The following is a 43,635-nucleotide window of genomic DNA, read 5'->3' as shown; positions in this document are numbered from 1 at the left end:
TACACAACGTCAACCACACGTTGTACAAAACTTTTTTCGTGAGAAACATGTTGCTTACTCCGCTGCCTAAAACTGTTCACCATTCTATGCTCTGGTTAGTAAGACCAGTCATATCACTCTCAATAGGTTTAAGCCTATCTTCCCAACTCTTAGACATCGAATAGATTATCTCAGGCTGTTTGCTGTCCATCTCTGTCCTCTTTCCACCCTTTAGCACGTTCTCTTCCTGATTCAGTCAAGTACCACATCCCATTTACTTCTTCTGTCCAACCAAACTCATCGCGCATAATCTCAAGGTTTTGCTTAACATTACCGTTTAGTTTGTTGAGTTCACGTGCGATAGTTTTGTAGTCCACTCCAATTGTACCCAGCATATAGATTCCAATTAATTCTCTGGTTGGTGCATGATAGCCTCTATTCTTACCAGCAGTGAGTTGATATTTCCTGAATGATGCGAAGAATTGGTTTAGGTTATTAGTAGAGCGTTGTCTGCTGAAGTCTAGTGCAGTCTGAGTATCTCTCTCTAACTCTTGCTGCTTGGCGTTGAGGTCAGCTAGCAATGCATTCATTTCTTCTAGCTTGCGGCTGATTCTATTGTGATGGTCGTCGAAGTTGATAGGTGCGAGTGTCATGATTTTATCTCCTAACGTTATGTGTCTAGCGATTGTGGTTGAATAGGTATTCGTTGACTGCTTGGCGAATGATGTCTGATAGTGTTGTCTCATGCTCTGCTGCTAGCTCTTCTAGCTTCTCCACTATCTCTAATGGAAATGAGATGTTGCGCTGGAGCATACGACGCATACGTTCGGCTGCATCAGTATTTGGCTTAGCAGCACGAATCTGCTTGACATCATCACTCACAAACTTGTTAAGCCAGCGTTCAACAGAGTCAGTGCTATTGTTGAATGTATCTCTAAACCATGACTGCCAATCACCTGCATAAGCCGCGATGTATGCGTTTATAGTTCGGTTCAAAAGATGGAGGGACGAGGTGAGGTGGTAGGGGTACGAAATGAGATACGTAAGACCCTGGATATTTCCACAGCCCATTGGGATGCTGCTCCAACTTCTTGTTATTCAAGGGCGAGGCTGCGTTCTCTGTCCTCCATGCATAGCCCTGCTGCTCTATTGCTGAGGGTGTAGCGGCTGCTTTGCTGGGCTGTTTATCCTTGCAAGGTTGTCGAGCGCCTTTCCTGCCCCTACTACAGCCACAAGAGGTAGTAGTTCCGTAGGATAAGCTATCTCCTGTTACCACCTTTGTTTTGCCGCAGTCGCATAGACACATCCATTGAATTTTTTTTAGTTTATTTCTTCCAGCGAATTCCTGCACCACCCACTTACCGAATCGCTGTCCCGTCAGGTCTTTCACTCGTGGAGGTATTTCCATCACATCAGTTTGCGGCTGGGCTTCTTCTTGTCTTGCCATCTGAACTTGAATTTGGGATTGTACTCGATGTTGAGGGGTGGCGCGTAGAGCTGGATTAGCGTTGCTTCTAATATTTTGGCATTCTCCTCCATGTCCTCGAACGATGGTGCTTTCTTTAGAGTTATCCACGATACTCTTTCGGCTCCTTTCTTGAGGAGCTGAGGGAGTTTGTGTGGTTTGGAGTTGTTCCAGCGCCAGTGCATATTACTGGTTAAGCCAACGTATAAGACCGTATTATCGGCAGTCCAGAGGTAGCAGGCAGAGGAGCGCGGCAACTCCTTCAACTCGTCAATAGACACGCTGGGCAAGACATCAGGGAGCAGCGCCAGCAGGTCTTTCACCAAGGCGGGTGTATTAACTAGCATCACCTTCTACACCATCGGGGATGTGTCTGATTAGGTCGTTAGGCGTGGCATCGGGATACAGGTTAAAGATTTTGTCCAAGACATCTGCACCTGGTAACGATGTAGGATTTGCCCTCAACCGATACAACGTACTAGGAGAAACACCAGCATCGTTAGCAAGCTTGAAGATGTTCGTCTCCCGCCTATTACAAAATTCAGCAATAGTGTTTATCATCATGCTTTCATCTTCACTAGTGTACTTATACTATAGTGCAGTTTAGCAGTAGTGCAAATGTTGTAAAGTATTATTTCGACATCGCACACTAGTGAACTATTGCACTACTATAGAAATACGAGGATGAGGAAGAGATAAACACCCCACCTCATAGGAATTCAATGTTCGCAGTATTTCTATTCGTTGTAGTTTTTAGCTTCTATTGCTGGTTATTCTGCCCTGCCAGTGAAAAAGAGATGCCGCAGGGTCGCGGTCTTCAACTTAATCAAGTACGACCGCTCCAGGGCTGGGATGTGATAGAGCCGGATACGAGCTGGATTGGTTGGGGTTGTACATTGCCAGTCAATACCCCTTACTGGAGCAGAGTTGATGAGTTGCTGAAGAAGAATATACGGCAGCTCAAGAAGTTGGCGAGAGAGAGACACGTTCGCGGCTACGGCGACATGACCAAGAGTCAACTTATCGCGGCGCTGTCAGTATAAAGGCTTGAAAAAGATTTATCGAGCATGGTGGATAAAAATTTAGAAGCTTCAGAAGACAAAGAAGAAGCTGAAGACTAGGACAATTGAGACTTCAATAGGAGGCAACCATATGAGCAGTAATTTCAAGCTCAGTCCGAAAATCCAAGCTGCAATTATCAGAGGCTACGGCTTCAACCGAGAACAAAAAATCTGGCTTAAGCACTACACCGATGCAGCAATCGCCCACGATGCAAAACTCTTTATGCGCCTTGGAGATGAGTCGATACAACGCTGGGGAATGCTGAGAGGTATCGAGTTGCACGGCGCTGCTGCTTATCTACTAAGCCAGGAAGACCTTGCTTGGGGTACTGCTGTGATGGATGTAGCTACCCAGTTGAATCGCTTACGGGGTTAGAGTGGTACTTTAAGTTTTATGTCATTCTGTTGTATCTCCTCGTACTCACGACATACTCAATTTCAGGTAAAAACTCTTGTTGTGTGAAAATTCCCATTTCTAACTAACGAATCGGGTTGTGGACGGTAACTAATTTCGTTCCATCAGGGAATGTTGCCTCTATCTGGACTTCATGCAACATCTCCGGTACTCCCTCCATGACTTCATCTCGCATCAGGAGAGTTGCGCCAAAACTCATCAACTCGGCGACAGTACGCCCTTCTCGCGCCCCTTCCAGAATAGCGGCAGAAATATACGCCACTGCTTCTGGATAGTTAAGTTTTAGTCCTCTAGTTTTACGGCGTTCTGCTACCAAAGCAGCGGTGAAGATGAGTAGTTTATCCTTTTCCTGCGGCGTAAGTTGCATTGATGTTCTTTTCTACTCCATGTGATTTATCAGATCTGGCGTTATGGCTGTCATTGGTCATTAGTCATTTGTCACTCACGACTCACAACTCACTGCCCTATTTGCCAAACTCTAGGTAAACAGCTAGATCTGTCTAATAATGATAAGCGCAATAATTGCCACACAGACGTAAACCAGTTTCGCACCTCAATCGAACTAGAGCCACGGTAGCGACACAACAATCCATACGGGAGGCGAGTGACTCCGTGGTTGGTAATTGGTAATTGGTAATTGGTAATTGGTAATTGGTAGTTGTCACCTTGTCCCCCTTGTCCCCATAATTCTCTCACTTGCGCTACTAATTCCGGCGAGACGGGTTGTCCAACCCAAGCAAGAGTGGCGACAATGGAATGTCCGGCTAAACCGTGGGGACTGTTGAGAATTGCTTCTTCTCCTGGCAACCATTGCCGATCGATCCATAAAGGTTGTCCTTGTTGCCATATTTCAGTATGCGATCGCCACTCTCCTTGTAAAAATCTTTCTCCTCTAGCGCTGCGTCCAAATCTGGTAATTTCCCAACCCAACCAGCTAGCACCTGGAGCTAATTCTACGCGCAAGTCTTGACGATAATTTGCGCCGTTAAAGACAATTGTTTCTTGAGGCAACCACTCCAAGCAAGCACCCGCATCAATCTGAATCTCGACTATTTGTCTGGCTGGTAAGCCGTTGCTGCGATAAATTTTACTCGCAGCTGTTGTCGTGACTAAAGCTTGCGATCGCGGTTGGAGTTGCAGGTTAATAGAAAGGCGATCGCCCCCCACAATTCCCCCAGCCGTGTGCAAGATAGCAGTATGGCATATGTCTCCTTCTGGGTAAAACGGACGCTGCACTTTTAACGGTGCTTGAACGCGATCTCTTATTGGTTGTGTCTTACCGTTGCGCAGAGCATACACGATATCTAAATTGCCATGCCAGGTAGAAGGAATAGTAGTTTTTTGATGCACGGAATTATTGTAGTTGGTCACTGGTCACTGGTCACTGGTTGCTGACTCAAATGGCTCGTATTTTCCTCCCAATGCTTCTACAATCGTCTGCGTATTGGCTACCATCATTTTGATATACGAGTCTCCATTACTACCAGTAGCGCCGATCGAGTCAGAATAGAGTTGGCGCGGTGCTAACTTGACTCCCGCCTCCTGAGCAACAGTAGTAATTAAAGCAGGATTAATTGTAGTTTCGGCAAAGATAGCGGGAACTCCAGCTCTTTTCACAGCTTCGACTAATTTTTGGATAGTTTGGGCGCTGGGTTGTTCTTCCGTACTGATCCCAATTAGAGTCCCGGCGATCGCCATTCCATAGGCGCGACCGAAGTATTGAAATGCATCGTGCGTCGTAACTAATTTTCGTCGTTCTGCGGGGATGGTTTGAATTTGCTGCGTCATCCATATATCTAATTTCTGCAACTGGGCGATCAGTTGTGCGGCATTTTGAGTAAATTTCTCTTTATCTTCTGGTGACAATTCAATCAAAGCATCGCGAATCCGGTTCACCATTTGAATTGAGTTTTCCACATCGCCCCAAACGTGAGGATCGGGGACGACTTCCCCTTTGCCTTTATCTAGCTGTAAAGGTTTCACAACTTCCCCTACAGCCAATTTACGCCCTTGCAATCCTGCCGCATTCATCAGCTTAATCAGTCCTGGTTCTAAGTTGTAGCCGTTATACAAAATCAAGTCTGCATCTTCCAACGCCTGACTATCGGCTGGTACTGGTTCGTAAACGTGGGGATCGTCCCCCGGCTTCAAAATTCCCCGCAGTTGAATTTCTTCTCCTGCTACCCGTTCTGCTAAATCATTGATGATGGTGCTAGTCGCCACGACTTGCGGCTTTTCTGTCCCCGGAGAGGTGCGGCTTGTATCTGGTTGGCTACAACTAGATAGAAGGGCAAGAGGCAAGAGGCAAATAAGAATTCGGAATTCGGAATTCGGAATTCGGAATTGAAGATTCTTGACTGCTGGTGGTTGGTGGTTGGTGGTTAGTGGTTGTTGCACCTGAAGCCCACCTACCCACCTGCTCCCCTGCTCCCCTGCTCCCTGCTCCCTGCTCCCTGCTCTATCATCATTCCCGCTTATCATCAACATTATTTCCTTTTATAGATGTTTTCATATTCTTTTCATTTTTACAGTATGCTCAAAGTAGACAAAAAAAGTTAGTGTTATGAAAACTTTTAATTTGAGGCTCCAGCCCAGAATAAATACTCATGGGTTTGTGTCAACTGCTGCGAACGTACAGAAAATGGATCTAAATATCGCCAGCGCCGCAAATATTAATATCAGCCATTTAGGGGTGCAGTACCGCACGCAGGAAGCACTACGCGATATTAACTGCACGGTGCGACCTGGAAGGCTGACCGGAGTTTTTGGTCCCAATGGTGCGGGTAAAAGTACTCTGATTAAAGCAATGTTGGGACTGGTTCCTCTGTCCAGCGGTAACGTGCTTTACCAGGGCAAACCATTGGTGCAGCAGTTGGAAAAAGTTGCATACGTTCCCCAACGATCGCAAATCGACTGGACTTATCCTGCTACGGTGTGGGATGTGGTGATGATGGGCAGAGTCAAGAAAACGGGTTTATTTCAGCGTTTCTCTACTGTCAGTCGTAAAGTCGCCCAATCTGCATTAGAACGGGTAGGAATGGACGCATATAAAAATCGTCCCATCGGACAGCTATCGGGAGGACAACAGCAACGAGTATTTTTGGCACGCGCTTTGACTCAAGAAGCAGAAATATTTTGCTTTGACGAACCATTGGTAGGAATCGACCAAAAAACCCAAACTGTAATTTTTGATGTTTTTCACGAATTAGCCCAAGCTGGAAAAATCGTATTAGTTGTGAATCACGACTTGGGAGAATCGATTCAGCACTTTGACGATTTGATTTTGCTCAATCGCGAGATAATTGCTACAGGCGATCGCGTTTCAGTGTTAACTGAAGATAATCTTTATCGCGCCTACAGTGGTAAGGTGATGTATTTTAGTGGAGCTGCTGCTTGATGCTTGAGGCACTGATTGAGCCGTTGCAGTATGGATTCATGCAGCGATCGCTTGTCGTCGCGATTCTTGTCGGTTTGTTATGCGCTGTCGTCGGCAGTTACTTGATGGTACAACGCTTAGCCTTGTTGGGCGATGCCATCAGTCACTCTGTTCTACCAGGACTCGCGATCGCCTTTTTAGTTGGGGCAAATATTTTTGTTGGTGCATTTATTGCTGGGGTAATTAGTACGCTGCTAATCGCTTGGATACGCACGCGATCGCCGATCAAAGAAGATGCAGCGATGGGTATCGTTTTTTCAGCTTTTTTTGCACTAGGAATTACTTTAATTACGACAATTCAGAAGCAGAATAAAATCGATCTCAATCACTTTTTATTTGGCAACATTCTCGGCGTGACTTTTGATGATGTCCGCGACACGGCAATTATTGCCACTGTAGTATTAATTGTTGTTTTCCTCTTATACAAAGAACTCCTATTTTACACTTTCGATCCGCTAGGCGCTCAAGCTGCTGGCTTACCAGTAAATCAGCTGAATTTTGGTTTAATGTTGTTAATTGCTTTAACAATTGTCGCCAGCATGAAAGCAGTAGGCGTGATTTTAGTATTATCCCTCCTCATTACACCTGGCGCAACTGCCTATTTACTCGTAACACGCTTGCATCAAGTGATGATTGTAGGTGCGGCGATTGGGATTGTTTCTAGTATTAGCGGCATGTATCTCAGTTACTTTTTTAACTTACCATCCGGTCCCGCGATCGTCTTAGTTGTTTCGGGATTATTTGCCTTAGCTTTTTTATTCAGTCCCAATTATGGGGTTTTTATGCGTTGGCGACAAGTGAAAACCAAGCAGTTGAGTAATGAATAATAGTAGAGTCGATTCTATCATTTGAATAATATATATCTTATAGGAGCGGACGGTTATGCGTCCCTACCTATGATATGTTCGTAATTGGTAATTGCTATACGAGCATTTTTTTATACTCTAGGTAAGATACATGGCTGACATTGTCGATATTGCTGTTGGTGCGGGTTCTTTCAATACTTTAGTAGCGGCAGTACAAGCAGCAGGATTAGTAGACACTCTCAAAAGTCCTGGTCCATTCACGGTGTTTGCACCCAACGACGAAGCATTCGCTCAACTACCACCTGGAACTATCCAAACCTTACTACAAAACATTCCTCAATTAGCAAGAATTTTAACTTTCCATGTTGTTTCTGGTAAGTTGATGCAAGCTGACTTAGCAAAAGTCGATTCTGTCATTTCGGTGGAAGGTTCGCCAATTCCGATTAATTGTACTGATGGCTTTGAAGTCAAAAATGCCACAGTATTAGCACCAGATATTGAAGCTGATAATGGTGTAATTCACGTAATTAACCGCGTGATTTTAATGGGGTAATTAGTCATTGGTCATTGGTCATTAGTCAGTTGTTATGAGTGGTGCGTGGTGAGTGAGAAGAATTTATATTTAATCTTCTCCTGTCTCCTATCTCCTCAGTTTTGACTTTTGACTTTTGACTTTTGCCTTTTCAAAGCGAAGCTTTAATATCTGCAACTAACTCATCAATTCTTTCTTTAGTCGTTCCCCAAGAACACATAAATCTTACACCACCAGCGCCGATAAAAGTGTAAAACTGCCAGTTCTTGGCACGTAATTGATTAATAGTATGTTCTGATAACTGCACGAACACACCATTGACTTGCCTGGGAAATAGAATTTCTACACCATCAATATTTAAAAGTTGATTTTCTAAATATTCCGCACATTCATTAGCGTGACGCGCATTTCTTAACCAAGCACCTGTTTCTAACAAACCCAGCCAAGGTGCGGAAATAAATCGCATTTTCGATGCTAATTGTCCCGCTTGCTTGCAGCGATAGGCAAAGTCTTCTGCTAAGCTTCTATTAAAAAAGATAATTGCTTCACCCATTGCCGTACCATTTTTAGTACCGCAAAAACACAAGACATCAACTCCACTTTTCCAGGTAATTTCTGCTAGAGTTTTATTCATTGTGACGACAGCATTAGCAAAGCGTGCGCCATCCATGTGGATTTTTAAATCATATTTTTGGGCAATTTCTTGAATTGCTAAAAGTTCGTCAATAGAGTATAAAGTTCCTAATTCTGTGGCTTGCGTCAAGCTGATAACTTTAGGTTTAGGAAAGTGGATATCCGCACGCTTACTCACAATTGCTTCTACTGATGCTGGGTTTAGCTTACCCATTTCGCCTCTAGCTAGGAGTAATTTGGAACCATTGGAAGCAAATTCTGGCGCACCGCATTCATCAGTTTCAATATGTGCGACTTCGTGACAAATAACACTATGATAAGATTGGCAGAGTGCGGCTAGAGAGAGTGAATTAGCGGCTGTACCGTTAAAAACAAAAAATACTTCGCAGTCAGTTTCAAAAATTTGCCGAAAATAATCGGAAGCTTTTTGCGTCCATTCATCGTTACCATATGCAGGCGAACTACCTGCATTCGCTTTCAGCATATATTCTAAAGCCTCTGGACAAATTCCAGAATAGTTATCGCTGGCAAATTGTTCTGGATTGTTTACCATAATCTATTTACATAATTAATGTTTTTTACATCGATCGCAATGTCCGCAACCTGAAGATGGTAATTCTTGACTGAACCCAAAACATTTTAACAAATACTGCCAGCGACACTGTTTCGTTGTAAGATACTGAGTCATCTGCTGTACTGTGAGAAATTGTTTAGGTGGTTGTAGTTTAATTGGTTGACGGATCGTGTAATGAAATGGATCTTGCCAGTCTAACAAATTTGCACTGTGGAGGAGAGATAACGCAATCGCACCATCAGAAAATTTGCGTGCTACAGCCTCTACTTCTCCCTTCACTGGAAGTTTTTTTGCTAATTGTTGTGCTGATAAATATTGCGATCGCATTTTATTTTCAAAAAACTGCTGACGCTGCTTATCTTCTGGATCTAACCATCCTGTAGGTTCGCTAATTAACGTTAATGCAATACTCGGTTTTCCATCTCTACCAGCACGCCCAACTTCCTGCACATATTCTGATAATAATAAGGGAGAGTGGAAATGTATCACCCATCTCACGTTGGGTTTATTAATCCCCATTCCGAAGGCGCTGGTACAGATAACAAATTGCATTTCTCCATTCAACCAGCTAGCTTCAATTCTACGACGTTCTGCTGGACTCAAGCCTGCATGATAAGCCGCAGTCACATATCCTCGTTGCATTAACCATTCTGCTAAACTCTCGCTATCACGGCGGGTACGTACGTAAACTAACCCAGCTTCTCCTTGTTGTGACTGAATAAATTTCTCTAATTGGTGTTTCCGTCCTTTAGGTGTCCAAACTATTTTTACCTGAAGATGCAGATTAGAACGGTAGGGATTTTGACGAAAAATTGCTGGCTGTTGTAGTTGTAAGACTTGCTGAATTGTCTGCTGAGTTGTCGGATCTGCTGTTGCAGTAAAAGCCGCGATCGCAATTTTTGCTCCAATTGGTTTAGACTGAAGTAAAGCCGATCGCACTGTACCCAAACGGCGATATGCAGGACGAAATGTATCCCCCCATTGAGATAAACAGTGAGCTTCATCTAAAATTAGACTATCAATTTTTAATTGCGGTTGAGATAGCCTTTCCCAGATAGGTTTACTGAGTAAAGTTTCTGGCGATAAATAAAGGAGTTTTATTTGTTGCCGTTCTAATTGTTGTAGCGTTTTAAAACGGCTATCTTTTGGTAGTTCGCTGTGTAATAAAGCAGCAGGAAGATGGCGATCGCGCAATTCTTTAACTTGATTTTCCATCAACGCTACTAGAGGAGAAACGACTATAGTTAAACCTGTTTGTAGTAGTGCTGGAAGTTGAAAACAAATCGACTTACCTCCACCCGTGGGCATAATTATCAAAGTATCTTGCCCCGATAATATACTACGAATAATTTCCCTTTGGGGTAGACGAAAATCTGAATATCCCCAGATTTGCTGTAACTTGGTGCGAATATGCTGTCCAGATTCAGAGTCATTCATTGGGATCGAGCAATTTTTTGACTCTGAATATAACTGTTAGTTGGTGAGGAAGCGATCGGTAATTTCACTGTAGAGACGTTACATGTAACGTCTCTACATTTCTAAGGAATATTGGAAATATCTTTAGCCCCCCTTTTTAAGGGGGGTTGGGGGGATCTCAACCACCTACTGCGATCGCTTCCTTACTCAATTTCTCATAAGCTGCCAAAATAACTTCCTCAGTTTCTTCCCAACCGATACACTGATCTGTCACTGAGATACCATATTTCAATTTTGACAAATCGCAAGGAATTGACTGATGACCCTCATACAAATGAGATTCTAACATCATTCCTAGAATTGATGTATTTCCTTCTACAATTTGCGCGATCGCATCGTTAAAAGCTACAGTTTGTAATTTGTAGTTTTTATTAGAATTACCGTGGCTGCAATCGATGACAATTCGTGATGGTAAACCTGCCTCTTTTAACTTTTCTTCTACTTTCTTCACATGGGCAATCTCGTAATTAGGCTTGCCACCACCACCCCGTAAAATAATATGTCCGTAAGCATTTCCTTTCGTTTTGAAAACGCTCACTCGTCCTCTTTGATCGATCCCCAGAAAATTGTGTGGAGTACTCGCTGCATGGAGGGCATTGAGAGCAACTTGAATACCACCATCAGTCCCATTCTTAAAGCCTACTGGCATTGATAGCCCGCTGGCAATTTCTCGGTGAGTCTGAGATTCAGTCGTTCTCGCCCCGATCGCCGCCCAAGACATAAGTTCGCTGATATACTGCGGTACGATTGGATCGAGTGCTTCTGTTGCCGCAGGAATGCCCATTTCTGCTAGCTTTAATGATAAGCTCCGGGCTAAATGCAAACCTTTTTCAATATGGAAAGAATCATCCATATCGGGGTCGTTGATCAATCCTTTCCATCCTACTGTCGTGCGAGGTTTTTCAAAATACACGCGCATAATCAGCAGAAATTTATCTTGAACTTTGTCTGCTAAATTTTTTAATCTCCCCGCATACTCTTCTGCTGCTGCAACATCGTGAATAGAACAGGGACCAACTACAATAAACTTTCTATTATCTATACCATCTAATATATTTTCTAATTCTTTCCGAAAGCGGAGGACAGTTTTTTCTGCTTTTTCCGTCAAGGGTAACTTTGTTTTTAGTTCTTTCGGGGTAATTAAGATATGTGAATTATCAATGCGGATATCGGCAATACGATCGTGCATAGTAAAAATTACCTATTTTGAAGAACGACTACAGATAAAACCAATATTCAGTATAGTATTTTCTAAATAGAGGCAGACGAAACAATTTGGCAGAAAAATTCCCCTAAGCGTTCTAGATGGTCTAAAAAAAGACTACACCAGGAGCGATCGCGATTTCCACATCGCTGTCAATACCTGTCATAAACCTAAACAGTAGCGCACGGCTGCCTCTACTTGCCAAATCAACGCCGGATCTCAAAATTGCGTAATCCTTCTGGTGTCTCGTACTCAACCGCCACGTCTTTGACAACAGCAGGCGGGTTTCCCTGGCGACACCACGCGATCGCCGCTTCTACTAATTCTTGAGTTCCTTCAAATACGGCTTCCACTCGTCCGTCAGGTAAGTTTCGCACCCAGCCATGTAACCCCATCTCAGCAGCCATCTCAGCCGTTGACATTCTGTAGCCTACTCCTTGGACTCTACCAGAAACGAATACATGGGCGCGAAGTCGATCTTGCATGGGTAATCGCAAATGTATTTTTTAATACAACAAAATAGTTTTTTCCGAAAGCAAACAATCTCAACAAAAATGGCGCTAACTGGGAAGCTAACGCCAAACGAAGCCTTACTTGGTTCATTCTAAGCAAAAATGGTGCTGCAATCTAGCTCAAACTCAAGACGACGGTTTTAGTCATCATCATCGTCATCATTGCGATCGCGGGATCGATATTCCCGATCGTCATCGTCATCCCGACTGCGACTTCTATACTCTCGATCGTCATCGTCATCGTCGCGATCGCGCCGTCTATATTTGCGATCGTCGTCTTCATCCTCTTCGTCGTACCGATCTTTATATTCTCGTTCTTCTTCTACCCGCGAACGATATTTGTACTCACGATCGTCGTCGTCATCTTTGTCGCGATTGCGATCTCTGCGATCGTCGTCGTCATTGCGATCTCGATAATCTCGATCGTCATCTCGTCTGCGATCGCCTACACCAGGAATGTTTTTAAAAAAATCGCCTATACCCATACTTTCCTCCGAATTATCAGGCAAGACTTTTTTGTTGAATTATCCTGTAGTCTGTCACAGAAGTTTTTATTGGCATCTCCTCCGAGAGTTATAAATAGCGATCGGTAAATAGAATGAGATCGAACGAGGAGAAGGGTTAACTTACAACTACCAATTACCAATTACCAATTACCCCAATACATCTTGTTTATCAGCCAAAGATTCTTGCTTGGCAGAAATGCTAGGGTCTTCGCTTAAATCTTGTCGATCGCTCAATTTTCCCCTAAATTCGTTGATTACACCTCCGTGTAAAAGGATATTAATTTGACGCGGGCTGATGCTGTGAGTCATTTCATAAACAAGATTTTTTGTCTTATTTTTAGCCACAATTGCTTGTCCAGAAGTTAAGGCATCGCGCAATCCTATAATTTCAATTTCATCATCGCGATCGATAGTATCGTAATCATCAGGATTGACAAATTCTAGCGGCATAATACCGAAATTAACTAAATTTCGCCACCTAATTCGAGCGTAGGATTTAGCTAACACCGCTACTTGTCCTAAATATTTGGGTGCGATAGAACCAGCGGCGGGGGTGTGGCTGTCGGAACCGATCGGAGTTTTCCCAAGCATATCGAATCGTTCCATGTGGAGGGGATGACTGACACCGTTTCCAGGGCGACTGTACCAAATACCAAATCGCTGACAGGCAGAACGCAGAAATAAATGGTCGTCGGCGTTTTTGTAATCTGTTTGTAATAAATTGTGGTCTACATATTGGGCAGAAATTTCTGTTTTGACGCGATCGATTCCCAAAGCTTCCAACTCCAGCATCACCATCGTACCCGTAGCATCTTGGGTCAGAAACCGATCGATTTTCAGACCAATCTCCTGCCCTGGAATCATTTTTCCCTCAACTAAATGGAACTGGATCGGCTTTTGAGTGACGTTCATTGGCATAATGGCTTCTATGAAAAAGTCAAGTAGGGACAGGTTTATTTCTCAATTCTTTCCGGTCGGCTATATGTTGTAGTTTCGATATTAATTTATGCAGTCATATCACTACAGTTCGATAGGCTGGGAAGGCAAAATTCAGCGCAGATCGTGTTAACTACGATACATTTGCCCGATCGCGATCGCCCTGAGAATAATTTCAACCTTTTATTCGCCTGAGTATGAGTAGCACGTCAGAAGAACAGCAATTCGTAGCGCGATCGCCTGTTAGTGAAGATTATCCCCTCAGTGCTGTCCCCGCCTCAGCACGCAAATCAATTTGGTCTTTAGCTCCCTTGCTGATGGGTTTTACCTTATACTCGGGAACGTTATTTGCTGGGGGTAGGGTAGGTCCATCGTTTCGATTTTTCCCCGATCTTGTCTCGCTGATTGTCGTCGGTAATTTAATTTTAGGCATCTACGCGAGTCTACTAGCTTATATTTCTGCCAAGATGGGGCTGAGTACGGTCTTAATGTCGCAGTTTAGTTTTGGCAATGTGGGTTCTCGTTGGGTCGATTTTCTGCTTGGTTTTACCCAAATTGGTTGGTATGCTTGGGGATCGGCGCTGATGGCAGAGTTAGCAAATAAGCTTTTAGGCGTTCCGGCTAGCTGGAATTGGCTGATTATTCTATTTTTTACTTATTTCTTTTGTTCTACAGCGTATATTGGCTATCGGGCGATGGATTGGCTAAGTCGAATTGCCGTCCCAGCAATGTTAATTTTAATGGTTTGGAGTTTGGCGATCGCATCTGCAAAAGTAGGAGGGTTTGCAGGGTTGCAGGCGATCGCCCCTAAAGAACCAATGCCAATCGGTGAAGCCATTACAATTATTGTCGGGACGTTTATTTCAGGCGGAACTCAAGCCACAAACTGGAGTCGATTTGCTAATTCGGGACGCACGGCATGGATAAGTACCCTCACTGCCTTTTTCTTTGCCAATGGCTTACTCATATTTAGCGGTGCATTCTGTGCTCTAGTTTACGGTAATGAAGACATCGTACAAGTCATGGCGCAACAAGGATTGCTATTTTGGGGTTTGGTGCTGTTGTTCTTGAATATGTGGACGACACAAGACAACACCATCTATGCATTCTCGGTTGCAGGCGCGCATATGTTCCGTACTAACAAACGGACGGCTTTCGTGTTGGGCGGTGCGACTGTTGCTTTAGTGTTAGCCTGGGGCGGAATTTACAATTTACTCGTCCCCTACCTCATTTTACTAGGAACGTTTATTCCTCCCATTGGTGGGGTCATAATGGCAGATTACTGGTTGCATCATAAAGGGCAGTTCCCTGCATTAACCGAAAAACAGCCTGCATTTAACTGGGCGGGAATTATTGCTTACGTGTTGGCAAGTGCAGTTGCATACTTCTCTCCAGGTGTCAAGCCTATTAACGGTATTATTGCAGCTGCGATCGCCTATTTTATTTTGAGTAAATTTCTAATTCCCAAAAACAACAGAGTGAATGAATGAGTTTGAAAATTTAGCGGCTAGCTTTCGATTCTTCGCCATTGTTTTTTATTCCAATTTGGAATTGCTAATTATTCTCCACTAAAAGGGCAATTTCTGATAACGTTTCTCTTGGCGATCGCCAATATATTTGTAGGGGCGCACGGCTGTGCGCCCCTACTCGCCTATCTCATTCAATTGAAAATGGCTATGATATATAATCCTTGATTTCCTTCATTTATACGTAAATCCACGGAAGAATTTTTAAAAGTAAATTAGCCTGAAATAAAGTTATCGGTGAAAACTCGCTTGGACATCCTGTATTACTCAAGTTAGCTTTTATTTGAAATTTAGTTTACTGAACTGTAGTATCTCAAAAACTTTAATAACTTTGTAAAGATTCGCGTTGTACTGAGAAGTTATAACTTAGTATTTCAGGAATTTTTGCCTAAACTATTCTCTCTACTATTTTTGAGTTATGCAAGAGCGACTTATTGAAACCTCGGAAAATCTAGAGTTAGATTTTTCAAAATTATGGATAATCTTAAAACGCCGTTGGCTACCTGGTACGGGCGTGTTTACTACCATTCTGGCTTTAGCAATTATAGCTGTATGCTTGCAGAAACCCGTTTATGAAGCGACGGGGAAACTGATCGTTAAGAAAAACGATCAAACGGCTGCTCTCACAGGTCTAGGACAAGGAATCGGAGACTTAGAAGGTTTAAATCTTCAAAGTAATCCTGTCAATACAGAAATTGAGGTAGTACGTTCCATTCCTCTCTTACAAAAAACTATAGCTGCACTAAATCTCAAAGACGATCGCAAAAATGAACCACTTAAACCAGAAGATTTTATCAACAAACTAAAGTTGAAAAATATTGGTGGCACTGATGTGATGCAAGTGACGTATAAAAGCATCAGTTCTGATGAAGCTGCTGCCGTCGTCAATAAATTGATGAACGTTTATCTAGAAAATAATATTCAAACTAACCGAGTTACGGCAACAGCAGCCGGAGATTTTATTGCGAAGCAAATTCCTGATGTTGAAGCCCGCGTGCGACGAGCTGAAAGCGCCTTGCGTCGCTTTAAAGAACAGAATCACTTAATTGCTTTAGAAGCAGAAGCACAAGGTGCAGTCACGGTCATTCAAACTTTAGAAGGACAAATCGCTCAGGTTCGAGCAGAATTGGCAAATGCTAATACTAAGTTGGCAAAACTGCGCCAACAAGTCGGTATGGATGCAGATACTAGCTTGAATCTCAACGCGCTCAATCAGGCTCGCGGCGTGCAAAGAGTCTTAACAGAGTATCAAAAAACCGAAGCCGAACTAGCACAATTACGGACGCGCTATGCCGAAACCTATCCAGGAATTGCCAATCTTAAGCAAAAGAGAACAGCTCTCAAAGCCTTACTCAGCCAACGGATCGCACAGGCTGTAGGAAAGACGCGAACCGTAGCTGATGGTAAGTTACAAATTGGTGAAAGTAAACAGAAACTAACTGAGGCATATATTCAATTAGAAGTAGAGCGTCTGGGTTTAGCAAGTCGTTTAGCTTCTTTATTGGGTGAATATAAGCTCTACAAACAAAGAGCTAACATTCTGCCCAAATTAGAACAGCAACAACGGGAACTCGAAAGACAACTCAAAGCGGCTCAATCAACATACGAAATTCTGCTGCAAAAGCTGCAAGAGGTGAGGGTAGCAGAGAATCAAAATATGGGTAACGCTCGGATTATTGAATCTGCACTAGCTCCCGAAAAAGCTTTGTTGTTCAAACCGATGATGATATTGGTAGCAGGGATATTGTTCAGCGTAGTGTTATCAAGCGGTACGGTTGCAGTCTTAGAAATTCAGGATACATCGGTCAAAACTCTGAAGGAAGCAAGAGAGTTATTTGGCTATACCTTTTTAGGAGCTATTCCTTCTCTGACAAAGAAAGCTGCTGCCGATGGAAAAAATGGGGAAACATCTGCGATCGCCCTCCCCGTCAGAGACACTCCGCGTGCGCCAATCGCCGAAGCTTTTCGGATGCTTCAGGCTAACCTAAAATTTTCCAGTTCAGATAAATTGAAAGTGATTTTAGTCACTAGCTCTGTTCCTGGAGAAGGTAAGTCTACGGTTTCTGCTAATTTAGGAGCGGCGATCGCTCAATTAGGAAACAGAGTCTTAATTGTTGATGCAGACATGCGCCGTCCCAGACAACATCACATTTGGGAGAAAGCTAATACAGAAGGATTGAGCGATGCGATCGTCGGTCAAGTAGATTACCAGTCTGCAATTAAAGAAGTTCTGCCTAAATTGCATATTCTCACGGCAGGTGCAACTCCTCCCAACCCCGTAGCACTACTCAATTCCGTGCAAATGACTTCCTTAATCGATAATTTTGCTAAATCGTTTGATTTTGTAATTATTGATGCCCCTCCTATCTTAGTAGCTGCTGATGCTCTCATGTTGGGTAAGATGACAGATGGTTTATTAATGGTAGCAAGACCTGGTGTTGTTAGTTCTAATACTGCTACTACTGCTAGAGACTTATTGCAGTCTTCCAGTCAGAAGGTCTTGGGTTTGGTTGTCAATGGCGTGATTTTGGAAAATGAATCTGATAGTTATTACTACTATGTGAAGGACTATTACATGGAGGAGGATTCCACTAGTCATCAGCGTTCTACAGCTAATCGTAAGGCAGCATCATAACTCAGATTTGTATGTTCAAATCTATTGTGTCAATCCGCGAAAGATTTAGCCCTCGGTTACGTAAAGTTGCGGTAAATACTAGTTGGCTGTTTGCTGACCGTATCCTTCGCATGGGTGTTGGGCTTTTTGTAGGTGTGTGGGTAGCTCGTTATTTGGGAACTCAGCAATTTGGGCTATTAAACTATGCCACTGCTTTCGTAGCTTTGCTAACTCCATTTGCCACTTTAGGTTTGGACAACATAGTAATTCGTGAAATTGTACGTGACTCTTCATATAAGGATGAAATTCTTGGTACTACTTTCTTTCTCAAATTTCTGGGCGGATTTGTATTAGTTGGATTAGCACTTATTAGTATTTCGTTGTTACGTTCAGGAGACCAGCTAACTTGTTGGGTAGTCAGTGTTTTATCAGTTGGAGTAATTTTTCAGGCTTTTGACACCATTGATTTACAATTTCAAGCGCAGGTTCAATCAAAATATACGGTTATTGCTAAGAATCTAGCGTTTATCGTTATCACCCTTGTCAAGTTAACTTTAATTCAAATTAATGCATCTCTAATAGCTTTTGCTTGGGTAGTTTTGCTAGAAAGCGGGTTAGGTGCAATTGGGTTAGCGATCGTCTACCGAATGCAAGGATATAGCCTTTTGGCTTGGCGTTGGAGCCTTACTCGTGCAATCGCCTTACTTAAAGAAAGTTGGGTGCTGATGCTTTCGGGACTGACGATTATGATTTATATGCGAATCGACCAGATTATGCTGGGACAGATGATCGACGATCGCGCCGTCGGACTTTATTCAGCAGCGACTCGGATCTCCGAACTTTGGTACTTCATTCCCACAGCAATTTGCTCTTCTGCCTTTCCTACAATTATTGAGGCAAAGGGAATAAGTGAGAGTTTGTACTATCAGCGCATAAAACAGCTATTGCGGTTGATGGTATGTTTATCCATCGCGATCGCAATACCTATGACATTTCTATCGAAAACCTTGGTAACAGGGCTGTTCGGTCAAGAATATATTGCAGCCAGTTCCATTCTTACCATCCATATTTGGGCATCTCTATTCGTCTTTATGGGTGTTGCTACTTCTCCTTGGTTTATCACTGAAGGTTTGACAAAGCTTTCTTTACAAAGAACGCTAATTGGGGCGATCGCTAATGTGTTACTGAATTTTCTCTTAATTCCTACTTACTCTGGCAATGGTGCGGCGATCGCTACTGTTGTTTCCTATGCTTTTGCGGCTTTTATTACAAATTTATTGAATCAAAAAACAAGAAAAATGTTTTTTATCCAACTCAAAGCACTTATTTTAATCAATTAAAACAAATGAACTTAAAACGTATCCTAAAGAATATTCTTTCTATCAAAATTTGGAGCTTGCTACAAAAACTGAAAAAACAGCTAAATAACAATTATGTTAACAAATCATATTCCCAAGAAGGGGAAGATTTAATTTTAAATAAAATATTTGAATGCAAGCAAAATGGGTTTTATATTGATGTAGGTGCACATCATCCAAAACGATTTTCAAACACCTATTTATTTTACCAAAAAGGATGGAATGGAATCAATATTGATGCGATGCCAGGTAGTATGAATCTGTTTAAAAAACAAAGACCGAGAGATATTAATATAGAGGCAGCTATTGCTCAAGAAAAAACAGAAATGTCTTTCTTTATGTTTGATGAACCTGCTCTTAACACCTTTGATAGAAATCTAGCTTCTGAAAGAATTGCTCATGGATGGAAACTTCTTAAAGAGCAAAGTGCGATCGCTACACCTCTTAAAGAAATACTGAGTAGTAATTTTTTATCTCATAATAAAATAGATTTCATGTCAATTGATGTTGAAGGATTAGACTTAGAAGTACTTTACTCAAACGATTGGCAAGCTTTTAGACCAGAATATATTTTGATTGAATGTTTGAATTTAAGTATCACCGAGCTATCAACCAATGAAACATATCAATTCCTCGTTCAACAAGGATACGAACTCTTTGCAAAAACTTGTAGAACTCTAATACTTAAAACCTCTGGTTTGTAATTATGAGTAATTGGCAATTAAAAACACCTGTTGTTTTTATTATTTTTAATCGACCTGATACTACTGCTAAAGTTTTCGAGGCAATTCGTCAAGTCAAACCTCCTCAGCTTTTTGTCATTGCTGACGGCGCTCGTGACGATAAACCCGGTGAAGCTGAAAAGTGTGCCGCTGCCCGTGCAATTATTGAGCAAGTTGACTGGAAATGTGAAGTCATAAAAAATTACTCTGATATTAACATGGGATGCCAATGTCGTGTTTCCAGTGGGCTAAACTGGGTTTTTAGTAATACAGAAGAAGCAATCATTCTTGAAGATGATTGCCTACCTCATCCTACTTTTTTTCAATACTGTGAAGAACTTCTTGAATACTATCGACATGATAGACGAATTATGTCTATTGCAGGAGTCAATTTTCAAGCTGGACAGCAAAGAACTGAGTATAGCTATTATGTTTCTCTCTATCATGATTGCTGGGGTTGGGCAACCTGGAAGCGAGCATGGCAATATTTCGACTTTGATATGAAGCTATGGTCAATGATTAAAGATAGTGGAATTCTTACAGATAAACTATTAAGTTTTCAGGCAGCTAAATACTGGCATCGTACTTTTTGTTTAACTTATAACGGGCAGATTAATAGTTGGTTCTTTCGCTGGTTATTTTCTTGCTGGGTTCAAAGTGGTTTAGGCATCTTTCCTAATGTAAATTTAATTTCAAATATTGGTTTTGGACAAGCAGCAACTCATACAACAAGCTATAGTTCATATTCTAATATGAAAATAGGAGAAATGCAGTTTCCGCTCAAACATCCACCATATGTATTACAGAACTTAGACGCAGACAAATTTACTCAAAAAACGAGATTTAATGCGCCTATCTGGAGTCGTGCTGTAGCAAAATTACAAAAACTTATTTATAAGGTGTAAAAATCCAATCGAGGTAATTTATGCTGTTTGAAATAAAAGATACAGATTCATTCATAAATAGTTTATCTAAGCTGATTAAGTTTAAACCGAGAAATATCATAACCTACTACTTGCGTTTTCTCTATAATTGGTGTATCAATAAACTTCAATTTAAAAATTTTACTCAAGGCGAGCTTTCTCATGTTTATAATTCATTAATTGACCCTAATGTTACAATTTACAAGCAAGTCAAAATTGCTAATTCTCAAATTGGCTCTTTTACTTATGTTTGTCAAAATACCGTAATTGATAGAGCAAGTATAGGTAAATTTTGTTCTATCGCTTCAGATTGTAAAATTGGTTTAGGTAGTCATCCTACTAGAAGCTTTGTTTCAACTCATCCAATCTTTTTTTCAACTCGAAAACAAGCAGGATTAACATTTTCAGATAAAGACTACTTCAAAGAGTGCGCTAATATTACTATAGGAAATGATGTATGGATTGGTACTAGCACTATCATTTTAGATGGCGTAAGTATAGGTGATGGAGCAATAATTGCTGCTGGTGCAGTTGTCACTAAAGATATTCCAGCATACGCTATTTATGGTGGTGTTCCGGCAAAGCTTATTCGTTACAGGTTTGAAAAAGAAGTAGTGGATTTTCTTCTAAAGTTCAAATGGTGGCTAAAAGACGAAGAGTGGTTAAAGCAGAATTTTAAAGATTTTCATGATATTAATAAGTTTAAACAGATACATGAGTAAGCAGAAAATATTCTATTTCAGTGGTTGGATGCTAAAAACCAGCTAATGCAACAGGTTTTAGCAATCAAGGTTTTTAAACTTGACTGTTTTTATCAAGTAATATGATCTATAAAACACATCTCAATCTCATAAAAAATATTTTTATTATATTCGCATTATGTATTTTTATGGGAATTTCATTAGAAAAACTAGAGCCGGGTACTAGATTATTAGAATCTTATAATCCATTAATGAGCTTAATCAACTATAGTATCTACATAATAGGAATTTTATTTGCAAGCTTCAAATACAGACAAGTATTAAATTTTATTTTCAAAGACATTTTTTTGTGCGTGCTTCTTACCCTATCGCTTCTTTCTACAATCTGGTCAGAAGTACCTGTAAGTACTTTTTTTCATAGTATTTCACTCTTAGCAATAACAATTTTTGCCGTTCACCTTGGTACTAGTTATAGCTTAAATGAAATGCTGAGGCTGTTTCGCTGGTCGCTTGCAATTATAGCAATATTAGGCTTAGTATTTGCTCTATTTATGCCAGTTAATGCCTTTATGATTGATTTGCGTACCGGATTGCGTTTTCAAGGCTTATTAAGTCATCCGACAAATTGTGGACGAATCATGGTACTAAGTATAGTTCTATGGTTAATTCATGCATTGCATACAAAACATTATAGAGTTATTAGCTGGAGCATTGTTGCTATAAGTACAATTTCGTTGGTAATTACAAATACTGTTAGCGCCTACTTGTCATTGTTGGAACTCTTGATTCTTTTGTTATTATTGCGAACTTTTAAAACGAAAAACGTTGTTTTGATTTCATTCGTTTTGTTTTTTATTACTTCAATAATTACTATCTTAGCTACGAATTATGAAACCGCTCTAGACTTTTTTCGTCGTGACACTACAGGTACTGGACGAACAATTCTCTGGGAAATAGTTTGGGAAAAAATTATGGAACATCCAGTGTTAGGCTACGGGTTTAATGCTTTTTGGACAGGTTTGGATGGTCCTTGTGCTGATATCTGGCAAAGAATGAGATGGCAAGCACCCCACGCTCACAATGGATTGTTAGATGTAGGTTTACAACTGGGCTTTCTCGGTATGTCAGCTTTATTGATATCATTAGTTAGAAATATTTTTATAGCTATAGGTGAGTTGAAACAGTCAAGTAAACTTGAATCTATCTTACCGATAACTCTTATTACTTTTATAATTCTTTCTAACTTAACTGATGTTGGAGTCTTGTCAGCAAGACAAAGTATCATTTGGTTTTTGTACGTATATCTATCAACTTATTTAAGTAGATGTATCATTTATAAACGTAAAAATTACAAAAAATATCAAGAGGCGGCTGAGATACACACGCAGTTGAACTCTTAACTGAATTTATGTTGAATTTTTACTACCAACGTCAAGCAAAACTAAATTTAACTTAGAGGCTAGCTATTCGATGTCTGAGGATCTTTTGTTAAAAGCTAAAAATAATTCATCTCTACCCTTAGTTAGTATTATTACGCCATCATACAATCAAGGAAAGTTTATTAGGAAGACAATTGAAAGCGTTCTAATGCAGAATTACGAGAAAATTGAGTATTGGGTAATCGATGGAGGTAGCACAGATGAAACAATATCTATTTTAAAAGAATACGAAAGCGATCCGCGCTTTCATTGGATAAGTGAAAGCGATCGCGGTCAGAGTGACGCTATAAATAAAGGACTTGCTAGAATTAAAGGAGAAATTTTTTCTTGGCTTAATTCTGATGATGTTCTAGCTCAGAATGCACTTTTTAAAGTAGTTTCTGCATGGATGGAAGCTGAGCAACCTAGTATTATTTATGGATTAGCCAGATTTATTGATGAACGCGATAACGATCTTGGTCTCTGTCCTCGCCAGTGTCCAGATATGACACTTGAAAAAATTCTAGCTTGGAAATATCACTTGCCGCAACCAGCTGTATTTGCTCCGGTAAAGTACGTTCGTGAAGTTGGAGGAATAGATTTATCACTCCATTATGCAATGGACTTTGACTTATGGATTAAGTTAGCTGAAAAAATACCGTTAAAACATATTTCTTATAACTTAGCTCTATTTCGTCTACATTCAGCATCGAAAACATTTACTATCACTCAAAGCTTGGTAAATGATATTGCAGAAGTATTAAGTAGAGCTAAGACAAGAGAAATTTTAGATGATAAGCAAGCACAAAGTTGCGTGAATCTTTTGTCTGCCAAAATGTATATGGAGATGGGAGATTTTTCTACAGCACTGGTTAAACTTAAGTCCGCAGTAATGAGTAATCCCTCTGTTACTTTAGAATCAGCAACTTTATTAGTAAGGTGTGTAACTCGTTTTCTCATAGGTGAAAAGAAATGGTTACAGTTGCGGTCTATTATCATGAAATTTTTTGAAGAAAAAACATTGAATAATAACTGTTGAGTAAGGCGTTTGCTGTATAAATGTCTTCGTGTATGTGTGTTAACACGATTATTACTGTACCAACTCACCACGCATTTAGATTTTTATCTAGAAGTTTATCGGAGTACATTAGTGAAGATTGCTATTGATGCTAGGCATATTTCTAAAGGTGGGATTGGAGAATATATCAGAGAAATTTTAAATAGAATAACTCATGAAAAAAATCTAAGTTTTTTGATTATAGCAATTAACGAGGAAGACTTAAGCACAATTAAAGCTCTTAAACCAGAGGGTGCGAATGTAATTAGAGGACCAAAAATGTTCTCTATAAGGGAACAGATATGGTTGGCAAGGTTTTGTCGAACATACAAACCAGATATATTTTTTAGTCCTCATGTAACTTTTCCTGTTTTTTCATCTTGTCCTACAGTTCTCACTGTACATGACACAATTTGGCTAAATTATCCTCAATATGCTACCTCTCAGTTAGCTCGATTGTACTTCTTAGTCATGCTGAAACTAGCAGCTTGGAAGTGTAAAAAAGTCATTTGTATTTCAAAAAGTACAGCCTCAGATTTTTCCCATTGGGTAGGTGTAAATTCTAGTCAAATAGAAATAATTTATAACGGAGTCAACCTAACACACGGACATCTTCATATATCGCAACAGCTCGATCCGCCCTACTTCGTTTATGTTGGGAATTGGAAACCTTGGAAGCGAGTACCTGATTTGATAGCAGCATTTGAATTAGTAAATGCTGCTTGTGCAAATCAGAAAGTTCGTCCGAAATTGATTCTTGCAGGTAGGCATAACTATAACCATTCAGATGACATAGCTTCTAGAATTCAATCCTCTACCGCAAAAGAATACATTCAGGTGCTTGGTGAATTGAATAGAAGTCAGTTAAATAGTCTTATTGCTGGTTCAATAGCTTTAGTTAACCCATCTGAATATGAAGGGTTTGGGTTAACTCTTGTAGAAGCAATGGCGCTAGGAACTCCTGTCATAGCAGCTAGCGGCGGTTCAGTACCGGAAGTTATGGGTAACGCAGGAATTTTAGTTCAACCAAGAGATGTCAATAGTTTAAGTCATGCAATGTTATCGGTGATCGACAATGCAGAATTACGAAATACTTTAACCGAGTATGGAAAAAATAAGGCAAACGAATTTAGCTGGGAAAAAACTGCACAACTTACATTGAATATTTTATTAGATGCAGGCAAATGATTAAAGTTTATTAGAGTCACTGAAGTTGACCGTTGCTCATATTCTCAGTACACAATATGGTTATGCTGATAGGCTATCAGTAAAGATAGTGCCTAGTACATGTTCGATTGATTGTTTGTTCAAAAACTCTCATTCTTATAACAATATTTAAAATGAAAATCGCTTTGATTGTTGAGTCATGCCTTACTGGGGTTGGCAGTCATGTTTGCATAATTTGCAATAATCTAGCCAAAAATCATGAGGTTCATCTGCTTTATTCATCTGCAAGAGCGGATACCTCTTTTCAAAAAGAGTTATTGCATTTTAGTAATATCGGTGTACGACTTCAAGAAATTCAGATGTCACGCAACATCAACTTAGTGTCAGACTGGAAAACGATTCAGGTAATTTCAAAATATATTCGCGAAAATGGACCTTTTGATATTATTCACTGTCATAGTTCAAAAGCAGGAGTGACTGGACGGATCGCCTCAATATTGAATGGCATGAGCCACAGAACGCTCTATACTCCCAACGGTTTAGCAACATTATCAACTGAAGCAGTTGGATTTAAAGCATTACTAATATGGCTAGCTGAATTATTGCTAGGTTATTTAGCTTGTCAAAAAGTTATCGCTGTATCTCAGGACGAACAAGCTTATATGTTAAAAACTTTTAAATTCAATCCTAATAAAGTTAAGGTTATAGAAAATGGTATTTCTTTGCTTCGTCCTTCTCGCCCTCGTCAGGTAATTCGACAAGAGTTAGGTATTCCTGATGATGCTTTAGTTTTTGGCTTTACAGGTCGATTAACCTATCAAAAAAATCCCGAACTTTTGCTCAAAGCATTTCACAATCTCAATCATCCTCAAAGCTACCTTCTATTTGTTGGTACTGGAGAGTTACTAGATACCCTCAAACAAACAACTAATCCTCGTGTAATTTTTACAGGGGAGAGAACTGACGTTCCAAACTTACTTAATGTTTTTGATGTTTTTGTTTTACCAAGTCGCTATGAAGGACTCTCTCTCTCTGCTATGGAGGCGATGGCGGCTTCATTACCAATTATTTGTACTCGAACTTTTGGAGCTAGCGATTTAGTAATTGAAGGAGTCAATGGTTGTATTGTAGAATCAGAAAATCTACTTGAATTAGTGGATGTAATGAAAAAATTAGCTACATCTTTAATATTACGTCAATCTATGAGTCGAGCATCAAAACTTCGATTTGAGGAAATTTTTTCAGCAGATCGTATGATGCAGTCTTTAAATGAGTTATACACATCTCTTTCTACAATCCAGATCTAGGCGTATTAGGAGGAGAGTCAGCCGTTGCTCAATTCTCCGGTAAACCTACTCTCAGTGCTAATGATTTTGTCATTGCCTAAGTGAGTTCTAACTAGTCAGGCTTAAAGTTGGACTACAAACTAGGGGTGTGTGGATCGCTGCACGCCTCTAGTTTGTATTTTCTCATTCTACATACTTGAATTCACCGAATTTATTGATAAATCGTTTATCTAAAAGCAAAAATTTTCCGTATATTTGCTGCACTGAAAAATTAGTAGCTGACTTTAATATTAATTTATAACTTACATACATACACTACGATCGCCTATCTCAATCAGAAATAGAGGCTTAATTCGATCGCAAATCAAATTGTATTCTGACAAGCAATAACTATATTACTTCTTCTCGAGCTTTAAGCCAAAACAGAGTACATGAGATCGAACGCAGCAATCTCTATTTGCAAATATGTTTCCCAATTTTCAGTTTACCATTCATAGATTATGACATCTACTAGTGTTTTATCCGATCGGTACGATCGGGATTTACGCGCTCCACTATTTAGCCAACTCGGAAAGAGAATAGGTCAACGCTGGAGAAGACTGATTACATTATTGCTATTCGATATTTGTGCTTTACTGATATCCTGGCAAGTGACAGCAAGCTTTGGCGAACCTTTTTATTTACTTAATGACAATCAAAATAGTTTAGTCGCGATCGCCACAATTATTGCATTTCAAATTAGTCTATTAGCTTCACAAGAGCTATATCAAGCTGGGGACAAACGCCGAGATTATATTAATATTGCTAAAACTTTAACACTCGCTCATTTACTACTATTATCGATCGTCTTCTTTTTTCAACATCCAAAAACTATTTCACCTCAATCTTTCATTCTCTCTGGAGTTTTAAGTGTTACTTTGGTTTGCAGCTTTAGATATAGCATAGATATTGCCATTGACAATCTGCGAGAACAAGGCTTTCTTCGTTATCCTATATATTTAATCTCTAAGCTCGAAGATAAAAACTCAGCTATTAAGTTGTTAGACAGCGAACGAAGATATGATTTTGCTGGTTGGGCAGATATTACTACTATAAACGAACGAGATAGTATTCTACAAGATATTTACAGATCGAAAGTGTCCGATGTTTTGATCTATTCTTGGGAAGGTATTACTTCTCAACCTCTTTTCTATATTAAACTCAAAAATGCGGGAGTTAACATACATGTTTTACCTACAGCATTACAAGTTGTTGAGCAAAAGATTAAGTTGAGATTTCTAGGCAGTATTCCCACTTTTGAACTCAGCTCTTACTTAACTATAGGTGGCGATTTTTTAATCAAAAGATGCTTTGATTTCATTTTTGCGATCGCACTTATTTTGATATTAATTCCCGCTTATTCGTTGATAGCATTGCTAATCGCCATAGATTCATCTGGCTCTATTTTTTATAAGCAGAATCGTATGGGGTTGCACGGTAAAACTTTCCAAATCTGGAAATTTCGGACGATGACAACTGATGCAGACCGAGCGCAAAAAAGCATAGAGTTCGATCGTCAGTGGAAAGATGGTGTCTTGTTTCAAACAGAAAATGACCCACGTATTACTCGTGTAGGCAAATTTTTGAGGCGCTATAGTTTAGACGAACTACCACAACTATTTAATGTCGTGTGCGGTGAGATGAGCTTAGTTGGACCGCGACCAGTACCAAACTCAGATGTAGAGAAATTTGCCGATCGCCATTTTATTCGCTACCAAGTTTTACCCGGTATGACTGGTTTATGGCAAGTTAGTCGGTCTAATACTGATGATTATGAAATCGATAAAGTTGTCAGTTTAGATGTCAAGTATATGGAAAACTGGTCGCTGGGGTTGGATATCCAAATCCTACTCAAAACGATCGCGGTAGTACTGGGTCGCAAAGGTGCGTATTAGCATTATGGTACGGATATCACACGTAACGTTTCCAGTTTACCAATCCTAAAACATCGTCTCAAACTGCCCAGACAAAGGTGATTGTGCGATACCATCCAAAAAGTAGTCGGCATTACACCTGAATGTGAGTTATGGAACCAGATTTACTAACCGAGGTTATTCTGACGCATCCGCGTCAGTCCCTCGGCAAAGTTATGCTCGATTGGACTCCCCAACCGGGGAACTATTTAGATTTAGAAGGAAAAACCTACGCTGTTTTAGAACGTCGCCACCGCTATCAATTGAAAGCGGGGCGTTATCGTTTAAATAAGATTGCTCTTTACGTACAGTCAGCGGCGCGACCAGCAGAGAAAAGTTTTGTAGAGGGACGTTGGGTGATTGGCGATGCTAGCTGTCGCTTCAACGCCCATTCTGAGTTGATCCGTTGTGCGGTAAACCCAGAGGGACCGTGCGATCGCTGTCGCTATTATGAAACCCATATGTAGAAAGGCAAAATATTGCACCTCTACAAGAATACCTCTCCCACAGTTAAGCGGTTGCCGTTGACAAAATCCCAGCCTGACTGAGGGCGTTTTCCAGCTGGCTGGACTTCTCGTAATAATAGTAAACCCGCACCAGTTTGAATGACGGCTCCTATACCCTTAACCGTCTGGACAATTTCCCCAGGACGGCGATCGCTTGACAAATCGGAAAAGTTATGAGTTAGCTGTTGCAAATCTGGTGGTAGCTGCGACGTATAGGCAGCATCGAGAGGTACAGTAGCAAGTATTTTGAGAGCGCGATCGCGAAAGGTAGCCGTGCAATTGGGATAAAAACCTCTAATTTGATTGTGCAGCGCGATCGCAGTTTTTGACCAATCGAGGGCATAGTTCTCTTTTTTAATCAAAGGCGCGTAGGTGGCTTCGTCGTTATTTTGGGGAATGGGTGCGATCGCCTGACTTGCTAATTGCAACAGCGTTTCTATCAATAAATCTGCTCCTAACGTTGATAGTCTGGCTGCTAAGTCGTAGGCGTTGTCTAGGATGTGAATCGGCGTATATGCTTTCAGCAGCATTGCCCCTGTATCCATTCCCGCATCCATCAACATTGTCGTTATTCCGGTTTCCGTCTCGCCGTTATACAAACACCACTGTATGGGCGCAGCACCGCGATACTTGGGTAAAATCGAGCCATGCACGTTAATACAACCCAAGCGTGGCAGATCGAGAATCTGCTGAGAAAGAATTTGTCCGTAGGCAACAACCACAAAAAAATCTGCCCCAGACTGTTTTAGTAAATTCAGAGTTTCAGCATCCTTTTTCACCCTTGAAGGTTGCCACACAGGTAATTGTCGTGCTGTCGCAACAGTTTTTACGGGTGAGGGGGTTAATTCATTGCCTCGTCCTCGACGCTTATCTGGTTGAGTGACAACCGCCACAACGTCAAACTCTGGATGACTGAGTAGCTTTTCTAGAGTTGGAACGGCAAATTCGGGAGTACCGAAGAAGATGATTTTCATTCGGAAGTCAAGAGTAAAAGTAAATTATGTCGTGGTTTGCACGACATAATTTACAATTTATTTCATCGGCTTAGATAGCGACTTGCCATTTGCATTGCATCAGCTACATCCACATCCCCATCGCGATCGGCATCTAGAAAAGCGTTGAGGACGGGATTAGCGCCGCCTTGGGGGTTTTGAGTCTGAGTCCCAGATTGCAGCAAATTTAATACTATTGGCACGAGTACGGGTAGCATCTGCTGGATCGAACCCAAATTCATTCCTGTCATCTGGGCAATTTGTTGGATCAGTTGTTGCTGTTGGTTAGAAGAAAACAGAGTATTAACAGCTTGAGGGCTGGGTTCAGTGCCGCTATATTGATTAACGATCGCCTGTGCTTGTGCTTCGCCATTCACGGCGCGTTGCTGTTGTAAGGACGAGCGTACCTGACCGCCCACTAATGACAATACTGATTGTAGGGTAGAAGGGTCTGCACCAGTATTGTTGCTCAGCTGTTGAATCGTGTTGACAATAGCACCAATTTGACCTGCGCTACCAGCTTGGTTAGAGTTACCGACTGCACTAACGATTTGATCGAAGAGTCCCATTTACTCTAATCTCCATTTGACATCTCCATAATGTCTAATACCATGAATTGGTAATTGGTAATTGGTAATTGGTAATTGGTCATTGGTTATCTGTATTTTTACCACGACTCCCGACTCCCCAATCGCTGACAACTGATAACTGATAACTGATAACTAACAACGTACAATAGTTCTTTGTCTGAGTTGAATTGCAGAGGACTGGTAACTATGGCACGTTTAGCGCTGCTGAGTGTATCTGATAAAACAGGGCTGATCGATTTTGCCCGTAGTTTGGTAGAAGAATTTGGTTTTGAAATTGTGAGCAGCGGTGGAACGGCTCAAGCCATTAAAGCAGCAGGAATACCAGTAACTAAAGTTGCAGATTACACTGGTTCGCCAGAAATTCTCGGCGGGCGCGTCAAAACTCTTCACCCTCGGATTCATGGTGGCATTTTAGCACGGCGGGACGTACCGCAAGATGTGTCAGATCTGGAGGCTAATGATATTCGCCCTTTCGATTTAGTGGCAGTCAATCTCTATCCTTTCGAGCAAACGATCGCCAAGCCTGACGTAACTTTAGCAGAAGCAGTAGAACAAATCGATATTGGTGGACCCGCAATGATCCGGGCAGCGGCTAAAAATTTTGCCCATTTAACCGTGTTGTGCGAACCTGCGATGTACGCAACATGTTTGCAGGAATTACGCCAACAAGGGGAAGTCTCATTTGAATTTCGCGCTGCTTGCGCCCAAAAAGCATTCTGGCATACATCGAATTACGATCGCGCGATCGCTTCTTTTTTGGGGAGTCGGGAGTCGGTAGGGGCGCACAGCTGTGCGCCCGTACAGGGGAGTCGGGAAGAATTACCCCAAAATTTTACAATTTCAGGCAAGCAAGTTCAATCTTTGCGCTATGGGGAAAACCCGCATCAGCCTGCGGCGTGGTATCAGACGGAAACGACAGCAACGGGTTGGGCGGCTGCGACGAAACTCCAGGGAAAGGAATTGAGTTACAACAATTTAGTCGATCTAGAAGCAGCAAGGCGCATAATCACAGAATTTACTGATGTCCCCGCAGCGACAATTATTAAACATACAAATCCCTGCGGTACGGCGTTGGGAACTACAATTTCTGAAGCTTATGAAAAGGCTTTTAACGCAGATTCAGTTTCAGCTTTTGGGGGAATTGTTGCCTTAAATCGGGCAATTGATGCAGCTACAGCTACAGCGTTGACAAAAACATTTTTAGAATGCGTCGTTGCTCCAGAATGCGAACCAGAAGCACGGGAAATTCTGGCTAGTAAATCTAAAGTGAGAGTTTTGATATTACCAAATGTAGAGACGTTACATGAAACGTCTTTACATACAATAAAAGCGATCGCGGGTGGTTTCTTAATACAAGCATCTGACGATCTTGTTGCCGACACTAAACAGTGGCAAATGGTAACGGAAAAACAACCAACTCCAGAACAGTTAGAAGAATTGCTATTTGCTTGGAAGGTTTGCAAGCATGTCAAATCAAATGCCATCGTCGTGAGCCGCGATCGCGCTACCCTGGGTGTAGGTGCGGGACAAATGAATCGTGTCGGTTCGGTACAAATTGCTTTAGAACAAGCCGGAGAAAAAGCTCAAGGTGCAGTATTAGCTAGCGATGGGTTCTTTCCTTTTGATGATTCAGTCAAAACAGCCGCCGCTGCTGGCATAACTGCGATCGTTCAACCTGGTGGAAGTCTCAGAGATGCAGATTCAGTTAAGGCAGCAAATGAATTGGGAATTGTGATGGTGTTGACAGGTGTAAGGCATTTTTTGCATTAAGTCACTAACCATTCGGGAATACCCCGTATGGATTGCGTAAACACCGATCTTGCATCCCATGTCTGTATTTCTACAATGACGATAGAGGGAGGCATGAGCCAGAAATAGCTCTAATGGTTAGTAGATTTTAGCGGAGGGGACAGTAACGGATGCAACCCACTAATCCCAATCAATTTACCGAAAAAGCCTGGGAAGCGATCGCCCATACCCCAGATATTGCTAAAGCCGTTCCACAGCAGCAAATTGAAAGCGAACACTTAATGAAAGCGCTGCTGGAACAGGAAGGGCTGGCAAGTAGTATTTTTAATAAAGCTGGTGTTAATGTCACAAAATTACGCGAACGCACCGAGCAATTTATTCAACGTCAGCCCAAACTTTCTGGTAGCGTTAGCTCTGTTTATCTAGGACGCAGCCTCGACACCCTATTAGATAGAGCCGATACTTACCGTCAGGAATTTGCTGACGAATACATTTCGATCGAGCATTTGTTGTTAGCCTACGCTAAGGACGATCGCTTCGGTAGGAGTTTATTTCAAGAGTTTGGGTTAGACGAAAACAAACTAAAAAATACAATTAAGCAAGTGCGTGGAAATCAGAAAGTGACCGACCAAAACCCAGAAGGCAAATATGAAGCACTCGAAAAGTACGGACGCGACTTAACGGAAGCGGCTCGTCAAGGTAAGCTCGATCCTGTAATTGGACGAGACGATGAAATTCGCCGCACAGTCCAAATTTTGTCTCGCCGCACTAAAAATAACCCCGTACTAATTGGTGAACCTGGTGTTGGTAAAACTGCGATCGCAGAAGGCTTAGCACAGCGAATTGTCGCTGGTGACGTACCCCAGTCGCTCAAAGACCGCAAGTTAATCGCCTTAGATATGGGAGCATTAATTGCAGGGGCGAAGTTTCGGGGTGAGTTTGAAGAACGCTTGAAAGCGGTATTAAAAGAAGTTACCGAGTCTAAAGGTAATATCGTCCTATTTATCGACGAAATTCACACCGTTGTCGGTGCGGGTGCTACCCAAGGGGCAATGGATGCAGGAAACTTGCTCAAACCAATGCTGGCGCGGGGCGAACTGCGTTGTATTGGGGCGACAACTTTAGATGAATACCGCAAATATATTGAAAAAGATGCAGCGTTAGAACGGCGTTTTCAACAAGTCTATGTCGATCAACCCAGCGTCGAAGATACAATTTCGATTCTGCGCGGTTTGAAAGAAAGGTATGAAGTTCACCACGGGGTGAGAATTTCCGATAGTGCTGTGGTTGCAGCGGCTACTCTGTCAAATCGGTACATTAGCGATCGCTTTTTACCCGACAAAGCAATTGACTTGGTAGACGAAGCGGCGGCGCGGCTGAAAATGGAAATTACCTCGAAGCCGGAAGAATTAGACGAGATTGATCGCAAGATTTTGCAATTAGAAATGGAACGCTTATCTTTAGAAAAAGAAAGCGATCCGGCTTCGAGAGAAAGGTTAGGACGGTTAGAAAAAGAACTTGCCGATCTCAAGGAAGAACAAGCGGCGCTTAACGCTCAATGGCAGTCTGAAAAGGATGTTATTAATAAAATTCAGTCTGTTAAAGAAGAGATCGATCGCGTCAATGTCGAAATTCAGCAAGCAGAAAGAGATTACGATCTCAATAAAGCGGCAGAATTAAAATATGGCAAATTGACCGATCTGCATCGACAGTTAGAAGCTGCTGAAAGTCAGTTAACCCAAACGCAAACAACAGGTAAATCGCTGCTGCGGGAGGAAGTCACCGAAGCCGATATTGCTGAAGTTATTTCTAAGTGGACGGGTATTCCAATCAGTAAATTGGTAGAAACTGAGAAAGAAAAACTACTCAACTTAGAAGACGAACTGCACCATCGCGTTATCGGACAGAACGAAGCAGTTACGGCTGTGGCTGATGCGATTCAGCGATCGCGTGCTGGGTTAGCCGATCCGAATCGTCCAATTGCTAGTTTTATTTTCCTCGGTCCCACGGGTGTAGGCAAGACCGAACTCGCCAAGGCTTTAGCCGCATATCTCTTCGACACCGAAGAGGCGTTGGTACGGATCGATATGTCTGAGTACATGGAGAAACACGCCGTATCGCGTTTAATTGGCGCGCCTCCTGGTTACGTAGGTTATGACGAAGGGGGACAACTCACTGAAGCGATTCGCCGTCGTCCGTATTCTATAGTGCTATTTGACGAAATCGAAAAAGCACACCCAGATGTTTTCAACGTCATGCTGCAAATTTTGGATGACGGTAGGGTGACGGATGCTCAAGGTCATACGGTGGATTTCAAGAATACCATTGTGATTATGACCAGCAACATCGGTTCGCAATACATTTTAGATATTGCCGGGGATGACTCGCGTTATGAAGAAATGCGCAGTCGAGTGATGGAAGCAATGCGCAACAGTTTCCGTCCAGAATTTCTCAACCGAATTGACGAGATCATTATTTTCCACGCTCTACAAGTACAAGAATTGCGGCAGATTGTCAAGTTGCAAATTCAGCGACTGGAACAAAGACTGGGCGATCGCAAGATGTCGTTGCGTCTTTCTGATGCTGCTTTAGATTTCTTGGCAGAAGTAGGTTACGATCCCGTATTTGGTGCGCGTCCTTTAAAACGGGCAATTCAGCGGGAATTGGAAACGCAAATTGCTAAATCAATTCTGCGGAATGAATTCAATGATGGCGATACGATTTTTGTCGATGTGGAAAACGAACGTCTTGCTTTTAAGCGTTTGCCCGTGGAGATATTGACAACGCAATCTAATTAATTAATAGGTGGGCATTTGCCCACCTATTTTTTTACACTTGTCCTATAAGGTCGAGTTTTTTTCTGTACATCACTGCTCCCTACTCCCTACTCATGCGATCGCCATCAGGTGTGGCATAGTGAATTATGGCAAGAAAGCGAATCGGTAACTCGATCAGTTTTTCAGGACCATGAGGAATATCACCGCGAAAAGTCAATGCGTCACCAGGTTCTAGCAAGTAAGTTGATTGTCCGTGACGATATTCAAGCTTTCCTTCCAGCATATAAATGAATTCAACCCCAGGATGCTCGAAGGTGGGAAACACTTCGGAAGCGTCATCCATAGCGATCGCAAAAGGCTCAAATAGTTTTGTCGAACCGCGATCGTATGCCAGCAGGTGATAGGTATGTCCTCGCTTTGTACCGCGACGCACCACTTCCATCCCTTCACCGTTTTTCACATGCTGGGCGCTGCCTGTGGGTACGTCGTAATTGCGAAAGAAGGCTGACAGAGAAATGCCTAGAGCACGGGCAATTTTGGTCAATGTTTCCAAACTCGTAGCAGTTTGAGCGTTTTCAATCTTGGACAACATCCCCCGCGAAATTCCCGTCTGCTCCGAAATTTCGGCAATGGTGAGTCCGAGTTTTTGACGCATTTCTCGAATCGTACTGCCAATGTAGCGTTCGAGCGGATCGACGGCTGGTACTTGGGAACGCTCCAGTCCATTTGCTGTGGCATCTGTCATGCGCTTACCTCACAGTATTAGGAGCAGTATAGAGAAACGCTGACTACCATTTCACCCTGCATCGTTTTGAATCATAGCAGGAAACTTTGTTGACACTCAGAAATCTTTGATGCATGATATTCAGCAAAGCTTCCTGTCAGGAAACTTAAGATGCCTTTAAATCTGCTGAAATTTGCGCTGGCGAAGCAGCATCCAGAACCCGCAATGTTCCGCCATCGCGATCGCCTCAAATCGAGCTACGATGCTGTCATCATTGGTGCAGGCGGACACGGACTGGCAGCCGCTTATTATCTGGCGCGAGATTATGGCATGACCGATATTGCCGTGTTAGAAAAAGGTTATCTTGGCGGCGGAAATACGGGACGCAACACGACGATTATTCGCTCCAACTATCTCACCCCAGAAGGCGTAAAATTTTACGATGAATCGGTGCGACTCTGGCAAGATTTAGCGCAGGATTTCGACCTGAATTTGTTTTATTCCACGCGAGGACATTTCACGCTCGCTCATACTGACTCTGCGGTAAGAACGATGCGCTGGCGGGCGGAGGTTAACAAGCATTTTGGCATTGAGAGCGAATTAGTCGAGCCGGATGAAATTAAAAAAGCTTGTCCGCACATGGATTTGACGTGTGGTGGCAAGGCTCCAGTGATGGGTGCACTCTATCACGCACCCGGGAGCATTGCCCGTCACGATGCTGTGGCGTGGGGTTACGGTCGCGGCGCGGATCGGCGGGGAGTCGAGATTCACCAGCAAACCGAAGTTTTGGGTATTCAAGTTGAATCGGGCAAAGTGACGGGAGTACAAACCAGCAAAGGGACTATTTCTACACCACGGGTGCTGTGTGCAGTTGCCGGATTTACACCGCGCCTCTTGCAAATGGTAGGACTGCGATCGCCTCTTTACGTCCATCCACTGCAAGCAATGGTCAGCGAACCAATGAAACCTTGGCTCGATCCGATTATTGTTTCGGGTAGCCTGCACGTCTACGTTAGTCAAACCGCACGCGGGGAGTTAGTCATGGGAGCCTCTCTCGACCCTTATGAATTACATTCCACGCGATCGACCTTGGATTTTGTAGAGGGATTAGCAGCGCATATGCTGGAACTCTTTCCATTTCTCTCACACGTCAAGATCGTGCGGCAATGGGCAGGTATGGCAGATATGACACCTGACTTTGCGCCAATTATGGGTAAAACCGCGATCGCGGGGTTTTATCTCGATGCTGGTTGGGGGACTTGGGGCTTTAAGGCAACTCCGGTGTGTGGCAAAACGATGGCGTATACTGTGGCGAGCGATCGCACTCACGAATTAATTGCAAAATTCTCTCTCGATCGATTTAAAAATTATGCGTTGGTGGGTGAAAAGGGTGCAGCATCAGTGGGGCATTAACGATGAAAATGATGACCTGTCCGATTAACGGGACAAGACCGATTTCTGAGTTTATCTGTGGCGGAGAAGTTCGCTCCATGCCCGATCCGCAAACAGTTGACGACCAAACGTGGGCAGAGTACGTATTTAATCGCAATAGCGTACCTGGAGTTAAACAGGAATGGTGGTGTCATACGCCAAGTAATACCTGGTTTATTGCAGAGCGAAATACGCTGACTGATGAGGTCTTGCGTACCTACTTATATCTATTTATCCGGTGAGGAGGTTGCATGAGTAATCGCCTGCCACCCATCTCCGGTGAATGGATCGATCGCAGCCAGCGAATTGATTTCACCTTTGAAGGAAATCGCTTTTGGGGTTATGCCGGAGACACGATCGCTAGTGCGTTATGGGCTGCTGGACAACGAGTACTGGGACGCAGTTTCAAATACCACCGTCCGCGCGGAATTTTGAGTTTGGCGAGTCACGATGTTAATGCTTTGATGCAAAATGGGCAACAGCTCAGCATCCGAGCCGATGTCACGCCATTAGAGACGGGAATGTCTCTGTATGCGGTAAATACGAATGGTGGGGTGATGGGCGATCGCCACAGCATTTTAGATTTTTTCTCGCCATTCCTCCCAGTTGGATTTTACTACAAAGCCTTTCACAATAGACGACTGTTTCCCTTGTGGGAACGCACGATTCGCAATCTAAGCGGATTGGGCAAAGTCGATTTCTCTACACCGCATATTCGCACGGCAAAGCAGTATGATTTTTGCGACGTGCTAGTCATTGGCGCAGGTGTGGCAGGATTGTCAGCAGGGTTAGCCGCAGCCGATGCAGGGGCAAATGTAGTGATTGTGGATGAGAATGCCAGGGCAGGCGGTTCTAGCGAACGATCGCCGCAGACGCAAGAACTAGTGGAAGCAGTTAAAAATTGCGATCGCATCCGTCTTTACACCGAAACTGTAGCTGCTGCGTATTACGCGGATAACTGGATTCCATTGGTCGATCGAGAACGCCTGACTAAAATGCGGGCAGAAGCGATCGTTATGGCAAATGGAGCCTACGAACAGCCTGCGGTATTTCGCAATAACGATTTACCAGGGGTGATGTTAGCCTCGGCAGCACAACAATTGATTTATCGCTATGCCGTAAAACCAATGCAGCGAGCCGTAGTATTGACAGCAAATAGTGATGGTTATCAGGCTGCCTTAGATTTAGCAAAGCATGGCGTTGAGGTGAAGGCGATCGCGGATTTACGTCCGACTTACACGACTAACCCAACAACTCAAGCCTTACAAGCGCTCGGTATTCCCATTTTTACCAGTCATTGTATTTACGAAGCCAAGACGAATCCGGCAAGCGACGGCGTTTCGGGTGCGGTAATTTGTCCCCTCGATGTCAACGGCAAACCACAAAAAAAATTCAAACAAGCGATCGCCAGCGATGGGATTATTATGAGTGTCGGCTGGGCAGGCGCGGCAAATTTGCTCTACCAGGCAGGCACAAAAATGCGCTTCGATAACGGCTTGCAACAGTTTGTTCCCGGTCGCTTACCTACAGGCGTGTTTGCCTGCGGGCGGGTGAATGGCGTGTACGAGTGCGATCGCAAGCTACTCGATGGTCGTCGGGCGGGATTAGAGGCTGCTGCATTTCTGGGATTGACAGAACCAGTCGAAATCGCCGTCGCTTCTGGTTCAGAATCCCCCTCACATCCGTGGGCGATCGTGGAACATCCGGCGGGTAAGAATTTTGTCGATTTTGATGAAGATCTTCAGCTCAAAGATTTTCCCAATGCGATTCAGGAAGGATTTGACAATATTGAATTGCTAAAGCGATTTACCACCGTAGGCATGGGACCGAGCCAGGGTAAGCACTCTAACATGAATGCATTGCGAATTTTGGCACGCATTACGGGAAAATCTCCTGCTGAAGTGGGTACAACCACTGCTCGCCCGTTCTTTCATCCAGTTCCCCTATCGCACTTAGCCGGACGGGGCTTTACTCCAGAGGGCTATACTCCTTTGCATAGTCGTCATGCTGCCTTGGGTGCTGAGTTTATGCTGGCAGGGGCATGGCGACGACCTGAATACTACACTCAACCTGGAAAAAGCCGTGAAGATTGCATTCGGGCTGAAGTGAAAGCCGTGCGGACTCGCGTAGGTGCGATCGATGTTGGGACGTTAGGAAAATTAGAATTGCGCGGGGCGGATGCTGCCGAGTTTTTAGAGCGAGTTTACACTGGACGCTACAGCAATTTGAAATTGGGAATGTCGCGCTATGCACTGATGCTAGACGAGACAGGCATAATTATTGACGATGGTGTAATCGCGCGACTCGGAGCCGAGCATTTTTATTTCACGACGACGACTTCCGGTGCAACGGCGATTTATCGAGAACTATCGCGGCTGAATACAATGTGGGGGTTAGATTGCGGCTTAGTAAATTTAACTGGAGCGCGATCGGCAATTAACCTTGCTGGAGTTTATGCTCGCGATGTCTTGGCACAACTGACGGATTGCGATCTTTCCAGTGCTGCTTTTCCCTATCTAGCAGTACGAGAAGCATTGGTGGCGGGAATTGAAGCAATTTTAATCCGAGTTGGTTTTGTGGGCGAGTGGGGTTACGAAATTCACGTCGCGGCTGAGTCGGCTCCGGCTCTCTGGGATGCTCTTTTTGCCGCAGGTAAGGCTTACGAGATTGCTCCCTTTGGCGTGGAAGCACAGCGGCTATTACGGCTGGAAAAAGGACATTTGATTGTCGGTCAAGATACCGATGGTTTGACAACTCCGAGGGAGACTAGTTTAGGATGGGCGGTGAAAATGGATAAGCCATTTTTCATCGGTCAGCGCAGCCTGCAAGCCATTGCTAGACGACCGATCGCGCAAAAGTTAGTCGGTTTTACGCTCGACCCCAACTTTCAGGGAACTGCACCGCAAGAATGTCATTTGGTCATCGATCGCGGTGAAATTGCAGGTCGCGTTACCAGTATTGCTTTCAGTTCCACGCTTCAGCAGTATATCGGACTTGCCTACGTCAAACCAGAACTAGCAGCGATCGCCGATCGCATTTCGATTCGTCTATCGAATAGCTCGACCGTGACGGCAACAGTCAGCCCCACACCATTCTACGACCCTGAAAACCAACGCCAGCAGGAAACGGCACAACGTCAGGAGGCGATCGCATGAATACTCCCTTACGTCTGAGTCCAATTCACGATTCACTCCAGTCGCTTAACGGTGCGTGGCGCGACATTAACGGTATGCCCTCCTTAGTCACGCTACCAGGCGATCGCCAGTCTGTTTCTGTGTTAGGGATTGCCGATCTGTCATTTTTGACTCGCTTTGGTGTGAAAGGAGCGAATGCAGCCCAATGGTTAGCTGAGTGGGGACTGCCAATTCCCGATCGCCCGAATACTTGGTATCCCTTACCCGAAGGTGGGATTATTGCTCGGTTGGGACTGACAGAATTTCTAATCGAAGATAGCATCAACAGCGCGATCGCTCCCCAGTTAGCAACTGCCTGTAAGTCTCCTCCCGCGAAAGTTTACCCAGTTTTACGGCAAGATCTCGCTTTAGGACTAGTGGGCGATCGCGTCAACGAGCTTTTACGCCAAACCTGTAGCTTTAATTTTCAGGCATTATCGCTTGGCGATCGCCCGGTCGTTTTGACTAATGCAATTGGTGTCACAGTCACTGTTATTCCGCTTGACATCGAGAGAAAGTTATGCGTTCGCATCTGGTGCGATCGCACGTTTGACACGTATTTTTGGCAAACCCTGGTTCAAATTGCTACAGAGTTAGGAGGTGGCGCGATCGGTACAGAATCATTTTTGTGACAAAGCTACTCTATTCATGAAATTTGAACAGATCGAGTCAACCTGGAGCCAATCGGATGAATTTAGCAGCAGCCAAAACATTTCTCGAATCGCATCAAGTCAAGTTCGTGCTGGCGCAATTTGTCGATATTCACGGGGTTGCGAAAACGAAAGCCGTACCCGTGGCTCACTTTGAAGATATTTTGCATCCAGGAGCCGGATTCGCCGGATTTGCGGTGTGGGGATTGGGTATGGAGCCGCACAGTCCTGATTATATGGCAGTTGGCGATCTCTCAACTCTATCGCTCGTCCCCTGGATGCCTGGATTTGCGCGGATTGCTTGTGTCGGTCACGTTCAAGGCGAACCTTACCCCTACGATGCTCGTTATATCTTGATGCAGCAGATCGAGCGATTGCAGCAGCGAGGCTGGACGCTTAATACCGGAGTCGAGCCAGAATTTGCCTTACTCCGTAAAGACGAACGGGGGCAGATTCACCCGTTTGATGCTACCGATACCTTAGAGAAACCCTGCTATGACTTTCGCGGATTGTCGCGCAGTGCGGTTTTTTTAGAAAAACTCGTCACTCACCTGCAAGCGGCTGAGTTTGACATTTATCAAATCGACCACGAAGATGCTAACGGGCAGTTTGAGATTAACTATACCTACACCGACTGCCTCACGACTGCCGATCGCTACATCTTTTTCAAAATGGCAGCGTCAGAAATTGCTAAAGAACTGGGACTAATTTGCTCGTTCATGCCGAAACCGTTTGCCAATCGCACGGGTACGGGAATGCACATTCATATGTCCATAAGCGATGGCAGCTCGAATCTGTTTGCTGACGACAGCGACTCGCGCCATTTAGGACTCTCGAAACTGGCATATCATTTCCTGGGTGGTTTACTCGCTCATGCCGAAGCACTCACAGCCATCTGCGCCCCAACGATTAATTCCTATAAGCGGCTCGTCGTGGGGCGATCGCTCAGCGGTGCAACTTGGGCGCCAGCTTACATCACCTACGGCGACAACAACCGTTCCAGCATGGTACGAATTCCCAGCGGACGTTTAGAACTGCGCCTTGCCGATGGCTCCTGCAATCCTTATCTTGCTACTGCTGCCGCGATCGCCGCTGGATTAGATGGCATTGATAAAGAAATCGATCCTGGCGAACCCTATAACTTGAATTTGTACGATTTATCGGAGGTAGACCTTAAAGATAAGGGTATTCGCACTTTACCCCAGAGTTTACACGAAGCGATCGCCGCTCTGGAATCAGATGAAGTCATCAAAGGTGCGTTGGGGGTGCTAGCAGATGAATTTATTAACTTGAAACGAATGGAATGGGTGGAATATATGCGTCATGTTTCGCAGTGGGAAGTGGAACGTTATTTGGAGTTTTTTTAGTAAATAAATTAGGTGCAATCGTGTGTGGAATTGTCGGACTACTAATTAAAAAACCAGAATGGCGAGAATTGCTCGGCGAACTCATAGTTCCCATGCTGATTGGCATGAGCGATCGCGGACCCGATTCTGCCGGACTTGCTATATTTACTGCTACCCTGCCAGAGCCGCATCGCAAATACAGCCTCTATTCCAAAGATAAATTCGATTGGGATTTGAGGCGATCGTTTCAAGCTGTTTTCGGGACTACACCTGAGATTCAGATCGATGGCAATCGGGCAGTGCTAATTTCGGATCGAGAACCCGATCGCGTCAAGCAATGGCTCAAAGCAAAACATCCAAACCTGCACCTGTTATCAACAGGTCGGACGATCGATCTCTACAAAGACACGGGAAAACCAGCGATGGTAGCCGATCGCTATAGTTTCTCAACGCTGAAAGGTTCCCACGCGATCGCCCATACCCGAATGGCAACAGAATCGGCGGTGACTCCCGATCGCGCACACCCGTTTACGGCAGGTGAAGATTTTTGCTTAGTACATAACGGTTCCCTTTCCAATCCTTATTCGATTCGTCGTCGCTTAGAACCGCTTGGGATTCACTTTGAAACCGACAACGACACGGAAGCTGCTTGTCGCTTTTTGGAATGGCGGATGCGGGAAGGAGACGATCTAGAGACTGCAATCAAACAGGGTTTTGAGGAGTTAGACGGCTTTTACACGTTTCTGATGGGAACGGCAGACAAACTTGCTTTAGTGCGAGATGCCTTTGCTTGTAAACCAGCAGTTGTGGCGGAAACTGATAATTACGTAGCGATCGCTTCTGAATTTCGCTCTCTAGCTCACCTACCCGATGTGAAAAACGCTCACCTATATGAACCCGCACCGGAAGAGTTATACGTATGGACGGTGTAACTATGGAAAAGGTGACATTCGACCTCGCCCAAACTCCACTACGCGCAGTCAATCACTACCTGCATCACAACCTGACTCAAACTGGGGGACAAGCGATCGAGATTCTCAACCCCGATGGAGCGCATAATATTGCGGTGGGATTGAATGCTCCAGTTGAGGTGAAAATTCTCGGTCATGCAGGCTACTATGCGGCAAGCATGAACCAGCTAGCCAACGTGACGATCGCCGGGAATGTGGGAACGGGTGTTGCTGAAAACATGATGTCCGGTCGGGTGCATGTCAAAGGCTTTGCCTCGGTTTCTGCTGGAGCCTCCGCCCACGGGGGGTTATTAGTTATTGATGGTGATGCCAGCCTGCGTTGCGGCATTTCGCTCAAAGGAGCAGATATTGTTGTCGGTGGCAGTGTGGGCAGCTTTGCCGCATTCATGGCACAAGCTGGACGGATTGTAGTTTGTGGGAATGCAGGGGAAGCACTGGGAGATTCGCTTTACGAAGCCGTAATTTAC

At 43.2% G+C, this 43,635-nt stretch carries 42 protein-coding genes and 1 pseudogene (1 of these 43 running past the window's edge); 26 read left to right on the top strand and 17 right to left on the bottom strand.

Translation table 11 applies throughout. From position 1 onward, the window contains the following. Positions 1–170: 170 nt before the first annotated feature. The 4 genes from H6G17_RS09975 to H6G17_RS09960 form a co-directional block, all read right to left on the bottom strand. The gene (locus tag H6G17_RS09975; RefSeq protein ID WP_192156672.1) at positions 171–632 is read right to left on the bottom strand and encodes a hypothetical protein; all 462 of its coding nucleotides are present in this window, start codon (positions 630–632) and stop codon (positions 171–173) included. A 25-nt stretch (positions 633–657) separates the two neighbouring features. Further along, complete coding sequence (locus H6G17_RS09970) at positions 658–975, bottom strand: ribbon-helix-helix protein, CopG family (RefSeq protein ID WP_192156670.1); 318 nt, start codon at positions 973–975, stop codon at positions 658–660. Then, positions 932–1,555 (bottom strand): hypothetical protein, encoded by a 624-nt coding sequence (locus H6G17_RS09965; protein WP_192156668.1) that lies wholly within the window; start codon positions 1,553–1,555, stop codon positions 932–934. Before H6G17_RS09965 ends, H6G17_RS09970 begins: the two co-directional genes overlap by 44 nt. Positions 1,556–1,780: 225 nt before the next feature. Continuing rightward, positions 1,781–2,008 carry a helix-turn-helix transcriptional regulator gene (locus H6G17_RS09960; protein WP_192156666.1) on the bottom strand — a complete coding sequence of 76 codons (228 nt, stop codon included), beginning with the start codon at positions 2,006–2,008 and terminating at the stop codon, positions 1,781–1,783. 233 nt (positions 2,009–2,241) lie between these two features. On the opposite strand from H6G17_RS09960, the gene H6G17_RS09955 reads away from it, so the two are divergent. Together H6G17_RS09955 and H6G17_RS09950 are read left to right on the top strand one after the other, a co-directional pair. Beyond that, positions 2,242–2,487, top strand: coding sequence for a Rho termination factor N-terminal domain-containing protein (locus tag H6G17_RS09955; protein ID WP_192156664.1), 246 nt, complete (start codon positions 2,242–2,244; stop codon positions 2,485–2,487). 109 nt (positions 2,488–2,596) lie between these two features. Then, positions 2,597–2,881 carry a hypothetical protein gene (locus H6G17_RS09950; RefSeq protein WP_192156662.1) on the top strand — a complete coding sequence of 95 codons (285 nt, stop codon included), beginning with the start codon at positions 2,597–2,599 and terminating at the stop codon, positions 2,879–2,881. Positions 2,882–2,984: 103 nt separating this feature from the next. Here H6G17_RS09950 and ureA read toward each other — a convergent pair whose 3' ends face one another. The 3 genes from ureA to H6G17_RS09935 form a co-directional block, all read right to left on the bottom strand. Beyond that, complete coding sequence (gene ureA / locus H6G17_RS09945) at positions 2,985–3,287, bottom strand: urease subunit gamma (RefSeq protein WP_015156628.1); 303 nt, start codon at positions 3,285–3,287, stop codon at positions 2,985–2,987. Between the two features lie 89 nt (positions 3,288–3,376). After that, positions 3,377–4,291, bottom strand: coding sequence for an urease accessory protein UreD (locus H6G17_RS09940; protein WP_192156660.1), 915 nt, complete (start codon positions 4,289–4,291; stop codon positions 3,377–3,379). 3 nt (positions 4,292–4,294) lie between these two features. Continuing rightward, a complete protein-coding gene (locus H6G17_RS09935) occupies positions 4,295–5,401 on the bottom strand; it encodes a metal ABC transporter substrate-binding protein (RefSeq protein ID WP_192156682.1) in 1,107 nt (368 codons plus the stop codon). Positions 5,402–5,561: 160 nt separating this feature from the next. Between H6G17_RS09935 and H6G17_RS09930 the strand changes: the two genes are divergently transcribed. From H6G17_RS09930 to H6G17_RS09920, 3 genes are all read left to right on the top strand, one after another. Continuing rightward, positions 5,562–6,317, top strand: coding sequence for a metal ABC transporter ATP-binding protein (locus H6G17_RS09930; RefSeq protein ID WP_347276421.1), 756 nt, complete (start codon positions 5,562–5,564; stop codon positions 6,315–6,317). Next, a complete protein-coding gene (locus H6G17_RS09925) occupies positions 6,317–7,183 on the top strand; it encodes a metal ABC transporter permease (protein ID WP_192156656.1) in 867 nt (288 codons plus the stop codon). The genes H6G17_RS09930 and H6G17_RS09925 overlap by 1 nt, the downstream gene beginning before the upstream one ends. Before the next feature lie 130 nt (positions 7,184–7,313). Beyond that, positions 7,314–7,715 carry a fasciclin domain-containing protein gene (locus H6G17_RS09920; protein WP_015156623.1) on the top strand — a complete coding sequence of 134 codons (402 nt, stop codon included), beginning with the start codon at positions 7,314–7,316 and terminating at the stop codon, positions 7,713–7,715. Between the two features lie 130 nt (positions 7,716–7,845). Here H6G17_RS09920 and H6G17_RS09915 read toward each other — a convergent pair whose 3' ends face one another. From H6G17_RS09915 to H6G17_RS34600, 7 genes and pseudogenes are all read right to left on the bottom strand, one after another. Next, entirely contained in the window at positions 7,846–8,880 is a 1,035-nt protein-coding gene (locus H6G17_RS09915; protein WP_192156654.1) for a low specificity L-threonine aldolase, read from the bottom strand. 15 nt (positions 8,881–8,895) lie between these two features. Beyond that, positions 8,896–10,338: an ATP-dependent DNA helicase RecQ gene (locus H6G17_RS09910; protein WP_192156652.1), complete on the bottom strand. Its 1,443-nt coding sequence runs from the start codon at positions 10,336–10,338 to the stop codon at positions 8,896–8,898. 157 nt (positions 10,339–10,495) lie between these two features. Beyond that, positions 10,496–11,566, bottom strand: coding sequence for a 3-deoxy-7-phosphoheptulonate synthase (locus H6G17_RS09905; protein ID WP_192156650.1), 1,071 nt, complete (start codon positions 11,564–11,566; stop codon positions 10,496–10,498). 221 nt (positions 11,567–11,787) lie between these two features. Further along, complete coding sequence (locus H6G17_RS09900) at positions 11,788–12,066, bottom strand: acylphosphatase (RefSeq protein WP_192156648.1); 279 nt, start codon at positions 12,064–12,066, stop codon at positions 11,788–11,790. A gap of 167 nt (positions 12,067–12,233) precedes the next feature. Beyond that, complete coding sequence (locus H6G17_RS09895) at positions 12,234–12,602, bottom strand: polyribonucleotide nucleotidyltransferase (RefSeq protein ID WP_242038317.1); 369 nt, start codon at positions 12,600–12,602, stop codon at positions 12,234–12,236. A 144-nt stretch (positions 12,603–12,746) separates the two neighbouring features. Beyond that, positions 12,747–13,136, bottom strand: coding sequence for a hypothetical protein (locus H6G17_RS34605; protein ID WP_347276420.1), 390 nt, complete (start codon positions 13,134–13,136; stop codon positions 12,747–12,749). Then, positions 13,134–13,517: pseudogene (locus H6G17_RS34600) on the bottom strand (aconitase family protein); the annotation flags it as partial. The gene H6G17_RS34605 and the pseudogene H6G17_RS34600, both read right to left, overlap by 3 nt. Positions 13,518–13,732: 215 nt before the next feature. On the opposite strand from H6G17_RS34600, the gene codB reads away from it, so the two are divergent. The 12 genes from codB (at position 13,733) to H6G17_RS09830 (ending at position 28,726) form a co-directional block, all read left to right on the top strand. Continuing rightward, positions 13,733–15,025 carry a cytosine permease gene (gene codB / locus H6G17_RS09885; protein ID WP_192156646.1) on the top strand — a complete coding sequence of 431 codons (1,293 nt, stop codon included), beginning with the start codon at positions 13,733–13,735 and terminating at the stop codon, positions 15,023–15,025. 454 nt (positions 15,026–15,479) lie between these two features. Continuing rightward, the gene (locus H6G17_RS09880) at positions 15,480–17,696 is read left to right on the top strand and encodes a polysaccharide biosynthesis tyrosine autokinase (RefSeq protein WP_192156644.1); all 2,217 of its coding nucleotides are present in this window, start codon (positions 15,480–15,482) and stop codon (positions 17,694–17,696) included. An 11-nt stretch (positions 17,697–17,707) separates the two neighbouring features. Beyond that, positions 17,708–19,015 carry a flippase gene (locus H6G17_RS09875; RefSeq protein ID WP_192156642.1) on the top strand — a complete coding sequence of 436 codons (1,308 nt, stop codon included), beginning with the start codon at positions 17,708–17,710 and terminating at the stop codon, positions 19,013–19,015. 5 nt (positions 19,016–19,020) lie between these two features. Further along, a complete protein-coding gene (locus tag H6G17_RS09870) occupies positions 19,021–19,737 on the top strand; it encodes an FkbM family methyltransferase (RefSeq protein WP_192156640.1) in 717 nt (238 codons plus the stop codon). Between the two features lie 2 nt (positions 19,738–19,739). Then, positions 19,740–20,660, top strand: a complete 921-nt coding sequence (locus H6G17_RS09865) for a glycosyltransferase family A protein (protein ID WP_192156638.1) — start codon at positions 19,740–19,742, stop codon at positions 20,658–20,660. 20 nt (positions 20,661–20,680) lie between these two features. Then, the gene (locus H6G17_RS09860) at positions 20,681–21,400 is read left to right on the top strand and encodes a CatB-related O-acetyltransferase (RefSeq protein ID WP_192156636.1); all 720 of its coding nucleotides are present in this window, start codon (positions 20,681–20,683) and stop codon (positions 21,398–21,400) included. 167 nt (positions 21,401–21,567) lie between these two features. Further along, positions 21,568–22,779: an O-antigen ligase family protein gene (locus tag H6G17_RS09855; protein ID WP_192156634.1), complete on the top strand. Its 1,212-nt coding sequence runs from the start codon at positions 21,568–21,570 to the stop codon at positions 22,777–22,779. Positions 22,780–22,849: 70 nt separating this feature from the next. Beyond that, positions 22,850–23,836, top strand: coding sequence for a glycosyltransferase family 2 protein (locus tag H6G17_RS09850; RefSeq protein ID WP_192156632.1), 987 nt, complete (start codon positions 22,850–22,852; stop codon positions 23,834–23,836). Positions 23,837–23,947: 111 nt separating this feature from the next. Then, complete coding sequence (locus H6G17_RS09845; RefSeq protein WP_192156630.1) at positions 23,948–25,042, top strand: glycosyltransferase family 1 protein; 1,095 nt, start codon at positions 23,948–23,950, stop codon at positions 25,040–25,042. A gap of 152 nt (positions 25,043–25,194) precedes the next feature. Then, entirely contained in the window at positions 25,195–26,328 is a 1,134-nt protein-coding gene (locus tag H6G17_RS09840; RefSeq protein ID WP_192156628.1) for a glycosyltransferase family 4 protein, read from the top strand. 479 nt (positions 26,329–26,807) lie between these two features. Further along, positions 26,808–28,241 (top strand): sugar transferase, encoded by a 1,434-nt coding sequence (locus tag H6G17_RS09835; protein WP_192156626.1) that lies wholly within the window; start codon positions 26,808–26,810, stop codon positions 28,239–28,241. Between the two features lie 131 nt (positions 28,242–28,372). Beyond that, positions 28,373–28,726, top strand: a complete 354-nt coding sequence (locus H6G17_RS09830) for a DUF6464 family protein (RefSeq protein ID WP_015156599.1) — start codon at positions 28,373–28,375, stop codon at positions 28,724–28,726. Positions 28,727–28,746: 20 nt separating this feature from the next. Here the strand turns inward: H6G17_RS09830 and fmt are convergent, their stop codons facing one another. Both fmt and H6G17_RS09820 read right to left on the bottom strand, forming a co-directional pair. Next, complete coding sequence (fmt, locus tag H6G17_RS09825; protein WP_192156623.1) at positions 28,747–29,739, bottom strand: methionyl-tRNA formyltransferase; 993 nt, start codon at positions 29,737–29,739, stop codon at positions 28,747–28,749. Positions 29,740–29,801: 62 nt separating this feature from the next. Further along, the gene (locus H6G17_RS09820; RefSeq protein WP_192156621.1) at positions 29,802–30,326 is read right to left on the bottom strand and encodes a DUF937 domain-containing protein; all 525 of its coding nucleotides are present in this window, start codon (positions 30,324–30,326) and stop codon (positions 29,802–29,804) included. Between the two features lie 207 nt (positions 30,327–30,533). Between H6G17_RS09820 and purH the strand changes: the two genes are divergently transcribed. Both purH and clpB read left to right on the top strand, forming a co-directional pair. Beyond that, positions 30,534–32,117, top strand: coding sequence for a bifunctional phosphoribosylaminoimidazolecarboxamide formyltransferase/IMP cyclohydrolase (gene purH, locus H6G17_RS09815; protein ID WP_192156619.1), 1,584 nt, complete (start codon positions 30,534–30,536; stop codon positions 32,115–32,117). A gap of 149 nt (positions 32,118–32,266) precedes the next feature. Continuing rightward, positions 32,267–34,894, top strand: coding sequence for an ATP-dependent chaperone ClpB (gene clpB / locus H6G17_RS09810; protein ID WP_192156617.1), 2,628 nt, complete (start codon positions 32,267–32,269; stop codon positions 34,892–34,894). A 79-nt stretch (positions 34,895–34,973) separates the two neighbouring features. On the opposite strand, the gene H6G17_RS09805 is transcribed toward clpB, so the two are convergent. Next, positions 34,974–35,618 carry an XRE family transcriptional regulator gene (locus H6G17_RS09805; RefSeq protein WP_192156615.1) on the bottom strand — a complete coding sequence of 215 codons (645 nt, stop codon included), beginning with the start codon at positions 35,616–35,618 and terminating at the stop codon, positions 34,974–34,976. 150 nt (positions 35,619–35,768) lie between these two features. Here H6G17_RS09805 and H6G17_RS09800 point away from each other — a divergent pair, with 150 nt between their 5' ends. The 7 genes in view from H6G17_RS09800 to H6G17_RS09770 are tightly spaced (at most 56 nt apart) and all read left to right on the top strand, a layout consistent with a single transcriptional unit that may run on beyond the window. Next, on the top strand, positions 35,769–37,010 hold the full coding sequence (locus H6G17_RS09800; protein WP_192156613.1) for an FAD-dependent oxidoreductase: 1,242 nt from the start codon (positions 35,769–35,771) through the stop codon (positions 37,008–37,010). Between the two features lie 2 nt (positions 37,011–37,012). Beyond that, positions 37,013–37,270 carry a sarcosine oxidase subunit delta gene (locus H6G17_RS09795; protein WP_192156611.1) on the top strand — a complete coding sequence of 86 codons (258 nt, stop codon included), beginning with the start codon at positions 37,013–37,015 and terminating at the stop codon, positions 37,268–37,270. Positions 37,271–37,279: 9 nt separating this feature from the next. Next, positions 37,280–40,183 carry an FAD-dependent oxidoreductase gene (locus tag H6G17_RS09790; protein WP_192156609.1) on the top strand — a complete coding sequence of 968 codons (2,904 nt, stop codon included), beginning with the start codon at positions 37,280–37,282 and terminating at the stop codon, positions 40,181–40,183. Further along, positions 40,180–40,833: a methylglutamate dehydrogenase gene (locus tag H6G17_RS09785; RefSeq protein ID WP_192156607.1), complete on the top strand. Its 654-nt coding sequence runs from the start codon at positions 40,180–40,182 to the stop codon at positions 40,831–40,833. The genes H6G17_RS09790 and H6G17_RS09785 overlap by 4 nt, the downstream gene beginning before the upstream one ends. Before the next feature lie 56 nt (positions 40,834–40,889). Continuing rightward, positions 40,890–42,218, top strand: a complete 1,329-nt coding sequence (gene glnT, locus H6G17_RS09780; protein WP_192156605.1) for a type III glutamate--ammonia ligase — start codon at positions 40,890–40,892, stop codon at positions 42,216–42,218. A 20-nt stretch (positions 42,219–42,238) separates the two neighbouring features. Beyond that, complete coding sequence (locus H6G17_RS09775) at positions 42,239–43,129, top strand: class II glutamine amidotransferase (protein ID WP_192156603.1); 891 nt, start codon at positions 42,239–42,241, stop codon at positions 43,127–43,129. A 2-nt stretch (positions 43,130–43,131) separates the two neighbouring features. Continuing rightward, on the top strand, positions 43,132–43,635 hold the 5' portion of the coding sequence (locus H6G17_RS09770; RefSeq protein ID WP_192156601.1) for a protein glxC. 177 nt of this gene lie beyond the right edge of the window; the window shows 504 of its 681 coding nt (coding positions 1–504); it begins with the start codon at positions 43,132–43,134; its stop codon lies off the right edge, out of view.

Source organism: Chroococcidiopsis sp. [FACHB-1243] (assembly GCF_014696895.1).
Classification (GTDB): Bacteria; Cyanobacteriota; Cyanobacteriia; order Cyanobacteriales; family Chroococcidiopsidaceae; genus Chroococcidiopsis.
Note: the sequence above shows the minus strand (reverse complement) of the source record. Positions and strands in the feature narration are given on the sequence as shown.

Bases quoted from the DNA above. Each gene is read 5' to 3' on its own strand.
- H6G17_RS09905 (WP_192156650.1), bottom strand. From the start codon at position 11,566: ATGCACGATCGTATTGCCGATATCCGCATTGATAATTCACATATCTTA.
- codB (WP_192156646.1), top strand. From the start codon at position 13,733: ATGAGTAGCACGTCAGAAGAACAGCAATTCGTAGCGCGATCGCCTGTT.
- H6G17_RS09880 (WP_192156644.1), top strand. From the start codon at position 15,480: ATGCAAGAGCGACTTATTGAAACCTCGGAAAATCTAGAGTTAGATTTT.
- H6G17_RS09820 (WP_192156621.1), bottom strand. From the start codon at position 30,326: ATGGGACTCTTCGATCAAATCGTTAGTGCAGTCGGTAACTCTAACCAA.
- clpB (WP_192156617.1), top strand. From the start codon at position 32,267: ATGCAACCCACTAATCCCAATCAATTTACCGAAAAAGCCTGGGAAGCG.
- H6G17_RS09795 (WP_192156611.1), top strand. From the start codon at position 37,013: ATGAAAATGATGACCTGTCCGATTAACGGGACAAGACCGATTTCTGAG.
- H6G17_RS09875 (WP_192156642.1), top strand. From the start codon at position 17,708: ATGTTCAAATCTATTGTGTCAATCCGCGAAAGATTTAGCCCTCGGTTA.
- H6G17_RS09900 (WP_192156648.1), bottom strand. From the start codon at position 12,066: ATGCAAGATCGACTTCGCGCCCATGTATTCGTTTCTGGTAGAGTCCAA.
- H6G17_RS09860 (WP_192156636.1), top strand. From the start codon at position 20,681: ATGCTGTTTGAAATAAAAGATACAGATTCATTCATAAATAGTTTATCT.
- H6G17_RS09805 (WP_192156615.1), bottom strand. From the start codon at position 35,618: ATGACAGATGCCACAGCAAATGGACTGGAGCGTTCCCAAGTACCAGCC.
- H6G17_RS09935 (WP_192156682.1), bottom strand. From the start codon at position 5,401: ATGATAAGCGGGAATGATGATAGAGCAGGGAGCAGGGAGCAGGGAGCA.
- H6G17_RS09955 (WP_192156664.1), top strand. From the start codon at position 2,242: ATGCCGCAGGGTCGCGGTCTTCAACTTAATCAAGTACGACCGCTCCAG.
- H6G17_RS09975 (WP_192156672.1), bottom strand. From the start codon at position 632: ATGACACTCGCACCTATCAACTTCGACGACCATCACAATAGAATCAGC.
- ureA (WP_015156628.1), bottom strand. From the start codon at position 3,287: ATGCAACTTACGCCGCAGGAAAAGGATAAACTACTCATCTTCACCGCT.
- H6G17_RS09785 (WP_192156607.1), top strand. From the start codon at position 40,180: ATGAATACTCCCTTACGTCTGAGTCCAATTCACGATTCACTCCAGTCG.
- purH (WP_192156619.1), top strand. From the start codon at position 30,534: ATGGCACGTTTAGCGCTGCTGAGTGTATCTGATAAAACAGGGCTGATC.
- H6G17_RS09910 (WP_192156652.1), bottom strand. From the start codon at position 10,338: ATGAATGACTCTGAATCTGGACAGCATATTCGCACCAAGTTACAGCAA.
- H6G17_RS09800 (WP_192156613.1), top strand. From the start codon at position 35,769: ATGCCTTTAAATCTGCTGAAATTTGCGCTGGCGAAGCAGCATCCAGAA.
- H6G17_RS09835 (WP_192156626.1), top strand. From the start codon at position 26,808: ATGACATCTACTAGTGTTTTATCCGATCGGTACGATCGGGATTTACGC.
- H6G17_RS09915 (WP_192156654.1), bottom strand. From the start codon at position 8,880: ATGGTAAACAATCCAGAACAATTTGCCAGCGATAACTATTCTGGAATT.
- H6G17_RS09865 (WP_192156638.1), top strand. From the start codon at position 19,740: ATGAGTAATTGGCAATTAAAAACACCTGTTGTTTTTATTATTTTTAAT.
- H6G17_RS09790 (WP_192156609.1), top strand. From the start codon at position 37,280: ATGAGTAATCGCCTGCCACCCATCTCCGGTGAATGGATCGATCGCAGC.
- H6G17_RS09855 (WP_192156634.1), top strand. From the start codon at position 21,568: ATGGGAATTTCATTAGAAAAACTAGAGCCGGGTACTAGATTATTAGAA.
- glnT (WP_192156605.1), top strand. From the start codon at position 40,890: ATGAATTTAGCAGCAGCCAAAACATTTCTCGAATCGCATCAAGTCAAG.
- H6G17_RS09840 (WP_192156628.1), top strand. From the start codon at position 25,195: ATGAAAATCGCTTTGATTGTTGAGTCATGCCTTACTGGGGTTGGCAGT.
- fmt (WP_192156623.1), bottom strand. From the start codon at position 29,739: ATGAAAATCATCTTCTTCGGTACTCCCGAATTTGCCGTTCCAACTCTA.
- H6G17_RS09960 (WP_192156666.1), bottom strand. From the start codon at position 2,008: ATGATGATAAACACTATTGCTGAATTTTGTAATAGGCGGGAGACGAAC.
- H6G17_RS09920 (WP_015156623.1), top strand. From the start codon at position 7,314: ATGGCTGACATTGTCGATATTGCTGTTGGTGCGGGTTCTTTCAATACT.
- H6G17_RS09925 (WP_192156656.1), top strand. From the start codon at position 6,317: ATGCTTGAGGCACTGATTGAGCCGTTGCAGTATGGATTCATGCAGCGA.
- H6G17_RS09870 (WP_192156640.1), top strand. From the start codon at position 19,021: ATGAACTTAAAACGTATCCTAAAGAATATTCTTTCTATCAAAATTTGG.
- H6G17_RS09850 (WP_192156632.1), top strand. From the start codon at position 22,850: ATGTCTGAGGATCTTTTGTTAAAAGCTAAAAATAATTCATCTCTACCC.
- H6G17_RS09950 (WP_192156662.1), top strand. From the start codon at position 2,597: ATGAGCAGTAATTTCAAGCTCAGTCCGAAAATCCAAGCTGCAATTATC.
- H6G17_RS09830 (WP_015156599.1), top strand. From the start codon at position 28,373: ATGGAACCAGATTTACTAACCGAGGTTATTCTGACGCATCCGCGTCAG.
- H6G17_RS09930 (WP_347276421.1), top strand. From the start codon at position 5,562: ATGGATCTAAATATCGCCAGCGCCGCAAATATTAATATCAGCCATTTA.